This is a genomic window from Romboutsia sp. D33t1_170424_H2 (assembly GCF_015669105.1).
Classification (GTDB): domain Bacteria; phylum Bacillota; class Clostridia; order Peptostreptococcales; family Peptostreptococcaceae; genus Romboutsia_C; species Romboutsia_C hominis.
Genome location: NZ_JADOZQ010000007.1, coordinates 28,220 through 85,890 on the forward strand (window position 1 = coordinate 28,220; position 57,671 = coordinate 85,890).

Annotated in this window: 48 protein-coding genes and 5 tRNA genes (1 of these 53 cut by a window edge); 11 read left to right on the plus strand and 42 right to left on the minus strand. The window is 28.5% G+C overall.

What is annotated here, in order from left to right:
* The 8 genes from I4U66_RS09470 to I4U66_RS09505 all read right to left on the minus strand — a co-directional run.
* A partial coding sequence (locus tag I4U66_RS09470; protein ID WP_195581698.1) for a glutamate decarboxylase occupies window positions 1-1,049 on the minus strand: 1,049 nt, incomplete at its 3' end.
* Between the two features lie 318 nt (window positions 1,050-1,367).
* Window positions 1,368-2,429, minus strand: coding sequence for a DUF2776 family protein (locus I4U66_RS09475; protein WP_092921564.1), 1,062 nt, complete (start codon window positions 2,427-2,429; stop codon window positions 1,368-1,370).
* A gap of 205 nt (window positions 2,430-2,634) precedes the next feature.
* Complete coding sequence (locus I4U66_RS09480) at window positions 2,635-4,029, minus strand: glutamate decarboxylase (RefSeq protein WP_166506129.1); 1,395 nt, start codon at window positions 4,027-4,029, stop codon at window positions 2,635-2,637.
* A 104-nt stretch (window positions 4,030-4,133) separates the two neighbouring features.
* Window positions 4,134-5,555 (minus strand): glutamate:gamma-aminobutyrate antiporter, encoded by a 1,422-nt coding sequence (gene gadC, locus I4U66_RS09485; RefSeq protein WP_092921567.1) that lies wholly within the window; start codon window positions 5,553-5,555, stop codon window positions 4,134-4,136.
* Window positions 5,556-5,784: 229 nt separating this feature from the next.
* Complete coding sequence (gene carB, locus I4U66_RS09490) at window positions 5,785-8,991, minus strand: carbamoyl-phosphate synthase large subunit (protein ID WP_195928791.1); 3,207 nt, start codon at window positions 8,989-8,991, stop codon at window positions 5,785-5,787.
* 34 nt (window positions 8,992-9,025) lie between these two features.
* Complete coding sequence (gene carA / locus I4U66_RS09495) at window positions 9,026-10,072, minus strand: glutamine-hydrolyzing carbamoyl-phosphate synthase small subunit (RefSeq protein ID WP_166506131.1); 1,047 nt, start codon at window positions 10,070-10,072, stop codon at window positions 9,026-9,028.
* Between the two features lie 10 nt (window positions 10,073-10,082).
* Complete coding sequence (gene pyrF, locus I4U66_RS09500) at window positions 10,083-10,799, minus strand: orotidine-5'-phosphate decarboxylase (RefSeq protein ID WP_166506132.1); 717 nt, start codon at window positions 10,797-10,799, stop codon at window positions 10,083-10,085.
* Window positions 10,800-11,267: 468 nt separating this feature from the next.
* Entirely contained in the window at window positions 11,268-12,110 is an 843-nt protein-coding gene (locus I4U66_RS09505) for a nitroreductase family protein (protein WP_166506133.1), read from the minus strand.
* A gap of 429 nt (window positions 12,111-12,539) precedes the next feature.
* Here I4U66_RS09505 and I4U66_RS09510 point away from each other — a divergent pair, with 429 nt between their 5' ends.
* Complete coding sequence (locus I4U66_RS09510) at window positions 12,540-13,769, plus strand: aminopeptidase (protein ID WP_092921577.1); 1,230 nt, start codon at window positions 12,540-12,542, stop codon at window positions 13,767-13,769.
* Window positions 13,770-13,820: 51 nt separating this feature from the next.
* On the opposite strand, the gene I4U66_RS09515 is transcribed toward I4U66_RS09510, so the two are convergent.
* The 8 genes from I4U66_RS09515 to I4U66_RS09550 form a co-directional block, all read right to left on the minus strand.
* Window positions 13,821-14,042, minus strand: a complete 222-nt coding sequence (locus I4U66_RS09515; RefSeq protein WP_092921579.1) for a hypothetical protein — start codon at window positions 14,040-14,042, stop codon at window positions 13,821-13,823.
* Window positions 14,043-14,317: 275 nt separating this feature from the next.
* Window positions 14,318-15,277, minus strand: coding sequence for a carbohydrate kinase family protein (locus I4U66_RS09520; protein ID WP_092921581.1), 960 nt, complete (start codon window positions 15,275-15,277; stop codon window positions 14,318-14,320).
* 154 nt (window positions 15,278-15,431) lie between these two features.
* The gene (locus tag I4U66_RS09525; RefSeq protein ID WP_195928793.1) at window positions 15,432-17,822 is read right to left on the minus strand and encodes a homocysteine S-methyltransferase family protein; all 2,391 of its coding nucleotides are present in this window, start codon (window positions 17,820-17,822) and stop codon (window positions 15,432-15,434) included.
* A complete protein-coding gene (locus I4U66_RS09530) occupies window positions 17,794-18,519 on the minus strand; it encodes a vitamin B12 dependent-methionine synthase activation domain-containing protein (RefSeq protein WP_195928795.1) in 726 nt (241 codons plus the stop codon). Before I4U66_RS09530 ends, I4U66_RS09525 begins: the two co-directional genes overlap by 29 nt.
* 3 nt (window positions 18,520-18,522) lie before the next feature.
* The gene (locus tag I4U66_RS09535; RefSeq protein WP_092921587.1) at window positions 18,523-18,978 is read right to left on the minus strand and encodes an S-ribosylhomocysteine lyase; all 456 of its coding nucleotides are present in this window, start codon (window positions 18,976-18,978) and stop codon (window positions 18,523-18,525) included.
* A gap of 126 nt (window positions 18,979-19,104) precedes the next feature.
* Window positions 19,105-20,220, minus strand: a complete 1,116-nt coding sequence (locus I4U66_RS09540) for a sensor histidine kinase (RefSeq protein ID WP_195928797.1) — start codon at window positions 20,218-20,220, stop codon at window positions 19,105-19,107.
* Entirely contained in the window at window positions 20,210-20,899 is a 690-nt protein-coding gene (locus tag I4U66_RS09545) for a response regulator transcription factor (RefSeq protein ID WP_092921591.1), read from the minus strand. Before I4U66_RS09545 ends, I4U66_RS09540 begins: the two co-directional genes overlap by 11 nt.
* Window positions 20,900-21,002: 103 nt before the next feature.
* The gene (locus tag I4U66_RS09550) at window positions 21,003-21,686 is read right to left on the minus strand and encodes a M15 family metallopeptidase (RefSeq protein ID WP_092921593.1); all 684 of its coding nucleotides are present in this window, start codon (window positions 21,684-21,686) and stop codon (window positions 21,003-21,005) included.
* Between the two features lie 152 nt (window positions 21,687-21,838).
* Here I4U66_RS09550 and I4U66_RS09555 point away from each other — a divergent pair, with 152 nt between their 5' ends.
* Complete coding sequence (locus I4U66_RS09555; RefSeq protein ID WP_330405538.1) at window positions 21,839-22,564, plus strand: tRNA 2-thiocytidine biosynthesis TtcA family protein; 726 nt, start codon at window positions 21,839-21,841, stop codon at window positions 22,562-22,564.
* Between the two features lie 408 nt (window positions 22,565-22,972).
* Here the strand turns inward: I4U66_RS09555 and I4U66_RS09560 are convergent, their stop codons facing one another.
* From I4U66_RS09560 to I4U66_RS09590, 7 genes are all read right to left on the minus strand, one after another.
* Complete coding sequence (locus I4U66_RS09560) at window positions 22,973-23,833, minus strand: C39 family peptidase (protein WP_195928799.1); 861 nt, start codon at window positions 23,831-23,833, stop codon at window positions 22,973-22,975.
* 1,504 nt (window positions 23,834-25,337) lie between these two features.
* Complete coding sequence (locus tag I4U66_RS09565) at window positions 25,338-25,955, minus strand: DUF488 domain-containing protein (RefSeq protein WP_195928801.1); 618 nt, start codon at window positions 25,953-25,955, stop codon at window positions 25,338-25,340.
* 207 nt (window positions 25,956-26,162) lie between these two features.
* Window positions 26,163-28,703: a bifunctional lysylphosphatidylglycerol flippase/synthetase MprF gene (gene mprF, locus I4U66_RS09570; RefSeq protein ID WP_330383664.1), complete on the minus strand. Its 2,541-nt coding sequence runs from the start codon at window positions 28,701-28,703 to the stop codon at window positions 26,163-26,165.
* A 294-nt stretch (window positions 28,704-28,997) separates the two neighbouring features.
* Window positions 28,998-29,435 (minus strand): YaiI/YqxD family protein, encoded by a 438-nt coding sequence (locus I4U66_RS09575; RefSeq protein ID WP_166506143.1) that lies wholly within the window; start codon window positions 29,433-29,435, stop codon window positions 28,998-29,000.
* Window positions 29,436-29,589: 154 nt separating this feature from the next.
* Window positions 29,590-30,258, minus strand: coding sequence for an ATP-binding cassette domain-containing protein (locus I4U66_RS09580; protein WP_166506144.1), 669 nt, complete (start codon window positions 30,256-30,258; stop codon window positions 29,590-29,592).
* A gap of 1 nt (window position 30,259) precedes the next feature.
* Window positions 30,260-31,015 carry an ABC transporter permease gene (locus I4U66_RS09585; RefSeq protein ID WP_195238380.1) on the minus strand — a complete coding sequence of 252 codons (756 nt, stop codon included), beginning with the start codon at window positions 31,013-31,015 and terminating at the stop codon, window positions 30,260-30,262.
* A complete protein-coding gene (locus tag I4U66_RS09590) occupies window positions 30,990-31,991 on the minus strand; it encodes an ABC transporter substrate-binding protein (RefSeq protein WP_195928803.1) in 1,002 nt (333 codons plus the stop codon). The genes I4U66_RS09585 and I4U66_RS09590 overlap by 26 nt, the downstream gene beginning before the upstream one ends.
* Window positions 31,992-32,298: 307 nt before the next feature.
* On the opposite strand from I4U66_RS09590, the gene rbr reads away from it, so the two are divergent.
* Window positions 32,299-32,880, plus strand: coding sequence for a rubrerythrin (gene rbr / locus I4U66_RS09595; protein ID WP_195928805.1), 582 nt, complete (start codon window positions 32,299-32,301; stop codon window positions 32,878-32,880).
* Window positions 32,881-33,047: 167 nt separating this feature from the next.
* Here the strand turns inward: rbr and I4U66_RS09600 are convergent, their stop codons facing one another.
* Complete coding sequence (locus tag I4U66_RS09600; RefSeq protein WP_092921613.1) at window positions 33,048-33,389, minus strand: zinc ribbon domain-containing protein YjdM; 342 nt, start codon at window positions 33,387-33,389, stop codon at window positions 33,048-33,050.
* A 369-nt stretch (window positions 33,390-33,758) separates the two neighbouring features.
* On the opposite strand from I4U66_RS09600, the gene I4U66_RS09605 reads away from it, so the two are divergent.
* Entirely contained in the window at window positions 33,759-34,859 is a 1,101-nt protein-coding gene (locus I4U66_RS09605) for a PQQ-dependent sugar dehydrogenase (RefSeq protein ID WP_195928807.1), read from the plus strand.
* 220 nt (window positions 34,860-35,079) lie between these two features.
* On the opposite strand, the gene I4U66_RS09610 is transcribed toward I4U66_RS09605, so the two are convergent.
* Window positions 35,080-35,598: a YmaF family protein gene (locus I4U66_RS09610; RefSeq protein WP_166506150.1), complete on the minus strand. Its 519-nt coding sequence runs from the start codon at window positions 35,596-35,598 to the stop codon at window positions 35,080-35,082.
* Window positions 35,599-36,020: 422 nt separating this feature from the next.
* On the opposite strand from I4U66_RS09610, the gene I4U66_RS09615 reads away from it, so the two are divergent.
* Entirely contained in the window at window positions 36,021-36,725 is a 705-nt protein-coding gene (locus tag I4U66_RS09615; protein ID WP_195928809.1) for a DUF421 domain-containing protein, read from the plus strand.
* A 493-nt stretch (window positions 36,726-37,218) separates the two neighbouring features.
* Here the strand turns inward: I4U66_RS09615 and I4U66_RS09620 are convergent, their stop codons facing one another.
* Window positions 37,219-37,587 (minus strand): phage holin family protein, encoded by a 369-nt coding sequence (locus I4U66_RS09620; protein WP_092921621.1) that lies wholly within the window; start codon window positions 37,585-37,587, stop codon window positions 37,219-37,221.
* A 703-nt stretch (window positions 37,588-38,290) separates the two neighbouring features.
* Here I4U66_RS09620 and I4U66_RS09625 point away from each other — a divergent pair.
* Window positions 38,291-38,878: a cupin domain-containing protein gene (locus I4U66_RS09625; protein WP_202819464.1), complete on the plus strand. Its 588-nt coding sequence runs from the start codon at window positions 38,291-38,293 to the stop codon at window positions 38,876-38,878.
* 274 nt (window positions 38,879-39,152) lie between these two features.
* On the opposite strand, the gene I4U66_RS09630 is transcribed toward I4U66_RS09625, so the two are convergent.
* Window positions 39,153-39,788, minus strand: a complete 636-nt coding sequence (locus tag I4U66_RS09630; protein WP_092921625.1) for a flavodoxin family protein — start codon at window positions 39,786-39,788, stop codon at window positions 39,153-39,155.
* Window positions 39,789-40,020: 232 nt separating this feature from the next.
* Here I4U66_RS09630 and I4U66_RS09635 point away from each other — a divergent pair, with 232 nt between their 5' ends.
* Window positions 40,021-40,362, plus strand: coding sequence for a winged helix-turn-helix transcriptional regulator (locus I4U66_RS09635; protein WP_195928811.1), 342 nt, complete (start codon window positions 40,021-40,023; stop codon window positions 40,360-40,362).
* Between the two features lie 617 nt (window positions 40,363-40,979).
* The gene (locus I4U66_RS09640; protein ID WP_195928813.1) at window positions 40,980-42,110 is read left to right on the plus strand and encodes a zinc-dependent alcohol dehydrogenase; all 1,131 of its coding nucleotides are present in this window, start codon (window positions 40,980-40,982) and stop codon (window positions 42,108-42,110) included.
* 158 nt (window positions 42,111-42,268) lie between these two features.
* Here the strand turns inward: I4U66_RS09640 and I4U66_RS09645 are convergent, their stop codons facing one another.
* From I4U66_RS09645 to I4U66_RS09665, 5 genes are all read right to left on the minus strand, one after another.
* Complete coding sequence (locus I4U66_RS09645) at window positions 42,269-42,634, minus strand: ArsR/SmtB family transcription factor (RefSeq protein ID WP_092921631.1); 366 nt, start codon at window positions 42,632-42,634, stop codon at window positions 42,269-42,271.
* A gap of 16 nt (window positions 42,635-42,650) precedes the next feature.
* Entirely contained in the window at window positions 42,651-43,427 is a 777-nt protein-coding gene (locus tag I4U66_RS09650; RefSeq protein ID WP_166506157.1) for a nitroreductase family protein, read from the minus strand.
* A gap of 460 nt (window positions 43,428-43,887) precedes the next feature.
* Window positions 43,888-44,643, minus strand: coding sequence for a class I SAM-dependent methyltransferase (locus tag I4U66_RS09655; protein WP_166506158.1), 756 nt, complete (start codon window positions 44,641-44,643; stop codon window positions 43,888-43,890).
* 579 nt (window positions 44,644-45,222) lie between these two features.
* Complete coding sequence (locus I4U66_RS09660) at window positions 45,223-46,371, minus strand: toxic anion resistance protein (RefSeq protein WP_092921635.1); 1,149 nt, start codon at window positions 46,369-46,371, stop codon at window positions 45,223-45,225.
* A gap of 27 nt (window positions 46,372-46,398) precedes the next feature.
* Window positions 46,399-47,541, minus strand: a complete 1,143-nt coding sequence (locus tag I4U66_RS09665) for a 5-bromo-4-chloroindolyl phosphate hydrolysis family protein (protein WP_195928815.1) — start codon at window positions 47,539-47,541, stop codon at window positions 46,399-46,401.
* 484 nt (window positions 47,542-48,025) lie between these two features.
* Here I4U66_RS09665 and I4U66_RS09670 point away from each other — a divergent pair, with 484 nt between their 5' ends.
* Window positions 48,026-49,405 (plus strand): GntP family permease, encoded by a 1,380-nt coding sequence (locus I4U66_RS09670; protein ID WP_166506160.1) that lies wholly within the window; start codon window positions 48,026-48,028, stop codon window positions 49,403-49,405.
* Window positions 49,406-49,598: 193 nt separating this feature from the next.
* Here the strand turns inward: I4U66_RS09670 and rlmH are convergent, their stop codons facing one another.
* The 3 genes from rlmH to I4U66_RS09685 form a co-directional block, all read right to left on the minus strand.
* Complete coding sequence (gene rlmH / locus I4U66_RS09675) at window positions 49,599-50,078, minus strand: 23S rRNA (pseudouridine(1915)-N(3))-methyltransferase RlmH (RefSeq protein ID WP_092921641.1); 480 nt, start codon at window positions 50,076-50,078, stop codon at window positions 49,599-49,601.
* Between the two features lie 46 nt (window positions 50,079-50,124).
* Window positions 50,125-50,919 carry an MBL fold metallo-hydrolase gene (locus I4U66_RS09680; protein ID WP_195928817.1) on the minus strand — a complete coding sequence of 265 codons (795 nt, stop codon included), beginning with the start codon at window positions 50,917-50,919 and terminating at the stop codon, window positions 50,125-50,127.
* Between the two features lie 87 nt (window positions 50,920-51,006).
* Window positions 51,007-52,479: a M1 family metallopeptidase gene (locus tag I4U66_RS09685; protein WP_176698620.1), complete on the minus strand. Its 1,473-nt coding sequence runs from the start codon at window positions 52,477-52,479 to the stop codon at window positions 51,007-51,009.
* Between the two features lie 150 nt (window positions 52,480-52,629).
* Here I4U66_RS09685 and I4U66_RS09690 point away from each other — a divergent pair, with 150 nt between their 5' ends.
* Entirely contained in the window at window positions 52,630-53,682 is a 1,053-nt protein-coding gene (locus tag I4U66_RS09690) for a DnaD domain protein (protein ID WP_092921645.1), read from the plus strand.
* A gap of 8 nt (window positions 53,683-53,690) precedes the next feature.
* Window positions 53,691-54,683 (plus strand): ATP-binding protein, encoded by a 993-nt coding sequence (locus I4U66_RS09695; RefSeq protein WP_092921647.1) that lies wholly within the window; start codon window positions 53,691-53,693, stop codon window positions 54,681-54,683.
* Window positions 54,684-54,769: 86 nt separating this feature from the next.
* On the opposite strand, the gene I4U66_RS09700 is transcribed toward I4U66_RS09695, so the two are convergent.
* From I4U66_RS09700 to I4U66_RS09730, 7 genes are all read right to left on the minus strand, one after another.
* Window positions 54,770-56,449 (minus strand): MFS transporter, encoded by a 1,680-nt coding sequence (locus I4U66_RS09700; protein WP_195928820.1) that lies wholly within the window; start codon window positions 56,447-56,449, stop codon window positions 54,770-54,772.
* A gap of 312 nt (window positions 56,450-56,761) precedes the next feature.
* Window positions 56,762-56,836 (minus strand) — tRNA-Thr (locus I4U66_RS09705).
* A 15-nt stretch (window positions 56,837-56,851) separates the two neighbouring features.
* Window positions 56,852-56,928: transfer RNA gene (locus I4U66_RS09710), tRNA-Asp, on the minus strand.
* A gap of 5 nt (window positions 56,929-56,933) precedes the next feature.
* Window positions 56,934-57,009, minus strand: a tRNA-Val gene (locus I4U66_RS09715).
* 4 nt (window positions 57,010-57,013) lie between these two features.
* Window positions 57,014-57,088: transfer RNA gene (locus I4U66_RS09720), tRNA-Glu, on the minus strand.
* A 20-nt stretch (window positions 57,089-57,108) separates the two neighbouring features.
* Window positions 57,109-57,184, minus strand: a tRNA-Lys gene (locus I4U66_RS09725).
* 413 nt (window positions 57,185-57,597) lie between these two features.
* On the minus strand, window positions 57,598-57,671 hold the 3' portion of the coding sequence (locus tag I4U66_RS09730; RefSeq protein ID WP_092921651.1) for an adenylosuccinate synthase. It continues 1,216 nt past the right edge of the window; only the last 74 of its 1,290 coding nucleotides appear in the window; its start codon lies off the right edge, out of view; the stop codon is at window positions 57,598-57,600.

The following is a 57,671-nucleotide window of genomic DNA, read 5'->3' on the forward strand; positions in this document are numbered from 1 at the left end:
ACATCTTTTGTACGTTGATGTATTTGTCTATATCCTTCAAATCCAAGACGTAAGAAGTTATAATATTGTCCTATAACTTGACTTGCTGATCTTGAGAAGTTTATAGCCATAGTTGGCATTGATCCACCTAAGTAACTTACTTCAAATATTAATTCTTTTGGTAAGTATTCTTCATCTTTCCATATTACCCAACCTATACCTGGGTATACTAATCCATATTTATGACCTGATGTACTTATTGAAACTACATTTTTTAATCTAAAGTCCCATTCAAGCTCTGGATCTATAAATGGTACGAACATACCACCTGATGCACCATCTATATGTATAGGTACTGATATCTTAGCTGTTTTATTGTATTCTTCTAATAAAGCATCTAATGCTTTTATATCATCAAATTTACCTGTGTATGTTATACCTAGTAAACCTACTACACCTATTGTATAATCATCTACATAATCTAACACTTTGTCTACATCTAAACTCATGTGTTCTTCATCCATTGGTACTAAACGCATTTCTATATCCCAATATACACAGAATTTTTCCCAACAAACTTGATATCCTGAAGATATTACTAAGTTTGGTTTCTTAGCATTTACATCTATTCCCGCTTCTTTTGCTCTATTTCTCCATCTGAATTTCATAGCCATACCACCTAGCATACATGCTTCAGATGAACCTACTGTAGAAGTACCTATGTATTTCATATCTTCTGGTGCATTCCATAAATCTGCTAACATACTAACACATCTATTTTCCATTTCTGTTGTTTGTGGATATTCAGACTTATCTATAGCATTTTTTTCTAATGTTTCTGCCATAAGTTTAGTTGCTTCTGGTTCCATATAAGTTTGGCAGAATGTACATAAATTAAGTCTTGCATTACCTTCATTCATTAACTCATCTTTAATTAATTGATATGCTACATTTGGAGCAATAGAATCTTTCCCTAAAACATCTTTGGCTACCTCAGAGCCAGATTCTATTGTCCCAAATACTGGTGTATCATATTTATCGCCTAATCTGTCTTTTCTACTAAATAACATTTTTGATTCCTCCTAATAGTGTTTTTATAATTATTAATTTTAATAATTATAAATTTAATTTTTTGTTCAAATTATTGAGCATTTTTCATTTTAGACTTTTTATATATTATTTTGTTTTTTGTTATACTATATATATACCTCTCTTTTTGTGTGTTAAACATATTTTTACAATTTTTTTATATATTTTTTCTTTTTTCTAAATTTTCTTTATAATAGAAAAGAGTATTTTTCAATGCATAAAACAAGTTCTATACATTTCAAAATACTCTTTTTTGCAATTTAATTTTATATTAAAATCAATTTTCTTGTTTAAGTTAATTATTTTGAAGATGAAGTTCCACTTTCTAATATAGATACTATAGAGAATAATGTAAAACAAATAGCTCCAAGTCCAATCATTACACGCGCTGGTATAAAGTATGCTATATTAAATATTTCAGCTTCAAATAAAAATGCTCCCATAAATAAGCATATAAGTGCTGTCACTACTGGTATTAAAGGTACTCTCTTAGCTAATGGATTTGATTTTCTCCACACCATTCCTAATAAAAGTACTTTACTTAATATACTGTAACATACTATCCCTAATCCAATTAGAACAAATCCTGGAGCTATCCAAGCAGGATTTGTAGCTATTGAAAGTACTGCTATCCCCCATATTATATCTATGGTTCCTAATATAACAACTAATATTGACCATTTATAGCGCTCTTTCTCTGTAAACTTATTTTGTATTTGTCTTACAACACTAGCTACTAGTGCTACTAAGCTAGCACAAACTAATGAGATTCCTATTATTACATGCCCTGCTACAAAATTTTCAGTAGCCGAAGATGACATTAATAAATATATACCCCTAATAAAAGCAATTAACGCGCAAACAACAGGTACTGATATTAATATTTTAGCTGTAGATTCTTTAAAAGAATCTTCAGGTTCATCTCCTTCTTTTAAATTAGAACTATTTTTAGGTATTAAAAGAAATTTAGTTGATGAAGTTGCAACTGTTGAAACACAACAAGCTATTAATCCTAATCCAAATACTACGTTTCCTGAAACAACATATGCTGAATTTTGACCTGCTGTTTCAAATAACATTATTCCTGATACCATTGTAAATATTGATGCTAAATAACCTATACTTGGTAAAACCCACTTATCAAAATTATTGTACTTATTTATAAGCTGTCTTATTATAGTTGCTGCAGTGGTAAATAGTGCAATACATATAGCTGTTAAATATATCAGAACATGGCCTGCAACTACAAACTCAGATCCTATTAATTGCCCTAAATTTTTCACATAAAACCCATACCCTAGACATACCACTCCCATAAGTAATGGTATCGCCCTAAAAAATATACTAATATAATAATTCATCTTTCTTACCTCCAAAAAAATTTTGAAAGTAGATAAAAATCAAACCAATACCTACATATTAATTATTAGCTTGATTCATAGCTACTTATCTTATTGTAAAAAAGCAACTAGAATTATATTTAATTCCAATTGCTTTTTTATATATATTTTACCAAGTTAGATTAAAGGTTTGATTACTAAAATCTTATTATAATTTAATTTATTTTTAGTGAGTAAATCCATATTTTTTATTTTCTTGTTTTTTTCCATGAACTAATATCTTAGCATTATTTAAATCATTTATAGCCATTTTTAGATCTCTTATGAATAATTCAGCCATATCATAACTTAAGTCTGCTCTACATACTATACGTTGTATTATTGTATCTTGTAGGTTAACTGGTAATGGATATGCTGGTATTTGCCATCCTTTCATAGCTAGTCTATCTGCTAAATCATATAATGTCCATTGTACATCATCTTCATTTTTTAATCTGTAACATACTATTGGTAAATTTTCACCATCATTATAGATTTTAAATAAACCAGTAGCTTCTATTTCTCTACTTAAGTACATAGCTACTTCTTTTGTACGTTGATGTATTTGTCTATATCCTTCAAATCCAAGACGTAAGAAGTTATAATATTGTCCTATAACTTGACTTGCTGATCTTGAGAAGTTTATAGCCATAGTTGGCATTGATCCACCTAAGTAACTTACTTCAAATATTAATTCTTTTGGTAAATATTCTTCATCTTTCCATATTACCCAACCTATACCTGGGTATACTAATCCGTATTTATGTCCTGATGTACTTATTGAAACTACATTTTTTAATCTAAAGTCCCATTCAAGTTCTGGATTTATAAATGGAGTAAACATACCACCTGATGCAGCGTCTACGTGTATAGGTAATGATACTTTAGCTGTTTTATTATACTCTTCTACTACTGCGTCTAATGCTTTTATATCATCAAACTTACCTGTATATGTTATCCCTAATAAAGCTGCTATACCTATTGTATAATCATCTACATAATCTAACACCTTATTAATGTCTAAACTCATATGTTCTTCATCCATTGGCACTGTACGCATTTCTATATCCCAATATACACAGAATTTTTCCCAGCAAACTTGATATCCTGAAGATACTACTAAGTTTGGTTTCTTAGCATTTACATCTATTCCTGCTTTTTCTGCTCTATTTCTCCATCTGAATTTCATAGCCATACCACCTAGCATACATGCTTCAGATGATCCTACTGTTGATGTACCTATATAGTTCAACTCTTTTGGAGCATTCCATAGGTTAGCTATCATATCAACACATCTATTTTCCATTTCTGTTGTTTGTGGATATTCAGATTTATCTATGGCATTTTTTTCTAATGTTTCTGCCATAAGTTTTGTTGCTTCTGGCTCCATATAAGTTTGACAGAATGTAGCTAAGTTAAGTCTTGCATTTCCTTCATTCATTAACTCATCTTTAATTAATTGATACGCCACGTTTGGAGCAATAGAATCTTTCCCTATTACGTCTTTTGGAATATTAGAGCCAGACTCTATTGTCCCAAACACTGGTGTGCTGTAAGTATCTTCTTTTTTACTACATAACATTTTAAAAATCCTCCTAGAACTTCATGCTTTGATTTAAATTTTTAATGATTTTTTCTAGTGTCTATTTTGCGACTTTTTTACACTTTCTTTAGAGCTAAGACTGTTTAATTAGCCTTTCTCTTTTTATCAGTTATTGCATAAATTACAAAAGGTATTAGAATAGTTATTACAAAACTAACACTTAATATTGTTAAATATTCTGTAACACTCTTACCACTTAATTGGCTAGGTGGAACAAATGATATTACTAGAGCAAATATAGATGTTATGAATCCACATGCTGCTACTATTAATTTAAATGTTTTTCCTCCTGGAACTTGGTAAGAACGTTTTAAATCTTTATGTTTAAGTACTAAAGTAAAGTATCCTATGAAGAATAGTAAGTATCCTACTAGATATATTACAACTGTTAGTGATATTGCTGTAAGGAAAGATACGTTATTTCCTCCTCCACCAAAAGTAAGAACAGCTGCCCATATTGTAACTACTATTCCTTGAATTAATACTAAACGTACTGGAACATCATGTTCATTTGTTTTTGTTAATGATTTAGGTAAAATTCCTTTTTGTGCTGCTGAATACATTCCTCTTGAAGGACCTACAACCCAAGCACTAACTTCTCCCATTACTCCTAAAGCTAATAATAAAGCTATTAATTTTACAAGCCATGTAGCATTAGCACTAAAATGAAGTATTAGAACTTTAAATGTTTCAACAACACCTGAACTTAAGCTTAATTGAGACTTAGGTATTACAGATGCTACTGTTAAACCACCTATAGTATTTAGTATTATAGCTAGTACTACTAATATTATCATTGCTAATGGGTAATTTTTCTTAGCATTTTCTAATTCATTTACATGAGATGCTGATGCTTCAACCCCCATATAAGCTAATATAAATGAAACGAATACAACTAATGTATTTACCTTTGTAAAATCAGGTACGAAATATTTCATTCCAATTTTTACATCTACTGGGTTACCTTGTACTAAGTATGCTATTGATAAACCAAATAAAATTATAGCGGGTATAACTATACCAAATATAAATCCAGCCTTAGCTATCTTAGCTGTGTTTTTTGTTCCGCCTAACTGAGAAAATGTTAATCCCCAGAATATAACTAAAACTCCTATAAATTTTATAGCTGGAACATTGTTTAACGCATTCCAGTTAAATATGTATGAAACACATCCTAAAATAAAATAAATCATAGTTACAAATCCAACTGTGATTTGGAACCATTGGAAGAATATAGCTGCAAAGCCGTATCTTTCACCTAGAGTATTACCTACCCAAGCGAATATTCCCCCTTCTTGCCATCCTTCTACAGTGGCCATTTCTGCTGCACATAAAGCAACTGGTAAAAACCATAAAATTCCTCCTAATAAAAGGAAAAATACTAGATTAAATCCTGATGTTGCGAATGTTGGATATTCATAAACAGTCATTACCATTGATGCTGTCATTGCAAAGAATGCAAACAATGTAAGTGTTCCCTTTTTACCTACTTGTGCATCTTTCATTTGAATCATCTCCTAGGTATTAATTTTTTCTAACATATACTAAATTATCTTAGGCCTAAAGTAACTTATTGTCGTTATATGACATAAATACCCACGCTTCAACATCCATAACCATTTGATTTAAAATTTATTTAGTTTTCTTATTTTATAATTTTCTAACTTTTTCCATGTGTTAAAATTAATAAACACCACTTTAGAGATATCTCTAAAGTGGTGTTTATTAATTTTATTATTCAGCTATATTGTATACTTCTAAACCTTCATTCATTATATGCTTCTTTTTCACTTCAACTAAAGCCTTTAATGTATCAAGTGATGTCATTACTTCCGTAGAGAACTCTGTTGCAGTTCTTCTTATTTTAAATCCATCTCTTGTTGAGTCATTCCCTTTAGTAGGGGTATTTATTACTATATCTACTTGCTTGTTTCTTATAACATCAAGTATGTTTGGTCTAGCTTCTTCTACTCTCTTAACTATATCAGCATCTATTCCATTTTCTTGTAATATCTTAGCTGTTCCTTCTGTAGCTACGAAAGTATAGCCTAATTCATTCATATCTTTTGCTATTTCTATAAACTCTTCTTTATCATGATTATTTATAGTTGCAAGCACTACACCTTTTTTATCAGACATAGTTTTTCCTGCTCCTAAGAACCCTTTATATAAAGCTTCTTCTAAAGTCTCACCTACACCTAATACCTCTCCTGTAGATTTCATCTCAGGTCCAAGACTTACATCAACACTAGCAAGTTTTGACATTGAGAATACTGGCACCTTTACAGATACTAAATTAGGCTCTTTATATACACCTGTTCCATATCCTAAGTCTACTAACTTCTCTCCCAACATACATCTAGTAGCTAAGTCTACTATAGGTACATTGCTTACCTTACTTATATAAGGTACAGTTCTACTTGCCCTTGGGTTAACTTCTATTATATATAATTCATTTTTGAATTCTATAAATTGTATATTTACCATTCCAAGTACATTTAACTCTAGTGCTATTTTTTTAGTGTAATCTAATATTTTAGCTTTTATTTCATCATTTATATTTTGACTTGGATACATTGTTATACTATCCCCAGAATGAACCCCAGCTCTTTCTAAATGCTCCATTATTCCTGGTATTAGTATATTTTCTCCATCACATATAGCATCTACTTCTATTTCCCTACCTATTAAGTACTTATCTATAAGTACTGGATTTTTCTTGTCTCTCTTGAAAGCATCTTCTAAGTATCTAGCTAACTTAGTTTCATCATAAGTTATTTCCATACCTTGACCACCAAGTACATAAGACGGTCTAACTAATACTGGGTATTCTAACCTTTTTGCTTCCTCTATACCTTCTTCAACTGACCATATAGCCTTTCCTTTTGGTCTGTTTATATCTAATTTCTCTAGTAGTTCTTCAAACTTTTCTCTATCTTCTGCTGCATCTATGTCAGTAAAGTCAGTTCCTAATATTTTTATATTCTTTTCATGTAAGAATTTAGCTAACTTTATAGCTGTTTGACCACCAAATTGAAGTATTACCCCATCTGGATTTTCTTTTTCTATTATATTTAATACTTCTTCTTCTGTTAATGGTTCGAAGTATAATTTATCTGATGTATCAAAGTCTGTACTTACTGTTTCTGGGTTATTGTTTACTATTATAGTTTCTATTCCCATTTTTCTTAATGATTTTACACAATGTACTGAGCAATAATCAAATTCTATACCTTGGCCTATTCTTATTGGACCAGAACCTAATACTACAACTTTTTTCTTATCGCTTACCTCTACTTCATCAAATTGCTCATAAGTTGAGTAGTAGTATGGAGATAATGCATCAAACTCTCCTCCACAAGTGTCAACCATCTTATATGCTGGCTGTATGTTGTATAACTTTCTTAATTCACATAATCTTTCTGGACTTATCTTCATTAGGTCAGCTATACCTTTATCTGAGAATCCTTTTTTCTTTAGTTCTAATAGGTAATCTTTATTTAAGTCTTCTATTTTCATACCTCTTAATTTTTCTTCTTGCTCTACTATCCACTTAAACTTGTGTATAAACCACTTATCTACACCTGTTATTTGCTCTATCATGTCAACTTTATAGCCTCTTCTTATCATTTCAGCTAAGTCGAATAATCTTTCGTCATCTGGTACCACTATACTCTTCTTTAATTCTTCTAAGCTCTTTTCTTCTGAAGGAGCATGAACTAATGAATATTTTCCTATTTCAAGAGATCTTATACCTTTTAACATTGCAGCTTCAAAGTTACTTCCTATACTCATTATTTCTCCAGTTGCCATCATCTTTGTTCCTAACTTCCTATTAGCTTGCTTGAACTTATCAAATGGCCACTTTGGTATCTTAACTACTACATAATCAAGCGTTGGCTCAAAACATGCGTATGTTTTCTTTGTAACTGCATTTTCTATTTCGTCTAGAGTGTATCCTAAAGCTATTTTTGCAGCAACCTTAGCTATTGGGTATCCAGTAGCCTTAGATGCTAATGCCGAAGATCTACTAACTCTTGGGTTTATTTCTATAATTGCATATTCTAAACTGTGTGGGTTAAGTGCTATCTGTACATTACACCCACCTTTAACCTCTATTGCATTTATTATATCTATAGATGCTTTTCTAAGCATTTGGTATTCTCTATCACTTAAAGTTTGACTTGGAGCTACAACTATACTATCCCCTGTATGAACTCCAACAGGGTCTATATTTTCCATATTACATACAGTTATACAATTTCCATTGCCATCTCTTATTACTTCATATTCTATTTCTTTCCAACCCTTTATACTTTTTTCAAGCAATACTTGGTTAACCGGGCTTAATTGTAAACCTTGAGTAAGTATTTCTGTAAGTTCTTCAACATTTTCAGCTATACCTCCTCCAGTTCCACCTAGTGTATATGCAGGTCTAACAACTACTGGGTATCCTATTTTTCCTGCAAACTCTAATCCACTTTCTAAGTCAGTTACTATATCACTAACTACAACTGGTTGATTTATTTCTCTCATTACTTCTCTGAAAGTATCTCTGTCTTCACCTTTTTTTATAGATTCAACAGATGTACCTATTATTTCAACATTATACTTTTCAAGTATTCCAGCTTCATGTAATTCAACTGCTAAATTAAGAGCTGTTTGACCACCCATTCCTGCTAATAAGCTATCTGGTCTTTCCTTTTCTATTATTTTTTCTATAAATTCTATTGTTAATGGTTCTATATATATTTTATCCGCTACTTCTTTGTCCGTCATTATAGTAGCTGGGTTACTGTTTATTAATACGACTTCTATTCCTTCTTCTTTTAATGCTTGGCAAGCTTGTGTTCCAGAATAATCAAACTCTGCTGCTTGCCCTATGATTATAGGTCCTGAACCTAATACTAGTGTCTTTTTTATTCTATCTATTTTAGGCATAATTTTTTCTCCTTATCTAATTAAATTTAACAATCTATACTAATGCTAAGAATTTATCAAATATATAATCATTGTCTTTTGGCCCTGGGCAAGCCTCTGGATGATACTGGACACTGTATATAGGTAATTTTGTATGTCTCATTCCTTCTACAGTATTGTCGTTTAAGTTTATATGCGTTACTTCCATATCCTGTGGTAATTCACATACGTAATAACCGTGATTTTGAGATGTTATAAATACTTTGTTTTCCTCTAAATCTTTAACTGGATGATTTCCACCTCTGTGTCCAAACTTTAACTTTCCTGTTTTTCCACCTAAAGTTAATGCTAGTAATTGGTGTCCTAAGCATATTCCTGCTATTGGCTTTTTACCAATTAATTCTTTTATATTTTCTATAACATCTTCTAAATCTTCAGGATCTCCAGGTCCATTAGATAAGAATATTAAATCTGGGTTTATTCCTAATACATCTTCTGGCTTTGTTGTTGCAGGAAATACGGTTATATCACATCCACGATTTGCAAATGATCTTAGTATGTTTTCCTTAACTCCAAAGTCCATTACAGCAACTTTTGTTCCTCTTCCAGCTATATGCTCTACTTCTTTCCTAGTTACTGTTTTTACTGCTTGAGTATTTGAGAATGCATCTAATTTAGCTTGAACTTGCTCTAATGATGTACCTTCTAAAGTTATTATGCCTTTCATAGTTCCGTTGTTTCTTAATATTTTTGTAAGAGCTCTTGTATCTATTCCTTCAAGCCCTATAACTTTATTTTGCTTTAGGTATGTGTCTAAATCCATTTCACATCTAAAGTTATTTGGCATATCACTTTTTTCTCGTACTATAAATCCCTTTACATGAACTCCCTTAGATTCTACGTCTTCTAAGTTTATACCATAGTTTCCTACAAGAGGATATGTCATCGTTACTATCTGTCCATAGTACGAAGGATCTGTTAACACTTCTCCATATCCTGTCATAGAAGTATTGAATACTACTTCTCCTACACTGTCATTTAAATATCCAAAGGCTTTACCTTCGAATATAGTTCCATCTTGTAATATTAATTTCCCCTTCATATTAACCCTCCTAAGCATTCGCTATTTCATTTACTATATTTTTAGCTAACTGAGCTGGATTTTCAGCTTTAGTTATAGGTCTTCCAACTACTAAATAATGTGCTCCTTTGTTGATTGCATCAGCTGGAGTTACTACTCTCTTTTGATCTCCCTTGTCTGCACCTGCTGGTCTTACACCTGGGCATACTGTTACGAAATCTTTTCCGCAAGCCTCAACTATCTTATCTACTTCTTGTGCTGAACAAACTATTCCATCAATTCCTGCTTCCTTAGCTAGTTTGGCTCTTTTTATAGCTAATTCTTCTGTAGTCATATTGCATCCTATATCTTGTAAATCTTTATTGCTTAGCGATGTTAATACTGTAACACCTACTATTATAGGTTTTTCTATATTCAATTTCTCAGCCTCTTCCTTAGCAGCTAATGCACATTGTCTCATACCTTCCATATCAGAAACATGTATTGTCATTAACCAAACATTATCCCTAACTGCTGCTCTTACTGCACTTTGCATAGTATTTGGTATATCATGGAACTTAAGGTCTAAGAATATTTTTTTACCTTTTTCTTTTAAGTAATCTACTGTTTTACCTCTTGTTGCTACATATTGTTCTAACCCTACTTTAAATATATCCACTTCATTTTCTAGTGTATCTATTAATTCTTTAGCTTTATCAAATTCGTTAGTGTCTATCGCCACTATTAGTTTGTCTTTTCCATTTACCATAATTTTACTCCCCTTTTTAATAAAGCCTTAATAAAAAATCCTCATACCACAGGGTATAAGGATTCTATCTATACATAACATTACATTTATAAGCTATGAGATATCTTTCCCAGCCTCTCTGGACTAGTTTAAAAGACTTTATTATATTTTTATTTTAAAAATTCACTTCGTTCATATCGCCAACGATATGGCTTCGTATTCACTCAGTCACATCCGTTGCTAAAAAAACCTCTAGCCAATCCAGCTAGAGGTTATATATACAAAATTAATTATTATAGTTAACCTTTTTAGCCTCTCTGGACTAGTTTCAAGGAATTTCTATTTTATTTTAATTACATACTACACTTCATATCCTCTCGGGATATTTTAAAGCTTTATCTTGTATACAATTATTACATCTTTTCCTTTTAATGTCAACTCTTCTTTTATTCTTCTATCTTTATAAATCGATATAATATATAATATTTTCTATTCTTCTATTATAGCACTTATATAATACTCTTTCCCTAATCTTTTTTTAGCCTTTGTTTTTTCATATTTTACTTTCATATCATATTTTTTACAAGCTATATCAAAATTTCTAAGACAAATTCCCATACTTATTTTACTCATTTTCTCTATAGACTTTTTTTGTTTTTCTTCATATATATCAATAGATGTTTTCGTATTGTAAAATCTCCAAGGTTGTACATTCTTTACAGATGATGACATTCTTACAGCACTTAATATTTTAGTCCACTTTCTATCCATTTTCTTTGATATTTCTTTTATTCTTTTTCTTCTTGGCTCTGCATTTACATTTCTAAAAATATGCTCTCCTTCTTTTGGGTATCCAAAAGCTATTACAATATATGGTTGCTCTTCACTTTCCTCTATACTTTCTTCTAGTTCTATATCTTCTTCCTTAACTTGTTCTTTTGAATATATTTCTATACTCTCTGTATCAATGTCTATAATCTCCTTTACATCTTCTTGAGATAAGTTACACTCTATCCAACAAGTACCTAAACCTAAAGTTGTTAATTGTAACACTACATTTTCTATTGCAAAACCAATATTTTGTAAATAGTCTTCCCCTTTATTCGATGTTACTAATATATAGTGAGGTGCCTTTATATTACAGTCCTTTTTCATTAAAAACTGTATCAAGTGACCTCTATCTATTAAATGTGCTTTTATATCCAATTCTTCATTTAAATAATCAATACTCTTACATATTTCTTTAATTTCTTTCATTAATTCTGGTTTTACAGCTCTATTTGAATATTCTTTTATCGTTCTTCTATAAAATATAGCATCATATAAGTCCATTTATTTCCTCCTAAAATATTTCCAATATCTATATAAATCAAATTGATATATTATATATCTTTTATTAATAGTTATATTTTTCTAGTCATTTCTACAAATTCATATATTATATTATAAATTTTTTTATTCTTTTTGTACATTTAAATACATATTATTTATAATTTATAGTTAAATATTTTTTATATATTTACTTATATTTTTTTGGGTATAAAATATAGTATTATAGTTTATCTAGTGCTTATTTTTGCCGATAATTTATTTTATAAGAAAACTGTTTCCAATTTTCTGTTTTTGTAAATATATTATAAATATTTTTTTATAGTAAAATTATGTAATTCCCTTATTTTTTTAGTATTATTAAGTTAGCAGTGAATAAACTATAATTATCTTAATAAGATAATTTTATTAAAATTTTAGGAGGTTCAAATTATGGAATTTGAAAGAAATTTAGATAAGTATGCTGAGTTAGCTGTTAAAGTCGGAGTTAATATACAAGCTGACCAAACTTTACTTGTTAGATCGCCTATCGAATGTGCTCCTTTTGTTAGAAAAGTTGTTGAGCATGCTTATAAGGCTGGAGCTAAAAATGTACATATAGAATGGTCTGATGAAGAATGTACTTTAATAAAATACTTAAATGCACCTGAAGAAGCATTTAACGAATTCCCTAAGTGGACTTCAGAACAATATGTTGATATAGCAAAAGAAGGCGGAGCTTTCTTAACTATATATGCTCAAAACCCTGATTTATTAAAAAATGTAGATCCTCAAAGAGTCGCTAACTTCCAAAAGGCATCTGCACAAGCTTTAAAGGAATGGAGATCTTACACTTTATCTGACAAATGTAAATGGAGTATAGTATCTGTACCAACTGAATCTTGGGCAGCTAAGATATTCCCTGATGTTTCTAAAGAAGAAGCGGTTGAAAAATTATGGGAAGCAATATTTAAGTGTTCAAGAGTTTCTGGTCAAGACCCAATAGAAGCTTGGAATAATCACAACAATGACTTAAAAACAAGAATGAATTTCTTAAATGATAAAAACTTCAAAACATTAAAATTTAAATCAGCAAAAACTGATTTAACTATGGAATTACCTGAGGGACATATTTGGTTAAGTGGTGCATCCCAAGACCCTAATGGTGTTAACTTCAACCCAAATATACCAACAGAAGAGGTTTTCTCTATGCCTCACAAATTTAAAGTTAATGGTGTAGTTCATAGTACAAAACCACTTGTTTATGGTGGAAATGTTATAGATAACTTCTCTTTAACATTTAAGGACGGAAAAATAATAGATTTCACAGCTGAAAAAGGTGCTGAGACACTAGGTAAATTAATAGACACTGATGAGGGTTCTCATTACTTAGGAGAAGTTGCATTAGTTCCTTTTAAATCTCCTATATCAGACACTAATATAGTATTCTTCAACACTTTATACGATGAAAATGCATCTTGTCACTTTGCATTAGGATCTGCATACAAGACTTGTATAAAAGATGGTGATTCTATAAAAGAAGAAGAAATGGATAAATATGGTGTTAATACAAGTTTAACTCATGTTGACTTCATGATAGGTTCAGCTGATATGGATATCGTTGGTATAACTAACGATGGTGAAGAAATTCAAGTATTCAAAGATGGAAACTGGGCTTTCTAATATATATAAGAGATATAGGTAATTTTTTCTATATCTCTTTTTATTTATATATTATTTAATCAATGTTAGTATTACCTGTTGTACAGGCGCACTACCTATGCACATATTCCATTCTTTAAATTTATATTTATAATCATCAATAATAATAGTTTCATAATCTAATATCTTGCATGTATGACCTTTATCATAAAAATGTTTCACTGTAGCTTCCATTAAATCATTTTTATTGAAGTAACGCTCGTCTAGTTCTAGAATCATTTTCTTTTTCATCATAATTTAGCCCCCAGCCTCAATTTTATGTAGAATTTTTTTGAAACTAAATAGTACAATTATAATTTTAGTAATAAAACTTACTTTATTTAATATTATAGCATATTTTCTTTTGTATAACTATTTTATAAAAAGTAAAAAAGAGTATCTAGAATTATAAAATAATCCTAGATACCCTTTTTTGTTGTCGACGATAAATATTTTATATCAATTAATCTTACATTTTGCAGATTAACTTATAACTTAATTATACATAATTTTTTTAATATAGTAAATTTCTATTTACTATATTTTACTTCTGTCCACTCTATATTGTTGATATATTTTTCAACTAACTCGTGGCTCATATCTGGATGAATAGTTTCTTCTGTTGCTATAGTTATAGATGACATAGCTATTGCATATTTTACAGTATCAACTATATTAATATTATTCATATAACCATTAGCTATACCTGCTACAAAAGAATCTCCTGCACCAGTAACGTTGATTACTTTTACATCATTAGCCTTAATTTTACCTTCTTCTTGCCCATTGTTGTAGTATATACCATCTTCATCTAATGTTATAAATACGTTTTGGATACCTAAGTCTGTAAAATATTTACCAGCTTTTCTTAAATCTTCATCATTGTGTATTTTAAATCCACACATTATTTCAGCCTCATATCTATTTGGCTTTATAGTATGGAACCCTTTTATTAAGTGTTTAACTGTTTTAGCCTTTGCTGCTGAAACTGGATCTAATATAAGTTTAGTATCTTTACTAAAGTTTTGTATTATATATTCTACTATATCAGGTCTATCTGAGTCTAGTATCATATACTCGGCATTTCTTATTATTTCCGCTTTTGAGTCTATAAATTCTGTGGTAAACATGTCTATTATGTTCATATCAACTACAGCAGAAACCATCTCACCTTGTTCATCTAAGATAGCCATATATGTAGGAGTGTGCCCTCCTTTTATTATTAGAGACTCGCTCATATCATAGTTCATCTTTTTAGAATGATCTAACATTCTTTTTCCTGTCTCATCATCTCCTAATATAGAGATAAATCTTGTATTTACACCTACTCTAGCCATACATTCAGCTATATTTCTACAAACTCCTCCGAAAGAAGTCTTAACTTTACCTGGATTAGAATCATTACATCTATAATTATTGTTTGTAAACCCGCAGATATCAAAAACTGATACTCCGAAAACTAACGCATAAGGTTGCCTATTGTCTATCATTTTTGTTTAAACCTCCCTAAGAATCACCTTCCTATTTTATCACATTCTTATGAGTTTTTTCTATAGATTTTACGTTTTAATGTCAATTATGCAAATTTTTACACTTTTTTTGTCATATTTTAATAAAATAGGAGGTTAAAATACCCCCTATATTTTATCTTAAATTTGTCTTTGCTATTTCTATAGATGATTTCGCATCTTTAGAATAATAGTCTGCCCCAATCTCTTTTGCATACTCACTAGTAAGTACTGCACCACCAACAAATACTTTCGCATCTAGTCCTTCTTTTCTTATTACTTCTATTGTTTCTTTCATGCTTTTAACTGTAGTTGTCATTAAAGCACTTAATCCTATAAGTTTTATATTTCTATTTTTAGCCTCTTCAACAATTACATCAATATCAACATCTTTCCCTAAATCTAGGACATCATACCCATAATTTTCAAGCATTATCTTTACAATATTTTTACCTATATCGTGTATATCTCCTTTTACAGTTGCTACTATAATTTTTCCTTTTTGCTCTATACTTTCACTTTTACTTTGTAAACTTACTTTTAGAATATCCAGTGCTACTTTCACAGTCTCTGCCGATTGTATTAATTGCGGTAAGAATATTTCACCATTTTCATATTTTTTACCTATTTTATCTAGTGTAGGTATAAGTATTTCTTCTATTACTTCATTTTCTGATTGACTTTTTAAAATATTTGGTATTACTTCTTTTATTTCTTCTTTAAGTCCTCTTTCTATTATTTGTTCTACTGATAATTTTTCTTTATTATTTTGTCTTGTATTGATATCTTTATTATTTACAACATTTGCATATTTACTTATGTAATTTATACAATTTTTATCTATATTTTTTATTACTTTAAAAGAGTTTATAACCTCCATCATGCTATCTTCATTTGGATTTATAATTGGTAAGTCTAGTCCATTTGCTAATGCCATAGTTAAGTAAGTACTATTTAAAGCTTTTCTATTTGGTACACCAAAAGATACATTTGATACACCTAATATAGTTTTAACTCCCAATTCCTCTTTTATCATTTTTATACATTCTATAGTCGCCATGGCCTCTGATTGCTGCGCTGAAACTGTAAGTGATAAGCAATCTATAAATATATCTTCTTTATTTATTCCATAAGATATTGCTTTATCTACTATTTTTTTAGCAATATTAAATCTTCCTTTTGCCGTTTTTGGTGTTCCATTTTCGTCTAAAGTAAGTCCAACCACACATGATCCGTATTTTTTTACTATCGGAAGTATTTTACTTAAGGATTCTTCTTTTCCATTCACAGAATTTACTATAGTTTTACCGTTATAATATCTAAGACCTTGTTCTAAGGCATCTATATTTGATGAATCCACTTGAAGAGGAGTATCTATAACAGATTGAATTTCTTTTATAACCATAGGCATAAACTTTTCTTCTTCTATATTAGGTATTCCTACGTTTACATTTAATATTTCAGCTCCACCATTTATTTGTTCTAAACCTAAGTTTATAATGTAATCAAAGTTTCTATTTTTTATTGCATCTTGAAGACTTTTTCTCCCTGTTGGATTTAATCTTTCTCCCATAACAGTCGGAGCTTTTATTTCTACAACCTTTGATGGTGAGCATACAAAACATTTATTTACTTTCTCTACATTTACCTTTTTTAATTCATCTAGATTATTAGATATTTTATTTATAAAAGATGGATCTGTTCCACAACATCCTCCTATTATTGATGCACCTACTTTTACAAAATTTTTAACACCTTTATAAAATTCCTCTGCATCTACATCATATGTAGCTTGTCCATCCACTATATTTGGTAGTCCTGCATTAGCTTGAACCACTAGCGGTACCTTTGTCATCTTAGCTATTCTCTCTACTATTGGTAAAAGCTGCTTTGGCCCTAAAGAGCAATTTACACCTACGGCATCTACTCCTAATCCTTCTATAGTTAAAATCATACTTTCTGGAAGGCATCCAGTAAAACTTCTGCCATTTTCGTCAAAAGTCATAGTACAAAATACAGGTAAGTTAGTATTTTCCTTAGCTGCTAATACTGCTGCCTTGGCCTCATATAAATCCATCATAGTTTCTATTATTATTAAATCTGCACCAGACTTTTCACCTTGTATTGCTTGTCTTTTAAATATTTCATATGCTCTATCAAAACTTAATGTTCCCATAGGTTCTAACATTTCTCCTATCGGTCCCATATCTAGTGCTACAAATTTATTATTAATATTTTGTGATTCATTAATAGCTTTTTTAGCAACTTTTACTGCATTATCTACTATTTTTTCTACAGTATACCCTAGCTTTTCTAATTTCAGCTCGTTAGCACCAAAAGTATTTGTAGTTATTACATTTGACCCTGCATCTAAATATGATTTATGTATTTCTAAAAGTTTCTCTGGATTTTCAAATCCAAATATTTCTGGATTCTCCCCTATTTTTAACCCTTTTTGTTGAAGCATCGTTCCCATAGCTCCATCAAATATTAATATATTATCTTTTATAAAATCTCTTACATTCATCTCTGTCATCCCCTTTTTTATATTTACAATTTTCGTTATTTTGGCATTTTGAACATGATTTAAAGCTTTGAATTGTTTTATCTTCTGATATTCCTATTATTGCTATAACAGACTTCCTTGGAATCATTATTCCACTTTCAGTTATAGTCAAACCGATTTCTTTTTGACAATTTAATAGATTTATTATTTCTCTATTTTTTTCTATTGGTAAGTCCCCATATCCTGGGCTATATCTTGATGTTATGAATTTATTAGTATTAATTAATTTTTCTTGGTTTTCCAATTGTAGTCTATCGCACAATTCTTCTATAGCTGTGGTAGCGCAAGCATCTAATATTATGCTTTTACTTAATTCATTATAAGAGTACCTTTTTATTTCTTTTTCTATTTCTATTCCTAGTGTTGTAGCCATTATTATACATTCACTGCAACTATCTAACAAATTATACAAATCTCTACTTTTTAATGTTAAATTACTTCCCTTTATATATACATTATCTCCATATGGTCTGTTATCTTCTCTTAATATAGGATAAACCCTCAAAATATATCGAGGGTTTATTGTTGATTTAGTTATTTTTATGCATTCATCAATTATATTATGAAGATTTTCATTTATTTCTTGACCTTTGTACTCTAGATATCTTAATACTTCATTTTTATCTATATCTATAGATTGTGAAAAGTCAATTCTCATTTATTATTCTCCGTATATATTTAGTGAGAATCCTTTTTCTAAAGCTTCTCTAGCATATTCTTGTGCTCCAAATAGAGATAAATCTTTGTAGTTCCCACACTCTACAGCAGTAGCTGCTGGTATCTCTTTAGCATCTAAAACCATCTTTAATGCTTTTTCTAATCCTTCTTTTATAACTGCTGGTTCTACATCTCCCCATACTATTAAGTAGAATCCTGTTCTACATCCCATTGGAGATAAGTCTATTATGTTATCTATTGTTTCTCTTAAATAAGTAGCTAATAAATGCTCTAAACCATGCATAGCAGCTGTTCCAAATGTTTCTGCATTTGGTTGTAAGAATCTTATATCAAACTTACTTACCATATCTCCTTTTTCTCCATTTAATAAACAACACTTTCTAACATAAGGTGCTTTTACTTTTGTATGATCTAGTTTAAAACTTTCTACTTTTTGCATTTTAATTCCCTCCGATACTTAAATTTTTTATATGATAATATTATACTTCATAATAAGGATATATTATCAAGTTTTACATGATATTTTTATTTATTAAATTAATTTTTTATTAAATTTCTAAATATTTTATATTAATTTAAGCTTTACTTCAAAAATAGTTCTGCTACTATTACTTTCAACTTTGATGTTTCCCCCATGTAACTCTACTATATTTTTAGCTATAGCTAGTCCTAGTCCTGATCCACCATCATTTCTATTTCTAGATTTTTCTACTCTATAAAATCGTTCGAATATATGAGGTAAGTCTAAAGAAGGTATTTGTTCTCCATAATTTATAATTTGGACTATAGCCATATTATCTTGTTTTCTTGTTACTATATCTATATATCCCCCATCTTTACCATATTTTATCCCATTGCTTATTAAATTTTCAAATACCCTTACTAACTTATTAGCATCTGCATTTATTATTAATTTATCTTCAGAAAAATCAGTTCTTCCTTTTATATTATTTTGCTTAAATTCATACTTAAATTGTTCTGCTATTTGTCCTAATAATTCTACCAAATTTATATTGATTTTATCTAAACTTATAGTATTATTTTGCATCTTTGTAAGTTCAAATAAATCATTTATAAGAATGCTCAAGCTTTTAGATTTTTCGTATGCAATCGTTGTATAGTATCTAAGCTCAACTTCATCTTTATATCTGTCATCTTCTATTAAACCTAAATATCCTATTATAGATGTCAAAGGTGTCCTTAAGTCGTGTGAGACATTTGTTATCAAGTCTGTCTTTGTTTGTTGTGCTCTTCTCTCTTCTATTGTTATATTTCTCAACTGTGAAACTATACTATTAATATTGCTTCCTAATTGTCCAACTTCATCTTTTGATACAACTTGTATAGTTTGACTTAAATCACCATTAGCCATAATATTAGTTGTATTTATAATTTCACTTATACTATCAATCTTTTTCTTCATAAATATAATATATATAGGTATGGATATTAGGAGAATTAGTATTATATAAATTAAATCTCCTATATAATTATTCTTTGCATATAAAAATTCGTTTACTACATTTATAATTACTTGGGGAATCTTTGCATAACTATTTATATACATATCTACTAATATAAAATAAGTAACACCTATTATACTGCCACCTATTACTATGCTGATTATAAAATATATTACAGGCTTAAATGCGTATTCAAATAAAAATTTTTTATTTTTCAATTTTGTAACCTACTCCCCATACAGTGTGTATTATTTTATTATCTACATACTTTTCTATTTTTTCCCTTATTCTACTTATATGAACCATCACAGTGTTATTAGATTGGTAGTATTGTTCTTTCCATACTTTTTCAAAGATTTCTTCTGTGCTAAATACACGCCCTTTATTGCTAGCTAATAGATATAAGATATCAAATTCTCTAGATGTTAAAGATATTTCACTTTCTCCAACAGTAACCTTATGCTTACTTTTATCTATATTTAAATTTTCTATTGTTATTATATCCTTACTATATTTTGATTTATTATTAAAATAGTACGCCCTTCTAAGTAATGATTTCACTCTAACTGCAAGCTCTAATGGATTAAATGGCTTTGTCATATAATCATCTGCCCCCGTCATTATACCTTGAATTTTATCCATATCTTCAGATTTAGCACTTAGCATTAATATAGGAATATCTAGTTTTTCTCTTATCCTTCTACAAACTTCTATTCCGTCTATACCAGGCATCATTATATCTAGTATCATCAATTGTATATCTTCTTTTTCTACTATATTTAAAGCTTCTATTCCATTTTCAGCTTTTATTACATCATATCCTTCATTTAATAAATATATTTCAATAAGATTTCTAATTTCTTTTTCATCATCTACTACAAGTACTTTATTTTTCAAATTTCATCATTCCCATCTGTATAATTTGTTTTTATATAATACTTCTACGTTATTCGTTAATGTTTCACATAAAACAATTATAATATACTTTTATCGATTTAATTTAATTAATTTTGCTAGCTGTGTACTCTTCTAATGTAGAATTATTTTCATATATTTCTTTAGCTACTTCTTTCCCTACATATCTTATATGCCATGGTTCATATGACTTACCTGTTATATCTTCTTTTCCTAATGGGTATCTTAATATAAACCCGAATTTATGAGCATTCTCTGCTAACCATATAGCTTCTTTCGTACTACCTACAAACCATCTATCTTCATTAGTCACGTCTATACATAATCCAGTTTGATGTTCACTACTACCTGGCTTAGCCACATATTCATTAGCCTTTGTTAATCCATCCGAAATAACCTTTTTAGTATATATATCTTTTTGAGTTGCATAAGATCTATACGCTGATGTACCTAAAAAATTAATTCCTTCTTCTTTTGCTTGCTTAAATAACTCCTCTACTGCTTTTGACGCAACCTCTTCCATTTGTTTTTCTTCATTAGTTGCATTATCGATAAAAGGAATGTTTGGCACATCACTTTTATATGGTTTATAGTTTTCATCTAACTTATTATCATTGTTTACTAATAGCGTGTTTGTTATAATATTTGAGTTACTTTTATTTAATATTTTTTCTTGTGTTGATGTTTTTCCTGGCATTAATATTTTTACTAAAATAATTGTAACTGCTACTATTATTATAATGGGTACTATAACCCTAAATTGTTTCATAATCTATCTTCTCCTTTTAACCTTAACTACTACATTTTCAATGAAATTGTAGTGAATTTTCATAGGTTTATTTTAAAAGATAGATTTTAAGTAACTTATAAGTAATTCTTAAAAAATCTTAAGTTTATTAAATTTTGATGGAGGACACAAATATGACTATGCAAAAACTTCTTAGTAAAGCTCGTCAGGCTATACAAGATTTTGATATGATACAAGATAACGATAAAATAGCAGTAGGACTTTCTGGAGGAAAAGATAGTTTAACATTACTTCACATACTGAAAAACTATCAAAGATTCTCACCTCAAAAGTTTGAATTGATTGCAATAACGCTAAACCCTGGTGGTGTAGACAATTCACCATTATACAAACTTTGTGAAGATTTAGATGTAGAATTTCATGAAGTTCAAACTAATATAAAAGAAATTGTATTTGATATAAGAAAAGAGAAAAATCCATGTTCATTATGTGCCAACTTAAGACGTGGTGCGCTAAATGGTACTGCTAAAGAACTAGGATGTACTAAGGTTGCGCTTGGGCACCATAAAGATGATGCAATAGAGACATTTTTAATGTCTATGCTATATGAAGGAAGAGTTAACTGTTTTTCTCCAAAGACGGTTATGGATAAACAAGATTTAACAATAATAAGACCTATGATTTATATAGAAGAATATATGACAAAAAAGGCCACAAGAGAATATAACTATCCAGTTATAGAGAATCCTTGCCCTGCCGATGGTCATACTAATAGACAAAATATAAAAGAACTTGTCCAAAGATTAAATAAAGAAATGCCAGGTTCAAAAAAGAACATATTTGGAGCTTTAAATAATCCTGATAAATTATTTATATGGGATAAAGAAAAAATAAAATAAATATAAAATCTTAAAAATATTATATATCTTAGGTATCAATCTATGAATTAATATTATATTATTCAATTCATAGATAATACGTCAAAATGACTTAAATTTTATTTTGGCGTATTTTTTTATCTATAATAATTGTAATATTATCTCATTGAAGTTTTTTATAGTACCTGAATCGTATAATTAAATCAGATAAATATATAAATAAAAAAGACACTTATGATACGCTTAGGTAACCGACTAAGATCAACAAAAGGATGGTCAAAAATGTATTTTAATTATATTAACATAAATTAGCTATAGTAACTCTAGTAGAAAAACACCAAATGAAGTTATGAAAAAATGAACTGTTTTGAAAATAATTAACTCATCATCCAAAACAATTCATTTATATTTTATAAATTTTTATTAGTTTTAAGCTACACTAAACTTCCATAAATCCTTAGTTTCCTTCATGAAAATATCTATATCCCAAGTTTTATTGCTTTTTTCTTTACTATCAGGATCATTCACTATTATATTTCCATCTTTATCTACGCCAGTTAAGACTATATAATGTCCTTGAGTTGTAAATGTTCCTGGACCCATAGTTGCTATTATTGGCTCTCCTTTTTTAAGAGTAGATATAATTACTTCTTTGCTTAAAGGTATTTCTTTGCCCTTTAGTCCAAAGTTGCTTACTCCATCAGTCATTAAACTCCACTTAGAGCCTATACCCTCTACATAGTACCCTCTATCATAAGCAAAATCTGAAACTACCTTTGGATTTATGTTTGTATTTCCTGTAAGACCTACCGCAACCATCGCTAAAGAAGTTGGTCCACATCCATCAATTGCAATAAAGTTAGAACCATATTTATCGTATCCCCATCTTTCGTCCCATTGAAGGAAAAGTGGTATTTCACCTTTTTTGTAATCATCTTTTACAGATATTTTTTTATTTATTTTTGAATCATTGTAGATATAATCTGAAACAAAATCTATCGTTTCAGGCTTTTTAGCTGCTAAATCTAATAAATCTTTAGGATACAAATCTATATTATTTAATATCTTTTTTACTTTTGGGTATTCATTTGATTCTTCTTCTAAAGTAATTATAGTTGGATCATTTGAGTTTAAAATTTCTTTAGATATTAATTCATCACCTTTATTTCCAGACATTGTATGCTTCCCCAATATGGCTACTAAACCTATACCTAATATAGCCGCTACGCCTATAATAGAATATTTAACATTCTTCTTCATCACTCTTTTTTTCTTCTTTTTATAGACCATTATGTCATTCTCCTTTTGATGCATATAAAAAACATCTAAAAGCTACCCTATATAGGTTTATTCTATACTTCATAGCTTCCAGGTGTTTTATTTTTACTATAATCTTAAGTCATTCAGCTATTTTCTAGTTGTATCAAACAACTTTGAGCATAATCACCTTCTAACATATTAACTAACTTGTCCATGTTCTTTAATTGAGCTTTATCAATTAATTCTGTAGTAATCTTAGATATTAAGTTTACAGTAGATTATATAAACTAATATCCTTTAGCTTAAGGTTCATCTCTTATTCTATATAACTAAATTACAATATATATTATAATCTATATTTTATAAAAATTTTATTAAGTAATTATCTGCATTATCATATTCCACAATGCTTATAAAGTAGTTTATTATTCAAAGTTACAACACCATCATTTTTGATATATCCATTAACGAAATTATATGTTAATATAATACCTTAATACAATTCTATAACATATTAATAATCAAAAAAGACGCTTATGATAAGCTTAGTTAATCAATTAAAATCAACAAAAGGAATATCAAAAATGCATTTTAACCATACTAACATAAACTAGCTAGCAAATCTAGAGGCAAGTTATTACTTAGGTGTAAAAGATAGAGGCTTACTTCCAGTTACTTAGTGAACCATAGGTAATTTTCCTTATGTAAATTAACAATTTAGGATATAAAAATCTCTTTATCAATTAAACTTATATCTTAAGAAAATATAATTTTTATAACAAAAAAAGACTGTTTCCGTTACAGTCTTTTTAAAGGGCTATTAAAATTTTTATCAAATACTATTTAAGGGGGGTTAGTATTTTTATAGTTATAATTCTATATTTAGAAGGAGCATTAAGTATAGCTCCTCCTTTTATGTCAAATTCTTAAATGTCAATTTTTTATGTCCGTTCCTAATGCATATATCATCTTATGTCATTTCTTGTTGCCTATGTATACAATGTACTATATTTTTGTATAGCTGTCCATAATACAAAATATTTTTTATAAAAAATTTACCTTTTATAACAAATTTAGTTTTTCTATAAATATTTTATAAATTTATATTTTAAAAATTCTTATAATGAATAAGTTCATAGAAATGCATTTAATATAACCGCTATGAACTTTGCTCCTTAAGAAGTCGGATCTGAAATTCAGAAACATATACCAGAATTTGAGCTTAGCTATAATGTAGACCCTATACGTCAATCTATTGCAGAATCTTGGCCTAATTCTATAGATTCATCTTGTGCAGTAGCAGAATGGGGATTTAAGTTCGAACATAATTTAAGTAAGATGACATCAGATATGCTTAGTAAATTATCATCAAAATAATATATAATACGTTTATATAAAATATATGTAATTATTTACATTCCATAGATTCTATCAATAGGAATTTAAGGTGTTTAAAGATTATTCCTATTGATAAAATCTATTTTTTTACTTTTTTAAAAAAACAATTCTATATACATTATTATGGTTTTATTGTTTATTTAGATATACATTCCGTTCTATATCCAATTTCTTTATTTGCTAGCCTATATGCTTCATTTATCATGTCCTCTTTAGACATGCTATTACCAATTAAACTATCTATGGTTATTTGATTTCTTTCACTAAAATATTTATCTAAAAGTTGATTTTCTATATCCTCTTGTTCGGCCACATCTCCTTCGTGTAGTATATACTTCACATTTATTCCATTTTCATTTAATCTTCTTCCAACTAATATACTCCTATGACATCTGATTGGATCTTGCATTGCCCCTAAAAGAGCAATTTTATATCCTTTTTTACACCCATCTTTTATTCTCTCTATCCCCTTTTTAAATATATCTTCTTTGCTTACTTTCTCAAAATCAGCAAATCCTTCTCTATTATAAGATTCTTTTGATCCTCTCCTAGCTCCAAATTCTTTTCCCATGTATATATATATAAATCCTTCTTTTCTTAAAGTTTTACAAAAATCTTCTCTATTGTATTGAATATTATACCTAGAATATGGAGTTTCTCTAATATCTACAACACAATTTATATTGTATTGATTTAATATATCTATAAGCTTTTCAATTGGATAATTAGAGTGACCTATCGCAAATACTTGCATAACTTCACCACCTTTTTTAATGCACTTTTACTTATATTTATATCCAAAATGAATTTATATAAATTCTATTATTTTAAATTAACTATTTAAATAATTAGTGTTTTTTATTATTATATCTCATAAACAAAAAATGATAGTCTATTGATGATTGATTTAATCTCATAGACTATCATTTTATTATTATATTTACTTTATATCTTTATAAGTTTAATCTACCTTCTCTATAGGTTTCGAAACTAACAAAATAACTTGAATCATTGTAGTTATTAATGATGTTTTTCTTTTATAAGCCATATATCTTCCATCCCAAGAATCACAGTATTTTTCTTTGAACTTCTTTAGACCTTGGAATGAATAGAATTTATGTCCATGTGAATATACCTTGGCAGCTATCTTCTCACCTAGAAATGCATACTTTGATATACCTACATTTGATAATGGAGCCATACCCATATTAAATCTTGAGTATCCATTTTCTTTTCCCCACTCAAATAGATTAACGAACATGAAGTCCATTATTCCATTACAAGTTTCATGTGAAAAACGCATTAAGTCTATCGATAAAGTTTTATGACCATCATACATCGGCATAAAGTTAGCAAATCCCTTTATTTCACCATCTTTATTTTTAACTATAGATATTGGATTTCTACTTAAATACTCTACATCGAAAAATCCTATTGAGAATCCTTTTTCTTGTCTTCCACATAGCCATTCATCAGATACAGCTTTTATACTATCCATAAATTCATCACTGAAAGGAGGCTTTACAACTTCAAATGTATATTCTTCTTTGCTAACTCTTGATATAGCATTTCTTACACTCTTCATTTTTCTTCCTTCTAATGTAAATTTATTTAAATCTACAGCTGCCTCTTCTCCTAATTTAAAGAACTCATATCCTGTTTCATGAAGGTATGGAATTAATTTATCATCTATAGCACAGAATGTTGGTATATATCCATATTTATCAGCTAACTCATAGAATTCCTGAATAGTATTAAATATATTTTCATCATTCCCTACTGGATTTCCTAATATAAATATCTTATTAGCATAAGTTTGATATTGTATTAAAACATCCTTATCTTTATTTATATAAACATACTTATCATTTAAATATATAAAGTGTATTATAGATGTCCCGCCAAATTTATTTAGTATATTTTCTACATCATCTTTACATTCTTCTAATTTCATCTTAGGGAATTCATTTTTACCATTCTTATAATATATAATACATAAGAATAATATGGCTATTATAAATCCAGCTATACTTAAAAACATTACATTTGATGATGCATTTGAAAATTGTATTTGATATTGAGTAAAAGGTATCTTTCCTACTTTTCCATGAACGCTTGCGTAGAAAGTATATAGATATAGTATTAAGAAAGATAGCAATATTATTACATCTTGTATAAATATTCCCCAACGCATTACAAAACTTTCTCTATAAAATTGTTTTTTACCAAGCCAAATTATAAGACCTACTATTACTAAATACAATGCTCTACCATAGTCCGTTCCTTGTGCGAAAGTCACCCCAATACATAAGGCAACTATTATTAAAGTTAATTTATAAATATTTTTTGATTTATAAATTAATAATCTAGACATAGCTATAAGTAAAAATCCTAATACTATGGCAAATTTATCTGGTATATATATTATTGATAGATGTGAGACTCTACTTATTATATTTATTTTATTTATAACTTCAGGAATAGCTTCTGATATTAACAGAATACTTCCTGTTAATAGTACAATAAGTACTATACCTATATGAGCCATTTTTGATAGTATAGTCATTACTATATCTCTTATATCATCATCTACAGTCTTCCACATTACATTTCCATATAAAATTAATCCTATAATTAATGGAACTATATAATAAGAAATTCTATATAGGAATATAGCTAATAAAACTTTCTCTGATGGAACATTTAAAGCTTGTAATCCTAGTATCATCGTCAAATCAAAAGAACCAAGTCCTCCTGGTGATAAACTTACAATAGCCACTATAATTGCTAGTACAAATACCGGGAATAATTTCATAAATGATATATTTGCATCTAGTACTAACATGATAGAGTATATTAAAACTATAGTTGTTAACCATTCTAATGCTGATATTCCCATTATAGTTACCGCATCTTTAATATCTTTTCTATCTTCATCATTTCCCTTAATAAACTTATATATGAAGTATATTGATATTGCCGGGAAATATATACTTATTATTAAAGTTAATATGCTTGTCCAATCATTTAACTTTAATGACTCAAAATTAGTGATGGCATATATGAAACTTACCATCGAAAAACCAGTTAAATTTAAAGCTACTATTTTTGATATCTCTTTTACAAGTAACTTTTTGTCCTTCACATAATTACCATAAAAATTACTCTTTAATGCTATGGCTGTACTTCCTCCAAATCCAGCTATACTAGCAATTGAACTAGCTATCCATGAGAATTTATATAACTCCCTGTTATCTAAGTTGATATTCACTCTTCTTTTTAGTACAAAATCGTAAAGACTTAAAGGAAGATATGAAATAATTCCTAAAAGTATTATTGTTATTGAGTTTATAAGCGTTAACTTATCTGCATATAGTTTAAATGTATTCATATTAAATGAAGAAACTACACTGATAAACTCTTTCATAACTATAACAAATATTACTAATGCTATTAAATACTTTAATGTATTTTTTAATTTTACTTTATTTATAATTATAATCTCCTCCTTTTATATTTCTGATAATAAGGCTATTTTACCATACTTTGACACAATATATCCTTACATTCTTCTTTATCTTATATAACAGATTTGTAAGAATTTAAATTTATTGTAAAAGTTTTGCCTGACAATATATATTATTCTACAAAAAAAAATAGATATTTAAAATCTATCCCTTTTTACTTTTAATAAACTTCTTAATACTATTGCTTTATATTACTAATAATGTTAAATATTCATACTATTTGTTAATAATATAAATTTTAAAGATAACGGATTTATAGTTAACAATCTTTATAATAATTCCTTACATAATTCTTGTAAATACTTTTCAAATCTTATATTATCTTCTTTCTTCCTTTTTGATGGACCCTTTACTCGAGCACCTGAGCTTCTTAGTTTTTTTGATATATGTCTTGTAAATAGTAATTGGTCTATATTTTCATTTGTATACGCTCTTCCATTTTGATTTATTGGGTATCCTCCCTTTGAAAGTGCCATTGCAGCTAAACCGTAATCTTGAGTTACTATTATATCACCCTTATTTACTTTATTAACCAAAGAAAAATCTACGGAATCTCTTCCTTTTGATAAGACTATAGTTTCTACATTATACTTATCAAAGTTATGTGATGTATCACACATTATTAATACTTCTATATTAAATTTTTTAGCTACTTTTATTGTTATATCTACAACTGGGCATCCATCACCATCTATTAATATTTTCATAATTTCCCTCTTCTCTTTTATATGTAATACTACTCTATAGTATTTTACTTTATAATGTTTATTAATTACAAAAAAAGATGAACTAATTTTTAAATTAGTTCATCTTTAAATTAAATTATTTTTATATACCTCGTAAATACTAAAAAATTATTAATTATATTAAATTTATTATCTGTTTTTTATCTTCTATCTGATTTGAGTTAAATGTTGCTTTTATAATTAATGGATCCCCTCCTAGTATATATATTTTCCCCGTAAAATATAAGGCTTCATCTATATCATGTGTTACAAATAAAACTGTTCTAGTTTCTTCTCTCAAAACATTTTTGAAAGCCTTCATAATGTCATTTTTATTTTTTATATCTATCGATTTAAAAGGTTCATCCATTATTATAAGTTTTGATGGTTTAGCAAATGCTCTAGCGATATTTACCCTTTGTCTGATTCCACCGCTTAAACTTTGAGGATAATAGTTTTCAAAATCCTGTACTCCCACCAAGTTTAAGTATTTTTTGCAAATTTTGTCTAACTCACCTTTTTTATAGTCATTTTTTAATATTAACTTCAGATTTTCCTTTACTGTTAACCATTCTACAAGCCTATCCTCTTGAAATATGTAACTTATACTATTTGTATTTATACCTTCTATTTTTCCGCTATCTTTTTCTACTATATTGCTAATTATTTTTAGTAATGTAGTTTTTCCGCATCCTGATTTCCCTAATATAGTATTTACTCTATTTTCCTTAAATATAATATTAAAGTCTTTAAATATAACCTTATCATCATATTTCTTATATAAATTTTTTATCTTTATATCCATACTACACTCTCCATTTAAAGGACTTTTTAGTTATAAACTTATTAAGTATATCTAAAGCAAATGAAATCATTGCTATGATTATTATCCATGCAAATATAGCTTCTGTATTAAAATTCATTTTTTCATATTGAATTACTGTTCCTATTCCATACTTTGGTTGCCCGTGAACCTCTCCTGCTATAACCACTTTAAAAGCCAATGAAAATGTAGACACTAATAAATTAGTAACTTGAAACTTTATTAATGGAAAGTAGATATATTTAAGTTTGTCTATTTTTTTTACCTTATAGATGTTTGTCATCTCTATTATGTTTTTATCAACTCCTAAAATAGAACTTAATACACCTTCATATAATATGGGGAAAACTATAAATATCCCAACTATAAAAGGTGCGTTGTCCTTATCAAACCATATAAGAGCCAATACTACTAAAACCATAGTTGGGATAGATGTTGATAAAGCATTTACGGGTTTTAGTATGTTTCTAAATAAACTACTTCCTGAAGAAACTATACCTAAAAATATTGAACTTATCAAAGCTAATAAAAAACTTACTATTGTCCTGTAAGCAGAGCTAAGCACATTTATAAAAAAATCTTCACTTTTAAATATAATTAGAATATTAGCTAGAACCACTTCTACTGTAGGTAAATATATCGGATTATCTATAAGTGTCGCTAATATTTCCCAAATTATAATTAATAATATACAAGATGCAAGTATCTGTAATCTATCTTTCCATAAAAATTCCTTCATCTGGTATATTTCCTCCTAGTGACTTTGGATTTGAGTCGAATAGCTTTTTATAATAGTTTTTGTATATATCCTTGCTATCTTCTATAGGTACGAATTTAAGATTTGCTCTTTCAATAGATTTTACAATTATAGGTTTCTCTGTTGAAACTTCTATTTCTTCACAGTATGTAGCAAGTTCTGATGGGTTATCATTTGCCCATTCTATCCCTTCTTTAACATTATCTAAAAATTTATTAGTAAAATCTTTATTTTCTTCTAAAAAACTATTCTTAACTATAATAGTTGCTTGAGGATATCCATATTCTGAATCTGCTATTTCTTTATATTCATCATTTAAGCCTTTAAATATTTTCACATTTTCTTTTTTAGTCATGAGGGCACTAAGAGCTGGTTCTGGTACTATTGCTGTATTTTCTTTACCAGACACTATCATTGGTACTAATTCACTTGGTGAATTTACATAGCTAAAATTAACATCACCTTCAGTATTTAATCCCTTTTCAGATATTATATATTGTGCTGTTATGTCTGGTGTTAAACCCTTACCTATGTTCATAATATTTTTTCCTTTTAAGTCTTCATAATTATTTATATCTTCTGTTGAAACTATGTAAGATGAACCAAACCCTGTTGTTCCTGCTATTTGGTAATTCTTTGTTTTGTTATAAACTATAGATGCCATATTAGATGGTACTATAGCTATATCTGGTTCTTCTTTCATAACTGTTGTTGAAAGGGTTTCTGATGTCTTTTCTATCGTATATTCAATTTCATAATTTGACTTTATTTCTGGTTTCTCTTTTATTAATTTAGCTATTGCTATTGTTGGTAATCCATCTGGAGATACCACTTTTACAACCTTCTTAAATGTTTCGTCTTTAATACTTTCTGATTTTTCTTTATCGATAGATGAACAACCTGACAATACCCCCATTGCAATTATTCCTGTTGATAAAATACTTATAAACTTTCTCATATCTAATCCCCCTTTTTTATAAATTCCCTATAACACTTATTTGTTCAAATAAATTCTGTCAACTTTATCAAATATTTAATTTTTCTATCCTTTATATTTTCTATATTTATAATTAATTTACCTTTTATCATATTCTTTAGCTTATTAATTATTCATCAAGTAATATAGCAACTATTCATTTTTATTCTATTATTCTTAAAATTACGAAAATATAAGATTTCTAATTATTTTGTTTAGATTAATTTTAAGTTGGTATTTATATTAAAGTATTTAAAATATAATTTATACTTAGGGAGATGAATTAAAGATGAAATCTTTAAAAGGAACTAAAACAGCACAAAATTTAATGAATGCATTTGCAGGAGAATCAATGGCTAAGAACAAATACCAATTCTATGCTAAAATAGCTAGAAAAGAAGGATTTGCTCAAATTGGAGATATATTTGATGAAACTGCTCAAAACGAAGAAATGCATGGAAAAATATTCTTTAGATACTTATTAAATGATTTCACTAAAGAGGATGTTCAAGTAACAGGTTCTTATGGGGTAGGTATGTCTAGTACTTTAGAAAACTTAAAAACAGCAGCAGCTGGTGAAAATGAAGAAGATACTCTTTACCTAAAATTCGCTGCAGATGCTAGAGAAGAAGGATTTGAAGAAATAGCTGCTTCTTTCACTCATATTCACACAATAGAAGCTCATCATAGAGATAGATTCTTAAGATTAGCTAAAAACATAGAAGAAAACAAAGTTTTCGAAAAACCTGAAGTTAAAGAATGGATATGTACAGTATGCGGATATGTTCATTCAGGAACAGAAGCTCCACAAGTTTGTCCAGCTTGCAAGCATCCACAAGGATATTATGAAATAAAAGCTGAGAACTTCTAAGGCTAAGTATATGAGGAGGGTTAAACACATATCATTTATCAATAATGTGTATTTAACCTTTTTTATATCTCATAAATGTTTACTTTTATACTACTTTATATCATTTATTCTAACGCAAAAAAAGACTAGGTATTTTACCTAGCTTTTTTGTGTTTAGAACCTATATACTATGCTTTTTTAACAACACTAGACTTTAATTTCATAGCTCCAAAACCATCTATTTTACACTCTATATCGTGTCCATCAGCTGCATCTGGAACTAAACGTATACTCTTTACCTTTGTTCCTATTTTTATAGAAGATGAACTTCCCTTAACTTTAAGGTCTTTAACTACTGTTACAGCATCTCCATCTTTTAATACGTTTCCATTTACGTCTTTTATTACAACTTCTTCTTCAACTGACTCAGTTGGATTCCATTCATATGCACACTCTGGGCAAACTAAAAGATTTCCATCTTCATATACATATTCTGAATTACATTTTGGGCAATTTGGTAAAGTTTCCATAATATTATTTCCTCCGTTCAATATAATTAATATTTTTACTCATAGGCTATATAATATCATAGTCTTCTCATATTGACAAATCTTCATACCGGCTAGGCTCAAAGTTAGTATTTATCCTTGCTAATATAATTATGTTTTTATCACTTAATACTGTCTATTTTAATATTTTCTGATAAGTATCAAATTATTAATACTTTAAATCTCAAACTAATATAATTAAACATAGAATTACTTAACTAATAGAAATAATTTTACTAATACAACTTAGATTCACTAAGTATTCTATTATAATTTCTATTTATTAGGATTGTAATTTTCACCTTAAAATAACAATGTGATTTTTAGATAAATAATTTGGAGGATATCAATATGAAAAATAAGATTTTTAGTGTTTTATATAATACAATATTTCGTAATCATAATAAAAACAATATAAAAATAAAGTCAATAGCATCAAGACAAATTCCTTATGAAATTGAAGTTATCGCTGAAAATTTATATGTACCTTGGGCTATAAATATAAGCAATGAAGGTAACATATATTTTACAGAAAGATCTGGTGCTATTAGAATTATTGAAAATGAGAAACTTAATCCACAGCCACTCATCACATTTAGTTCTCCCTTTATAAGTCAAGGAGAAGGGGGATTAATGGGTATTGCCTTAGATCCAAACTTTTCAAATAACCATTATATTTATATTATGCATTCATATCTAGAAGCTAACCAAGTCTATAATCGTATCATTAGATTGGTAGAAAATAATAATATAGCATCCATTGACCAGATTATTCTAGATAAAATTCCTGGAGGAAGTATTCATAATAGAGGAAGAATAAAGATAGGTCCAGACCAAAAATTATATATAACAACAGGAGATGCCGGAAATCCTGCATTAGCACAAGACCCTACAAGCACCGCTGGAAAGATACTTCGAATAGAATTAGACGGAAGTATTCCTAAAGATAATCCAATTATTAACTCTCCTATTTATAGCTTAGGTCATAGAAACCCTCAAGGCTTAGCATGGAATTCAAAAAATGTATTGTATGCATCAGAGCATGGGCAATCAGCGCACGACGAAATAAACATAATACAACCAGGAGCCAATTATGGGTGGCCTATCGTTCAAGGAGATGAAGAATCTACAGAAGTTATAACACAAAAACCTTTGATACATAGCGGTGAAGTTACATGGGCTCCATCTGGTATGACCTTCGTAAATCAAGGACCATGGGAAGGAGAATTACTCGTTGCTACTTTACGTGGACAACAGTTGCTTGGTATTTCGCTAAATGGAAAGGGAACAGTAGTTAAGAATGTAGAATCATGGCTAAAAAATGAATATGGACGTTTGCGTGAAGTTGTCCAAGGAAAAGATGGTTCAATTTACCTTGCAACAAGTAATAAAGACGGTAGAGGGAATCCTGATATAAATGATGATAGAATTTTCCGCCTCACTCCAAAATAAAAACACAATTTCTAAATATACTTTCTTATGGCATAATCAAATTATTTTCTAAATAATTAAAGTAATTAAAATATAGGAGCTTACCTTTGATTTATGAAAAATATAGAATATATGTAAAGAGGTCTATAAAATATATTTTATAGACCCTATTAAACTTAATTCTCTTTTTTATGCAATTATATTTTTAATCACAGTAAATTTTTATCTATTTTTATAGAATTTATACTAAAGGTGCTTGAATTTGGGTAGTGAAAAGGAAAATATGAAAATGGCCATCAACAACAGTAGTTTGTCCAGATACTAAATGAACATGTTTATTAGTTCCTGGTATTGGAATTGCTGGACCAGTTGTAACGCGTATTTGATGGAAATGATCTAAAAAGTCTGTATTGTCATTTCTGATTCTATGAACATGGTTTGTCCCACCATTTATTGGAATAGCTTCTCCTGTAACACCAGCAACTCTATGATTATGTCTGTCATCGCCTTCTTCAGCTAATTTAACACTTTCTGAGTATTCATGAACATGCGTCTGCATTTCGTCTTCTTCATGACAATTACAGCAATTACATTTATGCCAATTCATATGTTTACATTCATCTTCATTATGACATTTACAGCAATTATCTCTATGACAATTCATATGTCTACATTCATCTTCATTATGATATCTCATACATTTAAAGCTGTTACCTCTATTATCATTATCTCTTCTGCATCTATTATTTTGAAAACTCATTCTTTCTCTCTCCTATTATATTATATTAAAAGACTCTTATAAGAAATCTCTTGATATAATATATATGAGCATTTGTCAATTTCGTTCCTATTTCTCGTTAATTTTACATAATTCCCTCCTTTACACACCACTATAATTTTTCGTTTTTTAGTAAACAATTTTCCCTTCACTCTTGATACTTCTTACTTTTTTAGATTCCATTAATATGTATTAATAGTTAGATTATTATTAATCATAATACTCAAGTTAAAATAAAAGATTCTATTCAAAAAATATTATCCTCTTATATATTGAAACATCATCATTCCACTTTATTTCGTCAGAAAGGTGCTTTGGAATTAGTCTATATATTCTAATTTTTTATAAGTTATTGGTTAAAATAACATAAGTATTAAATATTTTAGGCAAAGGAGATATTTTATATGAACTTTTTAAATGGTCAAGAAACACTTAGCACCATTGACTGGATACTTCGTGCTATTATTGCTTTTTTCTTTTTGCTAGCAATTGCAAAGTTATTAGGGCATCGTTCCATTTCTCAATTAAGACTAATTGATTTTGCTATTACTTTAGTAATCGGTAATATTATTGCTCATCCATTGTCTGATGAAAAGCTTGGACTAGAAGGCTCCATCATTACAACACTTGTATTAGTTGTTCTATATATTTTGGGAGTATTCATAGTTCTTAAATTTCCGTACCTTGGAAAAATTATTAATAATCCACCAATCACGCTTATTCAAAATGGTGAAATCCTTTATAACGGGCTAAAAAAAACACGAATATCAATCGATATATTATTAGAAGAATTACGTGAAAAAAAGGTAGAAGATCTGAAGAAAGTAGCATTAGCAACATTAGAGCCTAATGGTAAAATTTCTATTTTTTTACATCCAGAATATGAGCCCATTACACCTTCACATTTGTCTATTAAAGTGGAACCTTTTGGTTTTCCAAGAACAATTATTAAAGATGGTAAAATTAACTTTGAACAGCTAAAAATGCTTAATAAAGATGAGAACTGGGTTGTTTCCAAATTAGAAAGTTTATATCAAGTCGATGTAAAAAATGTTTTACTTGCCACACTTGATAATAAAGATAACTTGAATGTTTTTTTATATAAATAATCAATTGAGACATAAACATATCCATCTCTAAACAGATTAGTTTAAGCCTCTTTTATTCTAAGAATCTCATTTATCTATGATGCTGTTATCAGAGACTTACTCTACGGATCTTATTTTTATTTAGTTTGTTATTTATCTCACTTGCATACCTTTTTAAACCAATGAAAAATATCACCTTCTATATTTACATTTATCTGTCTCTTAGCAGCATAACTACGTATTAAATGCCTTATCTAACTACTTCAAAATATCTATAATTGATCTTTCATCCAATTGAACTAAATTCAAAATTAATATATTAATTTTGAATTTTGTCCTTAAAAATCTAAAGAATTTTTTTATTTACTAAATTGACAAAATCCTATATTTTTTAATATTTATTATATATAAAAACCCGTATCACTTCGTTGTGATACGGGTTTTTATATATAACCTTAAATAAAACTATTGGTTAAATTACTACTTTAGTATAATTTTTTAAATGTATTTTAAATTACATAGCTCTAGCAGGGAATATTGCATCTAAAACTCCAATAACTATAGCTGCCAGTATTGCGCCTATAATAGTTACACCCATATCAGGTACTAAAAATTGTGCTAAATATATTATTATAGCTGCAATTATAAACCCTTTTATTCCTTTTCCAAAAGGAGATGCGTCAACTCCCATAAGTAATTCTGCTAAATAATCTAATCCAGATATAACAACTGCAGCTATTAAAAATGACCATATTCCATTGATTGAAAATCCTGGAGTTACAAATGATGTTATCATTAGAATAACTGCGACTAATATAAATCTTCCTATCCATCTTAATAAACTATTATCATTTCCTCTTTTTTCATTATTATCATGTGCCATATAAGCCACTCCTTTAATAAAATTTTATAATTACTTTTTGTTGCTAAATCTTTACGAATAAATCCTCAGTATCAATTATATAATTTGCTTTTAAATAATAAATATTTATTATTTTTATATTATAGTTATATATTGACCACTATATTAAATTTTATTCCTTATAATATTGAAAAACCTTACAATTATAATTTTATTATTTTCTAAAATCTTAGTAATTCCTATTTTTACTTTTTGTAAGCTAGGTTCAAGTTTAATAGTTAAAAGAGTATATAACAATGAAAAAATTTAAAAAAATTCATTTTTATCATTATTTGTATTAATGCTTATTTTAATTAATTTGATTATTATAAAAACTTTTTATTAATACTCTAATGTCTAATAAAATATTACAACACTAAAAATCCATCTACTATCAACTATTTTGCTATATAGAAGTATAACTTACCATATATAAATAACACTACCCTATGAATTAATAATATAATTATTATTATACTAAATTCCACTATATCTTACTTCTAATGCACTTCTCTGTACTTTACTCTACGAAACAAATTTTTCTTTATTTTCTCATTTATATTGTCACCTTTAAATTCATTAACTTCAATACAACTAAATGAAAATACAACATTCTTGTGGGATAAGCACCTTCTCTAAACATATATCATAAAATATTATAAAGTCTATGAAAGGAATGAGAAATATGTTTAATGTTTGTGAACCATATACCTATTCTTACTGGATTAATACACCAATGTATAATATTTATAGAGGATATACATACCCTTACTGGGTTAATGCTCCAATGTATCCATACCCCTTCTGGACTAACACACCAATATATAACTCATACTTTAAGAGACAAACTACTAAATTGAAGGATTATGGAGCAGAGCCATTTACAGTTAATATTGATGAAGCTACTAAGCAAAACAATACTTTTCGTACCGCTTTATGGACAGGAAACAATCTGCAAGTTACCTTAATGAGCATCGATGTTGGGGATGACATAGGTTTGGAAGTCCACCCAACAGGTGACCAATTCATACGTATTGAAGAAGGTCAAGGTCTTGTTAAAATGGGTGAGAATAAAGATAAATTGGACTTTGAAAGAGAAGTTCATGATGATTATGCCATCATGATACCTGCTGGTAAATGGCACAATGTAATCAATACGGGTGATAAACCACTTAAATTGTATGCTATCTATGCCCCACCTGAGCATCCACATGGTACTGTTCATAAAACTAAAGCAGATGCAGAAGCTGCTGAGCATAACTCCGAGCATTAATCAAAAGATACTGTAAAAATGGCTTTCTATGTTAAGATTAAATTCTCGTAGGAAGCTGTATTTTACAGCAAAACAAATTCTTCTATTTATACAATATAAGTATAAACTTTAATATAATTGTTTATAAAATCTAAATTCTATATTTCATTCAGAATATAAAGCATAACTATTCACTATAATTTATATACTTTTATTTAAGTAATCTAATGACTTTCCGTTTTTCATTAATAAATACCAAAAGACCGTATCAATTATTTGATACGATCTTTTTTATCTATCTTATAAAGTTTGTAAATATCTTATCTTCTTTTTCATTTTCTTTAACTTGAGATTTTCCAGCTTCAAGTACTTTCATCATCCAAGCCATATTTTTCCCAAGTACTCTCATTATTTGCATACCTTCTTCATCTTGAGTCACTTCTCCAGGAGTAGTTCCATAAGCTACATTCCAATAATTAGATGTAGGCATTATCATTTCTGAATAATTAATATAGTTATTTAATTGGTCAAATACAGGTATCCCTCCTGATCTTCTTACTGCTACTACACTTGCTCCTATTTTATGTCTAAACATTCCTCCATTTGAAGAAGCTACATAAAAAGCACGATCTAAGAATGATTTCATAGTTCCTGCTATTGCTGAATAATGAACTGGAGATCCTAAAATTATTCCATCAGCTTCTTTCATTTTTTGAACCCATTCATTTACTCCATCAGTTTCTATGACACATCTTTCATTCTGATTTCTTGAACATCCCCCACAAGCTAGACATCCACGTACTAATTTATTTCCTACATGAACAATTTCTACTTCTATCCCTTCTTTTTCTAATTCCGCTGCTACAGTTTTTATAGCATTATAAGTATTTCCGTTCTTATTAGGACTTCCATTGAAAGCAACTACTTTCATAACTTTACCTCCAAACATTGATTTTGCCTATGTGATTATTATATTTGTCATCTAGAAGCCTTACAAGTACGCACTTTTTAGTAAGATTACTTACCTATAGGTAAGATTTTTGAAATAAATATATTTTGAAATAAATATATTTTTATAAAACTAAAAATAATATATAATATATTCATAAGTAATTTATTATAGTATTACTTTATTAAGAATAATTAGCAGGTAGGTAAAATTAATGGTTTATTATAATGGCAAAGAATTTGTATGTTTATTAGACTTCGCAATGGAATTTATTAAAGGTAAATGGAAATCTATTTTATTATGTAATTTATATAGAGGACCTAAAAGATTTTTAGAACTTCAAAAATCCATTGGAAGTTTAAGTCAAAAAGTTTTAAACGAAAAACTTAAAGAGCTTGAGAATGATGGTTTAATAGAAAAAATAGTATATGCTGAAGTGCCACCTAAGGTAGAATATTTCCTAACTGATAAAGGAAAAGAGCTTTATGAAATTATATCCCCTCTTGAAAATTGGTCTAATAAATACTACCCTAACTTAGATAAGATTCATAAATAAATATTATATAAAAGCAACTATATATTACTTTTATATAATATTTATTTTTTGTTTTATAAGATACAATATCTAATATATATCTAGAAAATAATATACAAATAAAAACCGTATCACTTAATTGGGATACGGTTCTCCGTTACACTTCTAAAAGAGATAATTTTTAGGTTAAATATTTTCAAATCAAGTATTTTCTACAATTATCTTCTCTACTAATTTTATCTCTGATCTAAAACCCAACTTTTTAAGATGTATTACTAGTTCATTCCCATCTATTACCCTATAATGAGACTTTCTAGTAACTTCTACATTGCCAATTATTTTTGCAATTTGTAACGTCTTATATTTATTTTACATAATATTTTCACCTCAATCCAACTATATCTTAACCTATATAATAAGTATGGTGTTGTAATGGATAGTTAGACTTAACATCACTTATGATACTGTTATTTTTACATTATAGTTATATATTTATTAATATATTAAGTATTATATTTTATTCTTAGTATATCTCAAGCAAAATACAATATTTCAGTATCAACCTAAAGAATATTTTGCCTTAATATATCTAAAACTACATTATACGTAAATTTTGCTATATCAAGGAGGGCATATTATTGAAAGCTATTGTATATGAAGGAATTAAAAATGTAAATGTACGTGATGTAGCCGATCCCAAACTAGAAAAAAGTGATGATATTATTATTAAAGTTACATCTACTGCTATATGCGGTTCAGATCTTCATTTAATTCATGGAATGATTCCAAATCTTAAAAAAAATTCAATCTTAGGTCACGAAACAATGGGAATAGTTGAAGAAGTAGGTAAAGATGTTACTAAATTAAAAAAAGGTGATAGAGTTGTTGTTCCTTTTCCTATATCTTGTGGACATTGTTTCTATTGTGAACATGAGTTATATAGTCAATGTGATAACTCTAATGAATATAGCTCATGTGGTGGTATATTTGGTTATAGTGATACTTTTGGTGGATATGATGGAGGGCAAGCAGAATATTTAAGGGTTCCATATGCTAATGTAGGGCCTATAAAAATTCCTGAAGAATTATCAGATGATCAGGTACTTTTCCTTACGGATGTTTTGCCAACTTCTTACTGGGGTGTTGATAATGCAGGTGTTAAAAAAGGTGATACAGTTGTTGTACTTGGTTGTGGACCTATAGGTCTTTCTGTTATCAAATGGCTTATATTAAAAAATGTAGGAAGAATTATTGCAGTGGATAGAGTTTCATACAGACTTAAGCATGCCGCCTCCTACAAAGGTATTGAGACAGTTAACTTTGAAGATCATGATGATACAGGTGAGTACATAAAAGAAATTACTCATGGTGGTGCGGATGTTATTATAGACTGTGTAGGAATGGATGGTGTAATGTCAAACTTTGAAAAAATTGAAACTCTCCTAAAACTTCAAGGAGGTTCAAAGTCAGCAATTGAAATTTCATCTAGAGCTGTTAGAAAAGGGGGAACTGTTATGATGGTTGGTGTTTATGGTGCAAGATATAATCTGTTCCCATTAGGTGATTTCTTTTCTAGAAATATCACATTAAAGATGGGTCAATGCCCTGCTCAAGCTTATATGCCTAAAATTTTAGATATAATCAAAAAAGGTGAATATAATCCTACTGATATTATTACTCATAAGTTGTCATTATCTGAAGGTAAACATGCCTATGATATATTTGATAGTAAATTAGATAACTGTATAAAGGTAGTCTTAAAACCATAATTATAAAAACCGTATCACTTACTTGTGATACGGTTCTCTGTACCTTACTCTACAGATCATATCTTTAAGGTGACAATAGTGCCTCTGTTTTTAAATTCTTTATTTTATAATACCAACCAGAAGTTAATGATGCTATTTATATCTACAATAACTTTGATTTACTCCCCTTTTCTAGTGTCATCTTTACTAATGTGTTGTACCCCCATAAATATAAGATTCATTAGTTCTGTTAGGTTTTTCCATTGTGATTCCTTTGAATCGAGGTAATAAAAGTTTTTTGTTCCTTCTCGACGTACATTCACAATCTCTGCTTCTTTGAGTATTTTAAGATGATGAGATACAGCAGGACGTGAGAGATGAGTTTTTTCTGTAATTTCTCCCACTCGAATTCCATTAAAATCACTCTCTAATAGAGTAAGTAAGATCAATTGCCTTGTTTCGTCACCGATAGCAGAAATTGCCTTACGACATATTTTAAATTTTGATGTTATTTCTTTTAATCTTTCTTCACATTCTTTTTCCATAAACTTCTCCTCACACTTATAAGTATCTTACATTAGCTGTTTCTTTTTGTGCAGTACGTCTGTATTTCACATCTGGATATCCAAGAACTAGCGTTGTAACCACATAATCATTGCGTTTTAGATTTAAATGTCTTCGTAATTTTGGTGAATGGTTTACTACACTTGTAAAAAATCCACTATATAGTACACCCAATCCACAAGACTCTGCCATTAGTGCCATATTTGATGCTGCAAGCGATCCACTAACCTTATCTTTAGTTACTACCATTATTGCAATAGGTGCCTGTTTAAAAAAGAAGTTATCATCAATCGTAACTTCTTTTGCACTTTTCATAAAAAGGCTTACAATTGATTTTATTCTTCTAAAAAATTTCACTGCTATTTTCTCATACTTACTTTTGTCCTCACCCAAAACAATGTATGATACATTTTGTGCATTTTTAGCACTAGGTGTAAATCTACCTGCCTCAATAATTTTTTGTATAATTTCTGAAGGTAATTTTTTATTTTTAAACTTACGGATAGTTCTTCTTGATTTAATTGCCATTAATAATTCATCTGAATCTAAAACAGGTTGTTTTGAAAGTTCTATTGGTGGTTCATCAAATCCTGTCAGTGTAATAGCTTCTTTTGGACATATTGCTGCACAGTGACCGCACTTTATACAATCTTGATTTTTTATTACTGATTTTTTATCTTTAATAATTATATTATTTACCGGACAATCATTTTTACAAAGGCCACACCCAATGCAAAGATCTTTGTTAACTTCAATTATGTGTTGCTCTTTCATAATATATTCATCTGCCTTTCGTTTATTTGTTTAAACCATTATAACATTTAAATATTTTAAAATTTCATTGGTAAAGAATTTGATTACCATTAAATTTTATTAATAACACTACTTTTAGTTATTATTGTTAGTTTAACTAGCAAGAGTAATATATTTTTAATTACATACAAATTGAAATTAAAGTAATCGAACTTGATATAGAAATTAATTGCAAAGAAAAAAGCACTCCATCTCGCAAGATTAGTGCTAATTTTTATTAACTTATTCTTATATTAGATTTCAGTTAAGCTATTATCCCTTACTTATGGTGCGGTGCTCCGTTACAGCTTTAAATGAGCACGATTTTATTTCCCTTTTATATCCTATATTCCTCTTATATTTACATCCCTTATTTATTCTTATTTTAAGTATTAACTATTTAAACCGCCAAATTTATTAAACTTAATATGGTGCTTATTTTCTATACATCTCCAACATAGCTACGTGTTAAATTCGGCATTATAAGTTGTCCGTTATTGCTATATTTTTTATAAATTTTTTTTAATTCATTAACGTAGTTATTATACTGTGAATCATTACTTTTTAGGGCATATGAGGATGATAGATTTCGTCCAATAAATTCATCCATATCAAAAATTAAATTGTTAGGAAAAACTTTTGTTTCATATTTACCGTTAAAAAAATCTGAAAAATCGTCCTTATTAGTTTTACCATACATTCCATCAGAAAAACCTTTGAAATTTGGGCAATATTTGCGATTAACTTCATAGTTTTCTATAACTAATTCATTGTTATTATCTCTAATATTCCAAACCAAAATCACTTTTTCTTCAGGTTTCAAAATACGCTGGCACTCTTTTTTAAATCTTTCCCTATCAAACCAATGGAAAGCCTGTGCAACAGTGATATAATCAACGCTATTGTCGTCAATAGTAGTATTCTCAGCATTTCCATTAACAGATGTAAATCCAAGAAAATTATTTAAATTAGTTTCAGCAATATCACGCATATCAGCATTAGGTTCAATACCATATACCTTACTACCTTTTTCAAGTAGTTGCCGAGTTAAAATACCAGTACCAGAGCCTATATCAGCAATAATACTCCTTTGAGATATTCCTACATCTGTAAAAAGATAATCAATAAAGTCGAAAGGATATGATAGACGATATTTAGAATATATTTTTCCCATACCATTAAATTTATTTTCATTCATATCTCTAACCTTCTAAGCTAATACAAATAATATTGCATATAATTTATGATTTATTCACATTCAGTATATAAGACCATAAAATTCTATCTATATAGAAATATTTTTTATAGATAGATTTCTATAGCTAGGTCTTGTATTCTTCTTTACTAATTATTTCAAAACTATGATTTTTTCCTTTTCATATTGTTTGATAGGATATTTGATAAACTATTTTGCCTACATTCTATAATTCATGACATACAAAGATCTATTTTTATTGTTTAGATTTTTACAAGTCATATACTTCCTTATCTTGAACTGTTTTAGAATAATGCATTCCAAGACAATAAATACATTAGAATTATTATCCCATTAATAAGTAAATCTGAAAATATCTATAATTTACCTTATAATAAAAGACTCACAAATACTTGTAAACCAAGTAATTGCAAGCCTTTTATTAATGTACCTAATGAATCTGAACTAACAATCTATGTTTTATTAACCCCTATTTCATATACTTAAATTTTATCTAACTATTAAAAAATGTACTTATTTATGATATGATTCACCGTATCAGCAATAAGTGAAGTATATATACTAATATTTAAAAGCTAAAAGCTTATTTTTTAATTGATTTTCAATATTTCTTAATTCAACTTCGGCTTCCCTACGTTTTTGACGTCCTTCTGTTTGTATATTAAGTATTTCATCAAGAGTTGAAATTAATGACTCATTTGTAGCTCTAAGTGTTTCAATATCAACAATTCCTCTTTCAGACTCTTTTGCAGTTTCTATAGTTGAAGTTTTTAATATTTCTGCATTTTTACGTAAAAGTTCATTTGTCATATCTGTTACTTCTCTTTGAACTCTTGCAGCATTAGCAGCGTGAGCAACTCCAAGTGCTAAAACCATTTGATTTTTCCAAAGTGGAATAGTATTTATAATTGTAGATTGTATTTTTTCAGACATTAATGCATCATTATTTTGAATTAAACGAATTTGTGGAGCCATTTGTAAAGAAATCATTTTAGTTAATTCTAAATCGTGAATTTTCTTTTCAAAACGATTGCAAAGAGCTACAAAATCATTCAATTCTTGAGCATCCTGAGGGTTCCCACTATTTCTTGCTTTTTCTTGCAATTTAGGAAGTTCTTCCTTTTCTAGTTTTTGAAGTTTCTTTTTACCAGCTAAGATATACATAGAAAGCTCTTTAAAGTATACTTTATTTATTTCATACATCTTATCTAGCATAGCAATATCTTTTAAAAGCTGTATTTGATGCGATTCAAGAACATTACACATTTTACTAATATTCTTATCTACATTTTCATATTTTATTTTCATTTGGGAAATCTTATCCTTACCTTTTTTAAAGAAACCTAAAATTCCTTTTTTCTCTTCGGATTCTTCAAAATTCTTTAATTCATGAACTACACTAGATAATATTTCCCCAATTTCACCTAAATCTTTAGTTTTTACATTATTCAGCGCTGACTGTGAAAAATCAGAAATTTTCTTTTGAGCACCTACCCCATATTGTAAAATAGAATTTGAATCATTTATCTCTATTTTATCTACAAATTGATCAACCATCTTTTTTTCTTCTTCTGTAAGTTGTATTTCATCAATTATTTTTTCTTCTACTTTTTCCTCTTTTACTTTTACATTAAGCACCTCATCTTGGAATGGTTGAAAAGTTAATTCTGGTTTTATATCAATAGACCCTTCTTTGAATTCATCACTCATTTTTAATGCCTCCCTTTTATTTAAAACTTACTTTTTAAAATCGTCTTCTGCTAATCCCTCTTGTTTAAATAATGTTTTAAGAACAGAAATATCTGCAGAAATATCTAAAACAACATCTTCAAATAAATCATCTAATAAATTTTCAAAAGCGCTATTAATAAGATCAATACTCTTTTCAATTTCACTTTTAGCACTTTCTATATTCTCACCTTGAACTAATTGATTGTTTATATCTTTGTACGAACTAATTAATTTTATAGTAATAGGAAGATAATGATTTATAAATTTATTAACTTCTTGTATCTTTTTAGGATTCTTTTCAACTTGAATAAGGATTTGGTTTGAAATGTTTCCTAATTTATCTAACTTTATAGCTATTTCTTCTTTATAAAGATCATTTCTTATACTTTTTATTTGTTCAATATAATTTCTTCCTATTTTAATTGTAGATTCTATTTCTTCTTTTTCTAAATTTTCTATTTCTTCATTTAATTTTTCATTATTGCTCTCTTTAACCATTTGTTGCTTTTTTAAATTTAAATAGTCACCATAAACTTCATCACTTAACATAAAGTAAGTTTTTTCTTCATCTATATGTCCTTCTAAAAACATACCTAAGTCAATCATTTTACTTAGATCTTTAACAACAAAACTCTCTTTTTCTTTGGCAAATTTAGCTAAGTCCTTAATTAAGAAATAACTATTGTCATCAATAAACCTTACATACTTCTTAAAACGTTTTACTCTTTTTCTTAAATTTATTCCTCTTAATAATAAACCTACACTTACTGCAAGGAATAAAAATAGAACTCCAAAAATAATGTTGCTACCTAAAATAATTCCACTGAAGAATGTATTAACTATTAGAAATATCAACACTGAAGAGCCAAAAACTAAACTTCCACTCGCTCCGAATAATATATAAAGTATTCCCGATATACTTCCAGCTGGTCTTTTACTAATATATGTTGATATATTATTTTTAGATTTTTTATTTAAGCCCATATATTTTTCACTATATTCATTAAGCTTTGATTTAAATTGATTTAAGGTATCCTCAGTTTTATCGTTAACATCCTTTTTAAAATTAGCTAAATCTATTGCTTTAAGTGCATTGCTAACTGTAGACATAATTTGGTCTTCTAAATTAGAAAAATCCTTTTTATCCATTATCTTGCCTCCAGATTATTTTTCTTATAATTAACATAAGTCTAGATATATACTATACCGTTATGTTAATATTTTAAGTTTATTATATCTTATAATTTAGCTAATTGTAACTGCTAACTTAAAAGGAATATAATAAATATATTTTATAAATACATTATTACTTATGATACAATACCTTTGCTAATAAATATAGCCTTAAGTAAGTCATATCAACATCTGAGGCTATGTATCTTGCTTATTTATGATACGGTTCTCCGTTACACCCCCAAAGGATGTCGCTTTTTATTCTATTATATTAGTATATTTTTTAATTTCTCTATATCTGTATATGGAAAGAAACTCAAGAATAGATGAAATCACAAATATAATATTTTTTATCATAAGTTGTCTAGTAAGAGCAACTTACCTTGTTTTTAATTTAATCATTTTGGGTATCATAAGATAAGCTACTTTAAAATTTTAAATTGAAAGAGGACATTTTAATATGATAAGCATAATCGGATTAATTTTATCATTATCTTTGATAATATTCTTAGCCTACAAAGGGTATTCAACTATTATTACAGCTCCCTTAGTTGCCTTACTTACAGTATTTTTAATAGGTGGAGATACTAATACACAGTTAATGGTTCATTATACTGAAGTATATATGGGTGGGTTTGCAAATTTCGTAAAGAACTACTTCCCTATTTTCTTAACAGGTGCAATCTTTGCTAAATTAATGGAAGAAGCTCTTTATGCTAAATCCATAGCAAATTTCATTACTAAAAATTTAGGTAAAAATAAAACTATATTAGCAGTAGTACTTGCTGGTGCACTTCTTACATATGGAGGGGTTTCTTTATTTACAGTTGCCTTCGTATTATATCCTATTGCCAATGTTTTATTTAAGGAATCTGATATTCCAAAGAGATTAATTCCAGGAACTATTGCTCTAGGGTCATTTACCTTTACAATGACAGCTCTTCCAGGTACTCCTGAAATACAAAATGTTATTCCTATGAGGTACTTTGGTACAGATACTTTTGCTGCACCCCTTATAGGAATTATAGCTAGTGTATTAATGCTATTACTTGGTATGGCTTGGCTTACATATCGCGTTAGAAAAGCACATGAGAATCTAGAAGGATATGGAAATCATTATATTGAGGATAGCTCTAATGAAGATAAGAATATTCCAAGTATATTTTTAGCAGTAACACCTATATTAATTATATTTTTAAGTAATTTATTCTTTTCAAAAATATTTTACCAATTAATCGATGGCTCTTATTTGAGTAAATATAACTTATCACTAGATAATGTGTCTGGCACATGGAGTGTAATTATCTCTATAGTTATATCCACATTATTTATAATAATAACTAACTTTAGGAAAATTTCTAACTTAAATAAAGTTCTTAATGAAGGTATATCAAATTCCTTTTTACCACTGCTTAGTTCTAGTGCTATTGTTGGGTATGGAAGTGTTATAAAATCATTGCCTGTATTTATTGCTTTGCAATCAATGATATTAAATGTATCCTCTAATCCAATAATTTCAGAAGCTTTATCAGTGAACATAATTTGTGGTATTACAGCATCTGCCTCTGGAGGACTTACTATAACACTAGATGCTCTATCATCTACCTTTATAGCAATGAGTCAATCCCTTAATATTTCTCCTGAAATAATGCATAGAATAGCTGCTTTAGCTTCTGGTGGACTTGATACCTTACCTCATAATGGAGCAGTAATAACAACACTTGCTATTTGTAGCCTTACTCATAAGGATTCCTATAAAGATATTTTTATTACCTCTGTTGTTATACCTATATTAGTAACCGCATTGGTCGTTATTACTACATCTATATTATATACTTAAGAGTAATGGTATAAAAATAACCACACTTTAGAATTTTCAATATATTAAATCCTTAGGTGTGGTTATATATTTAGCATGATCTATGGAAAAAATTATCCATTGTGTAAATTCACGCATTCCTTCACGTCTTTTTTCTTATGGATACTAATATTATCACTAGAATCTTTTCAGTATATCACAAGAGAGTTATACTTTACTTGTGATACGGTTCATTATTATTTATTCTAAACGCTCTATAAACTTGCTCTAAAAGTATAAGTTTCATTAACTGATGAGGGAAAGTCATCTTAGAAAAAGATAATTTATAATCAGCTCTCTTCAATACTTCTTCACAAAGCCCTAAAGAACCTCCTATAACAAAAGTTATATGACTATTACCTCTAACAGCTAACTTGCTCATAGTATCTGCTAATTCTTCAGAAGATAAATTCTTTCCATCAATAGCAAGTGCTATAACATAACTATTACTCTTTATTTTTCCTAGAATTTTTTTACCTTCCTTTTCTTTAACTATTAACATGTCCTTTGGGCTTAAGTTTTCTGGACATTTTTCATCATCTAATTCTATTAAATCTAGTTTACAATACTTAGATAATCTTTTTGAAAATTCTTCTATTCCTAATTTTAAATACTTTTCTTTTAATTTACCTACGCTAATAACCGTTATATTCATAAGAATTCTCCTTTATTCTCTTTATTTATGTCTTTGTAAGTAATATTTATTTAACTTTGTATATATCTGAAACTTCTTCTCTTAATAAAACATCTAACTTAACATCTTGTCCAACTATTATATCATTTTGAGTAAGTATACTCTTAGATGTCTCATATGCTAGTTCTGGGAAGTTATTTTCTTTACTTAAATGAGCTAATAATATTCTTTCCGTTCCGTTATTTATAAGCTCAACACAGAATTTAGCTGCATCTTCATTTGATAAATGCCCTTCCTCTGACATCACCCTCTTTTTTAATGAGTATGGGTAAGACCCCATCATAAGCATATTAGGGTCATAATTTGATTCTAATATTACTAATTTTGATTTATATAAATGTCTTCTTATATTGTCATCTATATATCCTATATCTGTAGCTATAGACATCTTATCATTCCCTGTGTAGAAGTTGTATCCTACTGCGTCCGATGCATCGTGTGGTATTGAAAATGGTCTTATTACCACATCTCCTAAAGAGTAAGTTTTATCATTTTCAAATACCTTCATATTATTACTTTCTATATTTCCTAATTTATCTTTCATAGCACACCATGTTTTTACATTTGCAAATATAGGTATATTATATTTTCTAGACATTATCCCTGCACCTTTTATATGGTCTGAATGTTCATGAGTTATGAATATTCCTTTTATATTTTCCATGTTTATTCCTATATCATCAAGTCCTGTTGTTATTCTCTTTCCACTAAGACCTGCATCTACTAATATTCCTGTATCTTTATACTCTATATAATGGCAATTTCCGCTACTTCCACTTCCTATTGAACAGTATTTTAGCATTTATTCACCTCGTCTTCTCATTGTCATAGATTATATTATACCAAAAAACTCAAGCATTAAATAATTATTTAATGCTTGAGTTAAAATTTACTTGTATTCTTTTATAATTTTATCTATATCTACACCTTTATCATTCCATAACTTTACAAACTCTGCACTACTTACATTTTTGTGCATATATGTAGAGTAATATTCCTTTAAAGTATCAAAAAATACCTTATCTCCCACTTCTTTTCTTACTTCATGGAAAGCTAAAGCCCCTTTAGTATACACATTTAAACTATATTCAATTGAGTTTGAATACCCTGTTACTGGTTTAAATATATCTTCACTACGATAGCTTTTGGCCTGTAACTCCATATTATCTATTAATTTTTTAGCTAGTTTATCTCCATATTTTTTTTCAAAGTATAATATTGTGGAATACTCTGTTAGTGCTTCATCTAGCCAAGGTTCACTTATTTCATTATTTCCAACCACTGAATACCACCATTGGTGCGCTGTCTCGTGTGCAATTACATATTCTAATAAAAACTTATCTCTCTTATTATACAAGCTTTGATCTATCATTATTAAAGTTGGGTATTCCATCCCTCCTATAAAAAAGTCGCTTGCTATTACAGAGTATGTATCATATGGATATTTCCCAAATAATTCACTAAATATCTCCATAGAGCTCTTTGCGATATATGTAGCATCCTTAGATAATTCTTCATTTAAATTATATGTATTAATATTCACTTCATTATATTTATCACTATCAACGTGAAACTTATCACTTAAAATAAAAGCGAAATCTCTAACTTGTCTTGCTTCTACTTCATAAAGAGTCTTATCACTATCAGATGTCTCCTTTACTACCTTCCCTGTGCATCCCATTTTATACTTTTTAGGCAAAAGTATCTTTAAATAGAAGTCGCTTGTATCACTATAAAATGGATCACCTACTGTTTCATAACTATTTAAATTCCATCCGTTGGCATCATTGACACTAGCTATTGGAAACCAATTGGCTACATTTACTGTGTTTTCTCCATACCCAAATCTACCTTGTGAATTAGGTATTTTAACATTGTATTTCATATCTATAGATACTTTATTTCCTGGCTTAATTGGATTTTTTAATTCAACCTCTAGTATATCATTCTTATCACCACTTACCTTATAGGCCAATTTTTTACCATTATTTAGTATGTTTTTTAAATCTATATATCCTTCATTAAATCCATTTGGATATGCTTGTTTCATTTCAGATTTTTCAAAAGGTGCAAATTCACTCTTTGAAAAGGCATTTGGATATATATGAAAATATAATTTGTCTAAAGTGCTTTTTGTATTATTTACATACTCTATATTTTGGTTACACATTAAACGTTTACTTTCATCATCGAAGACTACATCTATTGTATATCTATTAATCTCTTTTTCATTTGCTAGGTTAGCTGAAGGTATTCCTTTTTTATCATTGTAAAAATATACTCCTCCACTGGCTACTAAAACTAATGCTATTATTCCTACTGATAATAGCTTTCTTACTCTTTTAGTAAAGTTTATTATCAAATCTTCTCCCCCCTGTTTTACATGAATAATTTAAAAGTTTTTTTGCAAGATAAATTTATATAGCTTTTTATGATATAATTCTTCTTGATAATTATGTAGGCTACATTTAATATCACATTTTTATGATATAATTTAAAGCGAGGTGATAAAATGTTTTTTAAAGAACCTAATGAGGTTGACTTAGGTGATACATCCATTCCAAATATCTTTATAGATATATTTATGCCTATGGCGGACGGGTTATACGTTAAAGTTTATCTCCTTGGATATAAAAATGCTTGTGACCCAAGTTCTAATCCTAAGTTTAACAATAATTCTATTGCAAAAGACTTAAATATCCCTCTTTCAGATGTGTTATCAGCATGGAAGTTTTGGGAAAGCAAAAATATAATTAAAATGCACAAAAACGAAGGCCTTGATGAATTTGATTATTCTGTTGAGTTTTTAGATTTAAAGAAACAGTATATAGAAAATACCACTGTTAATACTAAATCTATTAAATCAAATACAGACTCTATCGTTTCTGTTGCTGAAAACCCAAGCATTAGAAAGATGTTTAACTCTATAAATCAAATTGTAGGCAGACATCTTGACCCAGGTGAAAAAATTAGTATTTTAGATATAATGAATAAATACAATATGAATCCAGATATGATTGTTTATGCTTATGAAAATGTAAAAGAAAGAACTGGTTCTTCCAAGCCTGTTAAATATATTGAGAGTATAATTAGAAACTGGTATGATAGCAACTTATATACTCCTGATGATGTTAAGGTTAGTTTTAATGCTAGAAGTGAAAGATATACGATATACAAAACTATATTTAATGAATTAGGATTCTTTAGACAGCCTTCTAGGTCTGAAAAAGAAACTATGGATATATGGTTAGATCAATTTAATATGGATATTGAATTAATTCTTGAAGCTTGTTCTAAGTCCAAAAATATTTCTAATCCTTCTATAACATACATTGATGGTGTTATTAAAAGTTGGAATAATAAAAGCATAAAAAATCTTCAAGATTTAAAGATACAAGAAGAATCAAGAAAATTAAAAGAAAATGTTGGTAAATTTTCCTCTAATAAGACTTCCGAAAATTATAAAAAGACTAAGTTCCATAACTTTAATGAGACATTCACTCAGTATAGTCCAGAGGAATTAGATAGAATTATCGAAAAAAGTCAGAAGGAAAAATTTAGGTAGGTGATTAGATGAACGAAAGTAAAATAAGAGAGATCCTGCTAAAGTACGAGCAAAAAAGAGATGCAGATGAACTTGACTTAGAAAAGAGAAAAAAAGAACTTTATACTCGAATACCAGAAATTCAGCATATAGAAGATGAGATTAGTAAAATTGGACTTAAACTAGCTAAGGCTGTTTTACTTGACCCTAATTCAAGAGAAAAAATAGTAAAGGAATCTAAAGAACAAATGGATACTCTAAAAGCTAGAAAATCTCTTCTTTTAAAAACTCATGGTATACCTGAAAATTATTTAGAGATGAAGTATGATTGTAATTACTGTAAAGATACTGGTTTTACACCAAATGGTGAAAAATGTAGTTGTTTTAAGCAGGAAATAATCAATGAAGCTTACAAAATGTCTAATTTAGATAGAGTTTTAAGTAAAGAGAATTTTGCCAATTTCAATTTTGATATATTTTCACCTGTAAGACCTGAAGGTGCTGGTATATCACCTAGAGAAAACATGCTTGATATATTCTCTATTTGTGAAAAATTCGTATTAGATTTCGATAAAGATAATGGTGAAAATTTACTTTTCTATGGTTCTACTGGATTGGGAAAAACTTATATGTCTAACTGTATTGCCAAAGATTTATTAGATAGAGGATATGTAGTTATATATCAAACATCTTTTAAAATCCTAGAAATTATTGAAGACTATAAGTTTAGAAGAGATCCTAATAATAAAATGGCTAATGAAAATTATAAAAATCTATTCGATTGTGATTTATTGATAATAGATGATCTTGGAACTGAACTAAATAATTCATTTACAAGTGGTGAAATTTTTAATATAGTTAATACTCGATTGGTATCTGGTAAAAAGATAATAATCTCTACAAACTTATCACCTAATCAAATAGGAAAAACTTATACTCAAAGAACCTTATCTAGAATATTAGATAAGTTTAGGCTTATAAAGTTTGTTGGTAATGATTTAAGATGGGAAAGATATAAATAGGAGAAAAATATTATAATATTTTTCTCCTATTTTAGTATTATTTATAGTTAATTCTGATCATTTTATTATAGAATTTTTTATAATTACTATTTAGATTTCTTTTTGCTTTTTATAAATAAAGATGCAATTAAACCAAGTAATGATATAACAGCTACACCTATAAATAAGTGAGCATAACCTTGATTCATAGTGTATTGATACGCATTTTCTATGGCTGGTTTAGCTTTATCTAAACTTGTTAAGTAATTACTTTTTAATGCTGCAAAATCCATATTAGGATTTACTGACATAGCATGTTGTATACCATTGAGCATAGACATCATAAAAGATTTAACTGTTTCAAATATATTAGTAACATCTGCATTTTGTAATTTATTCATCATATCTGCTGATGCTGTACTACTTCCTAATGCACCTCCTGTTATCCCTTGTATATGTGGCATTACTTTTTCTATTGCACCTGGTACATTTCTGCCTGCATCTGATACGAAGTTTATCAGTAAGTTAGGTGATATAGCTACACCTATAGAGCGAAGTAATGAAACTGTTGATTGCCCCATTGATATTTCTTCTGGTTTAACTAAACTCATCATTAAATAATTTACAGGTGTTCCCATGGTAAATCCCATACCTATGCCCATAAATACTAATCCTATAGTTAAGTTTGTGAAATTGGGATGATTTGCAGTTATAACTGCCTGATATAATACACCGAATATATTAGCTAAAAATCCTAGTAATAATAATCTCTTAACACCAAATTTATCTATAAACTTACCACCAAGTGGAGCTGATATACCAGTAAATACAGCAAATAAAGTTACTATATAACCACCACTACCTCTTTTTAATTTTAATACATTTTCAGCAAATTGTGGTAAAAATACAGTACTCATAAGTCCACATCCCACTATAAGACTTATAAATAAAGTTAATGCTATTTGCTTATTAGTAAAGAAACTTAAGTTTAAGACAGGGTCTTCTGCTCTTTTTTCTATATATATAAATATTGGAACCATTATTATAGATATTAATAAATATGGCCAAACATCTAATGTCTTAATTGAATTTCCAAAATCATAGAATTTAAGATTTGTTAAAGCATACATTAATGATGCAATTAAAATACTTAATATTAAAGACCCCCAAATGTCCATTTTTTTAATATCTGAGTCTTTTTTATTTTCTTCTAGTTTTAACGCTGCTCCTATTATAACAATGCTTATAGGTACATTTATTAAAAATAAATATCCCCATTTACCATCTCCAGCCACAGAAAGTATAAAACTTCCTAGCGTTGGTCCAAGAACAGTTGCTATTCCATATATTCCTCCAACTAATCCAAGTGCTGACCCTCTTTTTTCTTCAGGGAAAGATGAGCCTATATATGCTGTGGCTATTGGCATTATACCTCCGCCACCTATTGCTTCGATAACTCTTGAAGTTAGTAAAAATCCATAGCTCCCTACTATATCTGATATTCCACAAAGTAAAGAACCTGTGGCAAATAATGTAACACAAATCATATATACCTTTTTTCTACCATATGTATCTGCTAACTTACCTGTTATTGGCATAGATACAGCATATGCTAAAGTATATATGGTTATCATCCACACGCTAGCTGATTCTGATATTCCAAGTCCACTAGCTATTACATTTCTTGCTGGTGATACTATTCCAGAGTCCATAGCCCCCATAAAAATTCCAAGTAAAAATACTAACATAGCGATGCTTGTACTCTTCTTTTTTAATGCTTCACTCATGAAAAACTCACTCCTATTCATAATTATAAATGCTTATAATGTAAGAGTTATTGCTTCATATTCTATTTAAAAATTTTAATTATAACTATTTTAAAGTTTAATATTCTATATATAAATATTCCATATTAAAATAACTACAATTTTATGATATAAGAAATTTTATATTTCCCCTTACATTACCTACTAATATTGGAAAAATTTAATTTTAGCCAATACTATCCTATATACCCTTATAGAGGATATTTATTCATATATTAATTAAAATTATATTTACACAATAAAAAACTCTTAGATAAAATCTAAGAGTTTGATTGGAGCTGGTGATAGGAATCGAACCTACAACCTGCTGATTACAAGTCAGCTGCTCTACCGTTGAGCCACACCAGCATATAATATTTAAATTGGCGACCTGGAAGGGACTCGAACCCTCGACCTCCAGCGTGACAGGCTGGCATTCTAACCAGCTGAACTACCAGGCCGCAATTGGTGGGACTAACAGGGCTCGAACCTGTGACCCCCTGCTTGTAAGGCAGGTGCTCTCCCAGCTGAGCTATAGTCCCAAAATGGTGACCCATAGGGGAATCGAACCCCTGTTACCGCCGTGAAAGGGCGGTGTCTTGACCGCTTGACCAATGGGCCGTGCTGAGTAAAAATTAAAATGGTGACCCATCCGCGACTCGAACGCGGGACACCCTGATTAAAAGTCAGGTGCTCTACCGACTGAGCTAATGGGTCATTTCCTTTTTTGCCTTTCGGCTTGTTCGTGTTTCTCTCACTCACAAATATTATTATATTAGGTTCATACACTTTCGTCAACACTTTTTTTACATTTTTTTATATTTTTTTACTTTTTTGTTTATTTTTCTCTCAACCTTAGTAAATAACAGGGGTTCATAAATTAATTTTTTATTAAAAAATACTTAATTTTAGATTTTTACCAATTATCTAATCTATATTTTTCTTAAATTAGGGTATAAATATTAATTTATAAGTAAGTATTCTAATTGTTTTTTATTCAGTAAAACTTTTTGTAGAATATATTTTTATAAGTATAAATAAAAATATATTTATCTCTAACTTAATTTTATATATTTTAATTTTTATATATAAAAAAGTGTAGTGGATATAATCCACTACACTTATATATATTAAGCAAATATATTTCTTCTTATTATAGTTTGAGCTCTGTTTGGTCCTACTGAAACCATATCTATGTTAACTC

What these genes read in the sequence shown, in the direction of transcription:
- I4U66_RS09670 (WP_166506160.1), top strand. Translation starts at nt 48,026, where the DNA reads ATGATAAGCATAATCGGATTAATTTTATCATTATCTTTGATAATATTC.
- I4U66_RS09615 (WP_195928809.1), top strand. Translation starts at nt 36,021, where the DNA reads ATGAACTTTTTAAATGGTCAAGAAACACTTAGCACCATTGACTGGATA.
- carB (WP_195928791.1), bottom strand. Translation starts at nt 8,991, where the DNA reads ATGCCTAAAATAGATAGAATAAAAAAGACACTAGTATTAGGTTCAGGA.
- I4U66_RS09510 (WP_092921577.1), top strand. Translation starts at nt 12,540, where the DNA reads ATGGAATTTGAAAGAAATTTAGATAAGTATGCTGAGTTAGCTGTTAAA.
- pyrF (WP_166506132.1), bottom strand. Translation starts at nt 10,799, where the DNA reads ATGGTAAATGGAAAAGACAAACTAATAGTGGCGATAGACACTAACGAA.
- I4U66_RS09480 (WP_166506129.1), bottom strand. Translation starts at nt 4,029, where the DNA reads ATGTTATGTAGTAAAAAAGAAGATACTTACAGCACACCAGTGTTTGGG.
- I4U66_RS09555 (WP_330405538.1), top strand. Translation starts at nt 21,839, where the DNA reads ATGACTATGCAAAAACTTCTTAGTAAAGCTCGTCAGGCTATACAAGAT.
- I4U66_RS09665 (WP_195928815.1), bottom strand. Translation starts at nt 47,541, where the DNA reads ATGGATAAAAAGGATTTTTCTAATTTAGAAGACCAAATTATGTCTACA.
- gadC (WP_092921567.1), bottom strand. Translation starts at nt 5,555, where the DNA reads ATGAAAGATGCACAAGTAGGTAAAAAGGGAACACTTACATTGTTTGCA.
- rbr (WP_195928805.1), top strand. Translation starts at nt 32,299, where the DNA reads ATGAAATCTTTAAAAGGAACTAAAACAGCACAAAATTTAATGAATGCA.
- carA (WP_166506131.1), bottom strand. Translation starts at nt 10,072, where the DNA reads ATGAAGGGGAAATTAATATTACAAGATGGAACTATATTCGAAGGTAAA.
- I4U66_RS09635 (WP_195928811.1), top strand. Translation starts at nt 40,021, where the DNA reads ATGGTTTATTATAATGGCAAAGAATTTGTATGTTTATTAGACTTCGCA.
- I4U66_RS09580 (WP_166506144.1), bottom strand. Translation starts at nt 30,258, where the DNA reads ATGGATATAAAGATAAAAAATTTATATAAGAAATATGATGATAAGGTT.
- I4U66_RS09620 (WP_092921621.1), bottom strand. Translation starts at nt 37,587, where the DNA reads ATGGCACATGATAATAATGAAAAAAGAGGAAATGATAATAGTTTATTA.
- I4U66_RS09650 (WP_166506157.1), bottom strand. Translation starts at nt 43,427, where the DNA reads ATGAAAGAGCAACACATAATTGAAGTTAACAAAGATCTTTGCATTGGG.
- I4U66_RS09630 (WP_092921625.1), bottom strand. Translation starts at nt 39,788, where the DNA reads ATGAAAGTAGTTGCTTTCAATGGAAGTCCTAATAAGAACGGAAATACT.
- I4U66_RS09475 (WP_092921564.1), bottom strand. Translation starts at nt 2,429, where the DNA reads ATGAATTATTATATTAGTATATTTTTTAGGGCGATACCATTACTTATG.
- I4U66_RS09605 (WP_195928807.1), top strand. Translation starts at nt 33,759, where the DNA reads ATGAAAAATAAGATTTTTAGTGTTTTATATAATACAATATTTCGTAAT.
- I4U66_RS09680 (WP_195928817.1), bottom strand. Translation starts at nt 50,919, where the DNA reads ATGCTAAAATACTGTTCAATAGGAAGTGGAAGTAGCGGAAATTGCCAT.
- I4U66_RS09550 (WP_092921593.1), bottom strand. Translation starts at nt 21,686, where the DNA reads ATGAAACAATTTAGGGTTATAGTACCCATTATAATAATAGTAGCAGTT.
- I4U66_RS09645 (WP_092921631.1), bottom strand. Translation starts at nt 42,634, where the DNA reads ATGGAAAAAGAATGTGAAGAAAGATTAAAAGAAATAACATCAAAATTT.
- I4U66_RS09600 (WP_092921613.1), bottom strand. Translation starts at nt 33,389, where the DNA reads ATGGAAACTTTACCAAATTGCCCAAAATGTAATTCAGAATATGTATAT.
- I4U66_RS09560 (WP_195928799.1), bottom strand. Translation starts at nt 23,833, where the DNA reads ATGGTCTATAAAAAGAAGAAAAAAAGAGTGATGAAGAAGAATGTTAAA.
- I4U66_RS09525 (WP_195928793.1), bottom strand. Translation starts at nt 17,822, where the DNA reads ATGAATGTAAGAGATTTTATAAAAGATAATATATTAATATTTGATGGA.
- I4U66_RS09655 (WP_166506158.1), bottom strand. Translation starts at nt 44,643, where the DNA reads ATGAATGAAAATAAATTTAATGGTATGGGAAAAATATATTCTAAATAT.
- I4U66_RS09660 (WP_092921635.1), bottom strand. Translation starts at nt 46,371, where the DNA reads ATGAGTGATGAATTCAAAGAAGGGTCTATTGATATAAAACCAGAATTA.
- I4U66_RS09515 (WP_092921579.1), bottom strand. Translation starts at nt 14,042, where the DNA reads ATGATGAAAAAGAAAATGATTCTAGAACTAGACGAGCGTTACTTCAAT.
- I4U66_RS09585 (WP_195238380.1), bottom strand. Translation starts at nt 31,015, where the DNA reads ATGAAGGAATTTTTATGGAAAGATAGATTACAGATACTTGCATCTTGT.
- I4U66_RS09530 (WP_195928795.1), bottom strand. Translation starts at nt 18,519, where the DNA reads ATGAGAATTGACTTTTCACAATCTATAGATATAGATAAAAATGAAGTA.
- I4U66_RS09690 (WP_092921645.1), top strand. Translation starts at nt 52,630, where the DNA reads ATGTTTTTTAAAGAACCTAATGAGGTTGACTTAGGTGATACATCCATT.
- I4U66_RS09565 (WP_195928801.1), bottom strand. Translation starts at nt 25,955, where the DNA reads ATGCAAGTATTTGCGATAGGTCACTCTAATTATCCAATTGAAAAGCTT.
- I4U66_RS09505 (WP_166506133.1), bottom strand. Translation starts at nt 12,110, where the DNA reads ATGGACTTATATGATGCTATATTTTATAGAAGAACGATAAAAGAATAT.
- I4U66_RS09700 (WP_195928820.1), bottom strand. Translation starts at nt 56,449, where the DNA reads ATGAGTGAAGCATTAAAAAAGAAGAGTACAAGCATCGCTATGTTAGTA.
- rlmH (WP_092921641.1), bottom strand. Translation starts at nt 50,078, where the DNA reads ATGAATATAACGGTTATTAGCGTAGGTAAATTAAAAGAAAAGTATTTA.
- I4U66_RS09625 (WP_202819464.1), top strand. Translation starts at nt 38,291, where the DNA reads ATGTTTAATGTTTGTGAACCATATACCTATTCTTACTGGATTAATACA.
- I4U66_RS09520 (WP_092921581.1), bottom strand. Translation starts at nt 15,277, where the DNA reads ATGATAGACAATAGGCAACCTTATGCGTTAGTTTTCGGAGTATCAGTT.
- I4U66_RS09535 (WP_092921587.1), bottom strand. Translation starts at nt 18,978, where the DNA reads ATGCAAAAAGTAGAAAGTTTTAAACTAGATCATACAAAAGTAAAAGCA.
- I4U66_RS09610 (WP_166506150.1), bottom strand. Translation starts at nt 35,598, where the DNA reads ATGAGTTTTCAAAATAATAGATGCAGAAGAGATAATGATAATAGAGGT.
- I4U66_RS09695 (WP_092921647.1), top strand. Translation starts at nt 53,691, where the DNA reads ATGAACGAAAGTAAAATAAGAGAGATCCTGCTAAAGTACGAGCAAAAA.
- I4U66_RS09590 (WP_195928803.1), bottom strand. Translation starts at nt 31,991, where the DNA reads ATGAGAAAGTTTATAAGTATTTTATCAACAGGAATAATTGCAATGGGG.
- I4U66_RS09575 (WP_166506143.1), bottom strand. Translation starts at nt 29,435, where the DNA reads ATGAAAATATTAATAGATGGTGATGGATGCCCAGTTGTAGATATAACA.